Here is a 45,111-nt window from a genome sequence, read left to right as displayed (position 1 = left end):
GATGTGTATAAGAGACAGCCACCACCACCACCACCACCTCGATCCAGAAAGCCGGACGAACCGCTATCACCCTTGGTGCAAGCCTGCCTGGATGAGTTGCGTCAGCTCCCCGCGAAACGCCCTAGCGGTAAGTAGATTTGTTGCCCAGGACATCAAGGCGGATGCCGCCCTGCGAGCTCGGATCAATGGAGGGCCGTTGTCCCGTGCCGATCCTGGATCTCAGTGGACTTGATGCCACTGGCATCAAAGCGGAGGTCGCCCTGAATCCTCAAATCGTTTGAGGGCTGTTGTTCCCCCGTATCCATCCTGGACCTCAGTGGATTTGATGCCACTGGCATCAAGGCGAATGCCCCTCTGAGGCTCCAGATCGGTTGAGGGCAGTTGTCCCCATAGCGATCCTGGACCTCAATGGATTTGATGCTCCGGGCATTACGCCCGAGAGCGATCAGCATCACCATTCACCCGTGGCAAACCGAACAGACCGCGTTCAGCTTTTGGGCTGCTCTTGCACATCCTCCGCCGCAATGCTCTCGCCTAAGCACCTGCGAGGACAACACCGTGGCCGATCACTACCAACTCAACCTGGGCTCATTGCGCAGTAGCATCACCCTGACCCTGCACACCCACCACGCCGCGCGCATCTGGCAAGGCCGGACGGCCCGCGAAGGCGTGCACGCAATCATGGGCATGGCCGGCTATATCAGCGTCACCAACCTGATCAAACAGACCTCGGCCCACGACGATCCCTACGCCGACTGGGCCATGTTGCAACTCGAAGAAAAATTGCTGCAGGCCAAGGCCGGAATGCTGCAGCTGACTCAGCAATTGGATCGGGTCAGGCAGGACCTGCCGACCCAGATCGACATGGGTGACAACCTCAACATCCACCCGGTGACCTTGCCGCTGTACATCGGCAGTCAGATGGGCTTTCTGGCGGTTTACCTGCTGACCGACTACGACACCTTGGTGCGCCGCACCTTACTCGCCCATCACACCGCGCTGATCGGGCGCGTCGACATGGAAGCCTGGATCGACGACGGTGCCCATCTGCTCCGCAGCCTGTTCGGCCTGGCGCAGCGCTATCGACATGCCGGCGTCACCCGGGATGACATGGCGGCAAACAACGCCCGGGCCCATGAGGCCATCGACAAGTTCGGTTTGCCACCACAGGACGTTCTCGAAGGCCAGCGGCGCTCGCAGTTTGCACCGCCGATCATCCGCGGTGGTGCTGCGCCCATGGCTGACACTGAAGCCCTGGTAAGCAACGCGGAAGATCCGCCAGCGATCCTACCTGAGCCGGAGGATCAAGCATGAGCCCCATCAACCCGACGCAATCGATACCCCGCGACGTGCTGACAGCGGATGCCTATCGACAGCTCGAACACGCAGCCTCCCTAAAAGGCCTTTTAAAACCTTTTAAGAGTAAGGGGGAGTTGGAGCACTTGGCGCAGGTGGCGAGGGACATCGAGGCGCAGTTACGCCAATTGATGGAGGCCGTCATGCAGCAGGCCGGACGACCACCTTATTCACTGCTGGATACGCGTTTGGTGCTGCAAAACACCGGTTCCGGCAGCACGTTCCTGCGCTGGCGTACCCGTGACTTCGCCCGCATGGGTGTGGCGGTCTGGGAGCAGCAAGTGGCCCATCCCGCCCTGTCGCCGGCCATGCGCGAAGGGCTGTACCAATTCGAATGCGAGCGCATTGCACTGAACCTGCAGATGAGCGTGGTGCATTCGCTGTTTCGCCAGGCCACCACCTGCGCGATCAAAATGGCCAGCGCCGAGCAGGTGCTGCGCCAACTCACAACCGCAGTGGAGGTATCACGATGAGTACTTTTTTCGTCGGCGAAGGCAACATCGGCAGTGCGCCAGAGTTCCAGGAATTCACTTCCGGCAATGACGAACCCCGCCGCTTGCTCCGGCTGAATGTGTATTTCGACAACCCCGTGCCACGCGAGGGCAGCTATGAAGACCGCGGCGGTTACTGGGCGCCAGTAGAGCTCTGGCACCGCGACGCCGGACACTGGAGTACGCTATACCAAAAAGGCATGCGCATTCTGGTGGAAGGCCGCACGGTCAAGGACGAGTGGGAAGACAGCGAGGACAACGCACGGGTCACCTTCAAGATCGAGGCCCGCCGCGTTGGCATCCTGCCGCACCGTGTGCACAGCGTGGTGATGCGGGAGCGCTCCAGTGAACAGGCGGCGCCTGAGAAACGCGGCGAACACAGTACAGCCCGGGCCAACAGCCAGGGCTCTTCAGCAGCCGCAAAATCCAGGAAGCGCAAGGCGTAATCAACCCAAAAGCGAAGGGCGACGGGCCTACAAGGTGCGCCTCTGGTGAGCCTGACGTTCACCCTTCAGTGCTAGGCTTCCCGGCATGAAAAATGTGGAGAGTCTGGCATTCAGGTTTCTCATAGCCTACCCTGCGATTTCCCATGACGCTGCTCTGGACCCCATCCGGAGCAGTGTTATGCGCCTATTCCTCTGCGAAAAACCCTCTCAAGGTCGAGACATCGCCAAAGTACTCGGCGCCACCCGGCGCGGTGAGGGTTGCCTAATTGGCAGTGATGCCACCGTCACCTGGTGCATCGGCCACCTGCTCGAGGCCGCCCCGCCCGAAGCCTATGGCGAGCAGTACAAGAGCTGGTCGCTGGATCAGCTACCGATCATTCCCAGGCAGTGGAAGGTCGAGGTCAAACCCAAGACGGCCGGACAGTTCAAGGTCATCAACCGCCTGCTCAATGAAGCCTCCAGCGTCGTCATCGCCACCGACGCCGACCGCGAAGGTGAGATGATTGCCCGTGAATTATTGGAGCTCTGCCACTATCGAGGGCCCCTTCAGCGCCTCTGGTTGTCCGCGCTCAACGAGACATCGATTCGCAAAGCCTTGGCCGCACTGAAGTCCGGCGAGGAGACCTTTCCGCTCTACCATGCAGCCCTAGCCCGCAGCCGCGCCGACTGGCTGATCGGCATGAACCTGAGTCGGCTGTTTACCCTCCTCGGTCGGCGTGCGGGTTACGACGGGGTGCTGTCGGTGGGACGGGTGCAGACCCCGACCCTGCGTTTGGTGGTCGATCGGGATCGTGCGATTGCCAGTTTTGTCCCAGTGCCTTACTGGGACGTGGAGGTGAACCTGTCCTCGATGGGTCAGCGTTTCATCGCGTCGTGGTTACCGCCCAGCTCAGGACGAGATGACGCAGGTCGTTGCCTGCAGCAGGCACTGGCCCGTCACGCGCTCCAAGCGATCACAGGCGGCAAGATCGCCACAGTGCTCTCGTTGCAGACTGAGCATTGCCGGGAAGCACCGCCTCTGCCCTTCGACCTGAGCACGCTGCAGGAAGTCTGCTCGCGCAAATTGGGGTTCGGTGTTCAGGAAGTCCTGAATATCGCCCAGGCCCTGTATGAAACCCACAAAGCCACCACCTATCCACGCAGTGATTGCCGTTATTTGCCGGAGAGCATGTTCGACGAAGTGCCGGCGGTCCTCGATGCCCTGCTCACCACCGATCCTGCGTTGCAGAGCGCACTCGAAAGACTCAATAGCTCGTTGCACTCACGGGCCTGGAACGATGCCAAGGTCACCGCGCACCACGGCATCATCCCCACCACCGAGCCAGCGAACCTGGCTCGGATGTCCGAACCCGAGCGCCAAGTCTACGTACTGATCCGTAGCCATTACCTGGCGCAATTTCTGCCGCATCATGAGGTTGATCGGACCCAGGCCGAACTGGAGTGCGGTGGACAGCGGTTAACCGCGGTGGGTAAACAGATCCTAGCCCAGGGCTGGAAAAGCTTGCTCGACGACAGCGCCGAAGACGATGAGCCGAGCCAAAAGTCCCAGGTACTCCCCGCCTTACAACAAGGTACGCAATGCACCTTGAGCGACGTCGAACTCAAGGCCCGGCGCACCACCGCCCCCAAACCCCTCACCGAAGGCGAGCTGATCAAGGCCATGAAAAACGTGGCCAAACTGGTCAGCGATTCCCGCCTGAAGCAGAAACTGCGCGACACCACCGGCATCGGTACCGAAGCCACCCGCGCCAGCATCATCAAGGGTTTGATCGACCGTGGTTATTTACTGAAGAACAAACGCGCCCTAAAGGCTTCGGCAGCGGCCCATACCCTGATCGAGGCGGTACCGGCCGCAGTCGCCGATCCGGGGATGACCGCGATCTGGGAACAGGCTCTGGACGAAATCGAAGCAGGACGTCTGCCCCTCGAGGCGTTCGTCGCCAAGCAGGCAAGCTGGATTGCGCAATTGATCGAACACTGTGGGACGCTCAGCTTGGCGGTGTCTGTCGCAGCCGGTCCGACGTGTCCAGTTTGTAACAACACGATGCTTCAGCGTAAAGGGAAGTCGGGGCTGTTCTGGTCGTGCTCTCGGTACCCGGCATGCAAGGGGACTTTGCCCTTCAAAAAAGAGACGCATCGCCAGTGATGCGTCGCCTAAACATCAGGATTTCTCTTGCGGAAAGGGCGGAACGATTGACTGCCCTGCTCGGCAGTACCTAGGCATTAAGCTCAGACTTGACGCTGGCGCGCCGTCTCTGCTGTAGTAGTTTCGTTGCATCGCCAATGGCGACCCAAGACCGATAAGCTCCGGGTAGCTCGGTCGGACTCTCAGAGTTCGGGGCCTTCTTCTCAGTGGAACAATTTCCCCACTACATGCTCGACCTGATCGTGGTGGCGGATGCCCCCTGTTGCCTCTGCCAGGCAATAGCGGTCATCCGCTTCGACGCTCATATTCAGCCCCGGAGCCCATCGGGGAAATACTGGGCACCCTTTGTGCGCGGATGCGTGCCAGTAGGTTCCGACCCAGGCCACGACAAGGGTCGGTTGGCGAATCATGACGCAGTGAATCAAGCTTTGCGAGGAGCCGTTCGACTGCGCAAGACCGTCAAAGGTGGCTTTTCTCTTCCTCGCCTGGCCCCCGCCGGGCCCCTCTTCACTTTTTCAGTCCGCTGATTGCCACTGTATTCCAGGTATCAAAAATCGGTTTGCAGCGCCTTGACGCGCGACGTTGCCAGGTTTATAAAAAGGGCGTGGTTCGCTGTCGTTGACAGCCCAGCCCAGGTAGCCAGAACCTTTAAGGCTACGCCACGTTCGTGGTGGTTGACCCAAGTGCGATCAGCGTTCGGAGGCTCGCACGGTTACCGCTTCAGCGGTGATGAATGCCCACTCCCCCAGGTCCTCGGACTTTTCCCGCGGACGCTCTTCTACCGTACCGCTATTTCCCAGATGCAGCATCCTGCTCGTCATTGGCTTGCCGCTGACGGCTCGTTCATTGCTGACTTTTACGTTACCCACCCTGACGGGGGCTCACTTCCCCGTCCAGGGAGTGTGTGTCGCCGTTTTCCCATGAAACAGGAGAAACCATCATGGCCCACGCCAACCAACCCCAAGAAGCCATCACCTACTTCAATTTGCACACCGTCGGTATCGGCTACCTCAACCGTGTTCGTGAAGTACAAGTCCGCCGCGGCCAGCCATTCATGGCTTGCGATATCGCCGCCCTACACGGTGCCACCGATGCGGTGGAATACACCCGCTTCGATTGCAAGGTCGCCGGCGGCGAAGCTGAACGCTTGATTCGTCTCTATATGGACGCCGTCAAAGCTGAGAAAAAGGTTTTGCTGTCGTTTCGTATCGGTGATCTGTGGATCGATCCGTTTCTATACGAGAAAGGTGAGAGACAAGGCCAGCCAGGCGCCAGCCTGAAAGGTCGTTTGCTTTTCATCGACTGGATCAAGGTCAACGGCTCGCTCGAGTACAAAGCGCCCGCCAGGCAGGAAGCAACAGCCCCTGCGGAGCACGCGCCAATTCATGAGTCCTCTCCAACGTTGGCGGATGCAGAAGCTGAGGAGAGCGAAATCCCAACAGAGGCTCAGCTCAAACCTGAAAATCAACCCTCTCCACACACCGCTAGCCGTGACGCAACCCACACTGTTCAGTCCATCTGAACAGTCCGCGATGTTCCTCACCCAAGCGCTCCGTCGAGCGCCTGTACTTCACTTAGCACAGGAGAACCACCATGGAATCCTTCTGGCTTTGCAACGACTGTCTGTTCGCTGCTGCTTACGAGGACTACAGCGCTTTATCGCTCTACGACACACCGGATGAAGTCGAGAAACGCCTCGCGGCTATCCAATCTGGACTGATGCACTTGATGCCCATCAGTGCTGACTTCGACGCCGAGGCCGGCTGGGGAATCAAAACCTTTTCCTCGTTGCCCTGTGAGGGTTGTGGATCGCCCCAATCGGGTCAACGCCACCAATTCACTCGGCTGTAAACGACGCAACATCGGCTAACGCCCGCCATTTCATACCCACCTGGGGAGACCACTCCCCTGGGGTGCCTCCCCCTAATGACTCCATCGGAGGCACTACCATGGGCACACAACTCATGCTGATTGAAAACATGGATTTCGAGGCCGATCGTATCGCCCAGGAAAACCGGGTGATCGACGAAGCCCTGCTTATTTTGGATCGTCGGCTGTTCTCCCGCGGCCCCGACCTAGCCTCACCTGACGCCGTGGCGGCCTATCTCAAACTGCAGCTTGCGCAACAAGAGCATGAAGTTTTCGGTGTGATTTTTCTAGATGCTAAGCACCGGGTGCTGGCGTTCGAAATTCTGTTTTACGGCAGCATCGACGGCGCCAGCGTTTATCCGCGACAGGTCGTTAAGCGCTCTCTGGCGCATAACGCGGGCGCTGCCATTTTGGTTCACAACCACCCCTCAGGTTGTACGGAACCCAGCCAGGCAGATCGCCTTCTGACCGCACGCCTGAAGGAAACCCTGGCCTTGGTCGAAGTGCGTGTACTGGATCACTTTATCGTAGGCGAAGGCCGTCCCCTCTCCCTGGCCGAATATGGCTGGCTTTAACCCTTACAGGCGCCTTCGGGCGCCTGGTTCATATGCACCCAGCATGGAGACACAATCTTGTGGATGAATGTCCCGCCGTCAACTGACCACAGCAAACGAAGGGAAGACGATGAGCTGTTGCTGGGATTGAAGAAGTTTCAAGTCTTCAAGACTGCAATCGTCCAGCGAAGAACACGCTTCGGACATGAGAGATCGGTAGAGGCACAGCATCGCCTTCAGCGGCAGAGGAAGATCTTTCAAACAGCAGAACTGAATCAATGGAGCATGACTGACATGCTCAGGATGATACGCCCGGCAAAGCATCGGGCTTTAATTCGTATCCGCCCTTTTATGCCTTCGTCACATTTGCCAAGCATCATGCGGTCAGCCAAAAGGAGTTGGCCCTATCTACAGAGAGCCCGCCCGTGCGGGCTTTTTGCTGTCTGGCATCACGCGTGCGTAGCACGCTCGAACACTTCGTCAGCCCACTGGTTTAGGCTCTTGCCGGCGGTTTGGGCAGCAATGGTCGCGGCAGCATGCACTTCGGGACGAATGCGCAGCATCACTTTCCCAGAGGCTGGCTTCTCAGGGCTGAGCCCTTGCTCAGCACAGTCAGCCAAATAATCCTCTACAGCGGCAGCAAACTCGGCGCGCAGCTCGGCCACGGAATCGGCGTGAAAGCTGATGATGTCGCGCACACCCAACACTCGGCCGACGAAGATGTCGTCACGCTCATCAAACTCGACTCGAGCCGTATAGCCCTTATAGGTCATGCTGTTCATAGCTCAACTCCTGCTCGCTGAAGAAACTCGCGAGCTTCTTCTACCTGATACTTCTTGGCTTCTTTTCCTGGGTGCGGTCGATGGCAGCGCCATTGCGCGTCTCTCAGTACGAGCTTGACCCGCGAGCCTTCGCGCTCCAGTACCTGACCGCCCAGATGAATGACCAAGGCCTCAATGTCAGAAAAAACTACCCCCGCGCTGGTTGGCGTGCGGTAGATAGCTTCCAGAGTTTTTCGGTGCCTGTTCTTCATGCGTCTTATGCTATCAAAAAAAGATAGCACACGCTAACCCTTCCAAAACCGCCGAAGGCCGCCACTGAGGGGGTACTTTTGCATATGCAGGCACCCCCAGCACGCTATCTATACTGTCCATTGCGGATGAAATCCTCCATTAGCCTGTCATTGTCGGACTCGCCGTTTTTGATGAGTAACAACGTGAAGCGCAATGCATTATAACGACCCACCCTGAGTCGGATTTCTCACTGAGTCATCCTGCTCCTCATGCCAGGCTCTGTACTGAATCTGACATGAGGATTTTTCTATGGGCCGTTTCTTCACGCCTATTTGCCTGCTGGGGATGCTCAGCGCCTGCACCGCGCAGGTCACCAGTACCTCATCACCCCCACATCTGATCGACAGAGGTGCCAGTCGGGCACACTCCTCGATAAGCACCGTCGAAGGAAGACATCAGGCAGAGCTCCGTTACGGCCGCTATACGCGGGTCAGCACCGAACCCACGCCAGAGCAGTGGGATCTTCTCGCGCAAATTATCGAGGTGACCATCCCGTCCAGCCTGAGCCCCTCAGTACAGGACGCCCTGCACCACGTGCTCCAACGCTCGGGCTATTCGCTCTGCCCTGCCACCCCATCGGTGCAAGTGCTCTTCACCCGGCCCCTGCCCGCAGCCCATTACCGGCTTGGCCCCATCACGCTGCGGAGCGCACTGCAGGTGCTGGCTGGTCCGACCTGGCCACTCACGGTCGATGAAGTCAGTCGTTCGGTCTGCTTCACCCAACAAACAATCGGTCTCGCCGCCCTGCCGCTGACGGCTGTCCTGTCCCGCTCACCGGAGACGGGCCCATGAAATCCTCGACCTTTCAAACCTTCATGGTTGGCTTGCTTTGCCTGACAGTCGCCGGCCTGACCGGTGGTTTGTACAACCAGTATCAGCGTCTGGACGAGCTGCAGAGTACGACCACCGAACGCCTACAGCCCCTAGACACTCTGCGACACGATGTAAGTGCACTGGAGAATGCACGGAAAAAGCTGCAGTTCGCATTGAACGACTTGAAACTGGCAGTCGATAGCGGCGAGCAACAGGGCAATACGCTCGACCCCCTGTTGGATCAGTGGGCGCAAGATATCCAAGAACTGCGCAAGGGTTTGGCCACCCGTGCCACCGAGGCCGACATGACGGCGCTGCGCGCACGCCTAGAGCAGGCCGAGCAACGACTTCTGGACCTCAAGCCCCGGTCACCTACCCCACCAGCAACATCTTCAGAGTCCAAACCAAAAAAGACCGCTAGCCCCCAGCTCGTCGCACTCTCACCACCGTTCTCGGTGCTGGCGGTCGAGTCCCGCGCGGGTGAACGCTTTCTCGCCACCGCGCCGCCTGGCAGTCGCTCGCTCGCGGATATCCGGCTGCTGCATAGCGGTGAACAAGTCGGAGCCTGGCGCTTGAAAGCACTGGAGCCGAGATCCGCCCTCTTCGCGGTGACGGGTCAACCCGATCAGACTGTGCCACTCCCGTGAGAAGCGATCATGAACAGAGCGCCGTTAGCCACTCTCGTCTGCTTCGTGTCGCTGCTGGCCGCAGGCTCCGCGCTCGGTGATACCGTCACGACCCAATCATTGATTCAGGATACGCCGTCGACGTCTTTGGCACGCTCCCGCACCGCGCAAGCGGCGAACTGGGGACTCACCGAGCAGGAGTGGTCACGTTTCGAGCGCATCCAGGCTGGGCCACGTGGCTTCTGGAGCCCGAACCTCGACCCGTTGACCGCACTCGGAATTGAAGCCGAGAGCGACCAGGCACGTCAGCGCTATGCCGAATTACAGGTCACGCTAGAGGCTAAACGGGCCGAACGCGAACTGGCCTACCAGAACGCTTACAACACCGCTTGGGCCAAGCTGTTTCCCGGACTGCTGCCCATCCAGGGCATGGCGTCCCCGTCCCCAACCAGTTCACCGGTCGCACCCCGCCCTGCCTTGTTTGTCGAAGACCAATGCCCAGCCTGTTCCGCCGAAGCGCAACGTCTGCAAAGCCGTGACGTGGCATTCGATATCTACCTGGTGGGCAGCCAAGGTGAGGATGAGCGTGTGCGCAGCTGGGCGCGGCAAGCCGGCATTGACCCAGCCCGGGTCCAACGCCGGCAGATCACCCTGAACCATGACCGGGGTCACTGGTTCAGCCTCGGTGCACCAGGACCTTTGCCCGCCACATTCGAACAGGTGAATGGACAATGGCAACGCCTCCACTGATTAGCCTGGTACTCATGCTGATGACGCTGGCGACTCAGGCCGCGGAACTACCGCCACCCGCCTACCAACTGGCGGCACAGCGTTCCGACATCCCGTCGACGGTGCTGTTCGCCATTGCCTTGCAAGAGAGTGGACTCCGCGTCCGGGGTCGACTACTGCCCTGGCCCTGGACCCTGAATATCGCCGGTAGCCCTTATCGCTTCGCCACCCGCCAGGCGGCGTGCCAAGCCTTGCTCCTAGCGCTCGCCCAGCATGACGCCAAGCGGATTGATGTCGGTCTCGGGCAAACCAATCTGGGTTACCAGGGACAACACTTTTCCAGCCCCTGCGACGCCCTCGACCCCTATCGCAATCTCGCCGTGACCGCCGCGCTGCTGCGTAAGCACCACGCCGTCACCGGGGATTGGGTGTTGGCGGCCGGACGTTATCACCGCCCGGCGGGAGGTGCAGCGGCTGCGCGCTACCGCGCGGGTTTTACCCGGCAACTCGAACGGCTGCTGATTTCCCTCAACGAGGTCACACCACCATGAAGCGCATACCTCTCACCTGTTACTGCATCCTGCTCCTGGCACCTTTCGCCCAGGCGGAATTGACCGTGGTCGGAGATTCGCCGGACGACGTCACGCTGCCCTATTTACACGTGACAGGTGCTCAGAGGAGTGACCGACCTCAACCTGATCGGGCCATGCATGCCGACCTGTCTACGTTTACCGATGAGGCGTGGATCCTGCCAGTCCGCAGTTCCCAATTGAGTCCTGGCCCAATCTCGCCACGAACCCTGAACATGCCTGGCCTACAACCCTTCTTTTTGGTGGGTGGCGACCCTCAGTCGCTGACCTGGCTGCGTCAACGCGCGACTGAACTCCGTGAGCTGGGCGCGGCCGGCCTGGCCGTCGAAGTAACCGATACCGAAGCCTTGCTCCGGATTCGAGCGGCGGCGCCGGGCCTCACCATCCTGCCGGTCAGCGGTAACGAGATCGCCATCCGCTTGCAGATCGAGCACTACCCCGTCTTGATCACCGCCACCGCACTGGAACAGTGAGCCCCGACCATGGCCGAACATGCGATGGAATCCAAGCTCCGGCCGGCGGTGGAACTGTACACCGTAGCGATCTGCATCGCGGCCGCCGCGCTGTGCCTGTATTCACCTTGGGCCGTGGCGCTGTCCCCTGAAATCGGCCTGGTCGCGGCGTTGGCCTATGCCTTGTTTGGTTTTATTCGACTGCGCCAAGCCTGGGACGTGCTCCGCTATCGGCGCAATATCCGTCGCTTGCCCCGCTACGAACTGACCAGTCGACAGATGCCCGTCAGCCGCCAACGCTTGTTCATGGGCCGCGGTTTTCGCTGGACTCGCCTGCACACCCAGCGTCTGGTCGAGGCCCAGGACCCGGCCGTGGCCCGTTATGTCGATCCGCCGACCCGCTACCGCCTGGCCCGCAGGCTTGAACGGCACCTGGAGCATGCGCCGTTTCCACTGTCAACCCTGGCACGAATCACCGCGTGGGACAGCACCTTCAATCCGCTACGGCCGTTGCCCACTGTAGGCGGTTCACCGCTGCTGCATGGGGTTGAGCCGGATGAGATGGAAGTCAGTCTGCCACTGGGCGAACGGGTCGGACATACCCTAGTGCTGGGTACCACCCGTGTGGGCAAGACACGCCTGGCCGAGGTGTACATCACCCAGGACATCCACCGCGTAAAACCTGAGGTGGTGATCGTGTTCGACCCCAAAGGCGATGCCGACCTGCTCAAACGCATGTACGTGGAGGCCAAACGGGCCGGCCGGGACAAGGAATTCTATGTATTCCATCTGGGTTGGCCAGAGATTTCGGCCCGCTACAACGCCGTAGGACGCTTCGGGCGTATCTCGGAGGTGGCCTCGCGCATCGCCGGGCAACTCAGCAGCGAAGGCAACTCCGCCGCTTTTCGCGAGTTCGCCTGGCGTTTCGTCAATATCATCGCCCGGGCCCTAATCGAGCTGGGTCGGCGCCCGGACTACCTGCAGATCCAACGGCATGTGGTCAATATCGACGCCCTGTTTATCGAATACGCCCAGCAGTTTTTCGCCAAGACCGACCCGACAGCCTGGGAGGTCATCGTCCAACTCGAAGGTAAACTCAATGAAAAGAACATTCCTCGCCATATGGTTGGACGCGAAAAACGCGTGGTGGCCATCGAACAATACCTGGCGGCGAAACGGGTATTCGATCCGGTACTGGATGGATTGCGCTCGGCGGTGCGTTACGACCGCACCTATTTCGACAAAATCGTCGCCTCGCTGCTGCCACTACTGGAAAAGCTCACCACCGGTAAGACTGCGCAGTTGCTGGCCCCCAATTACACCGACCTGGATGACCCGCGACCGATCTTCGACTGGATGCAGATCATCCGCAAACGCGGCATCGTCTATGTCGGCTTGGATGCGCTGACCGATGCCGAGGTCGCCGCGGCGGTGGGCAACTCCATGTTCGCCGACCTGGTCTCGGTGGCTGGGCATATCTACAAGCATGGCATCGACCATGGCTTGCCTGCCGCGGGCAGCAGCGCCGACAAGCTACCGATCAACCTGCACGCCGATGAGTTCAACGAGTTGATGGGCGATGAATTCATTCCGCTGATCAACAAGGGCGGTGGCGCAGGCATTCAGGTGACGGCGTACACCCAAACCCTCAGCGATATCGAGGCACGTATCGGTAACCGCGCCAAAGCCGGCCAGGTTATCGGAAACTTCAACACCCTGCAGATGCTCCGAGTACGCGAAACCGCCACCGCTGAGCTGCTCACCCAACAGTTGCCCAAGATCAACGTGCTGACCAAAACCTTGGTCTCAGGCGCCACCGATACTTCCGACCCGGAGGCCACCACAGACTTCACCTCGTCCTCCCAAGACCGGGTCAGCAGCACCAGCGTGCCGCTGATCGAGCCGGCCCATATCGTCAGCTTACCCAAGGGGCAAATGTTCTCCTTCCAAGTGGGCGGACAGCTCTGGAAAGTCCGCATGCCACTGCCCAAGCCTTCGCCCGACGACGCCATGCCCAAGGATTTGCAGGAACTGACTCAGCGGATGCGCGCCAGCTATAACGAGCAGGCGGGGCACTGGTGGAGTGCAAGCGGTGGCGGTCCGACGCTCGACTTCGATCCAGATCGCGCCACGCCACCACGTACCTCCTCAGTGGTGGATTCAAGTGCGCCTACTCAGCAGGTGCCGTGACAATGCCGCCCCGGCAGTGCGCCTCGCGGAGTCAAGAAGGATGACTTCAGTTCAGCCCCCTCCACCGCAACCGATCCAGCGCCCAGGGCTGATCGTGTCGGCGATTGGCCTATTCCTGCGCATTATCGGTTTGCTGATCGCCTCGTTGTTGTTCTCGATCCTGATCGAGTTTGCCGGTCTGCTGCTGTTCTGGGGTGATCAAGGCTGGCGACACAGTCAGGCAATGCTGAGCAGCGAACTGGGCTGGCTCAGTGAGCACTTCAAATCCTCACTGATCCTCCAACAACCAGGGCAGACGATTATCCAGTGGATGGATTTCCTCAACCACTGGTTGTTGGTCAAGACCGGTTTTGCAGACTTTGCCCAGCAGGCGCGGGTGTCGAGCCAGGGCAAGGGTTTCTGGAGCGGGATCAATCAGCTGTATGTGAGCATTGAGGATTTCGTCCTGGCGGCGGTGTATGTCAGCTTCACCTTTGTGGTGCGTCTGACCATCTTGGCCTTGGCGATTCCTCTGTTTCTGCTGGCCATGTTCACCGGTTTTATCGATGGCCTGATGCGCCGCGACCTGCGAAAATTTGGAGCCGGGCGAGAAAGCAGCTTTGTCTATCACCGGGCCAAGCGAGCGGTCATCCCATTGCTGATCGTGCCCTGGATCCTTTACCTGTCCCTACCCTTTTCGCTTAACCCGATGGCGGTATTTCTGCCGTGCGCCGTGATGCTCGGGGTGACCATGGCCATCACAGCGGCGACGTTCAAAAAATATCTCTGAGTGCGACACGAATGCTTATCTGCGCAAGTGTTCAGGAGGCCAGCTCATAGATGCCCAAGCTCCCGGCATGCGATTCTCGGCCGGAAGGAGCCGCCTGTCACGCGTCAGTGGACACCCCCCGCAGCTGATGGCTTCGAGAGGAGTTTGATCATGGCATTGGTGGGTAGACGAGGTGGACGAAATTTTGGCTATGGCCGACAACTGAGTTATGCCGGACCGCAAGCCTTGCGCGACTTTTTTGGCGGCGGGCATTACGCCACGGTCAAGGCGCACAGTGATCGCTGGCAGGCGTTTATCCGCTGGTGTCGTTCGGAGGATGGGCCGGGGTTTAACGATGCGCGACACATAGATCGGCAGACCTTGCTGGACTACGCAGAGCATCTGCGCCAACAAGTTGAACAAGGCGCTATCGGCCTCGCGACCGCGCAAAATCGGTTGTCCAGCGTGAACCGGACTATGGCGGCACTTCGCGGCGATCAGTCGGTGAAGGTGCCGAGTCCGAGTATGGCATTGGGAATGCGGCGCACCAGTGTTCGTCGCTCGGTGCCGCAAGGCCAAAACCACGAACATGTGAAGCGAATCGTCGACGTGCTCTGTAAACACCAAATGCCGCGCGTGGCGGCCATCGTGTTGACACCGCCGCCGAATTGACCCACGTGCTGACGCAAGACTGATCCGCCTCCAAATCTGCACAAATTCAGCAAAAGCAAAGGTTCGCGAGGGACAGACTGGGTCAGCGATATCTCGGCAACTTGATCAATTCAGCGTCGGCGTCAACAGACAACTTTTAGCTTGCCTACTTTGCGCTGAGCCAGATGAGGCATAGTCCTATAAAGGCCAGTCGCTTTCCTTGCCTAATGCGCTGCGCGGCAGTTTTGAACCGAATGTAAAGGCTTTGGGGCGCTCGGCCACTGTCAAATTGCACGTGCACCATGCCTGCAGAAGTGCCTTAAGGGCTACTTCGTCATCCTGGCCCTCTGCGGGCACGATAAAGGCTTTCAGGCGTTCGCCTTCAAGTGGCGACATAAGCCGAACAGCCGCCGCCGCGACCTCCGGCAGGCTTTGCAGGCGCTCGCTGATGCTGGCTGGAAACACATTGATCCCGCCTACCTTTACCGCCTTGTCTCGACGGCCTATCGGCCGGAAATAAGCCTGATCCAGCCACTGCAGTTGGTCGTTTAGCTCATAATCTGAGCCGCTGACGCATTCGCTCAAGGAGTCAGCGTGACTGCCGCGCTGCCATCGCGGAAGCAGTTTGAAGGGCGACTCGGGGTCGCCGCGCATGCCGATCCCGCCGGTCTCGCTTGAGCCGTAGACCTCGATCATGCGCTCCAGGCCTTGCTGGCGCAGTTGGCGAATTAGCCTGGGATCACATGGACCGGTAGAGGTGATGGCGGTAATCCCTTCTGCAAAGCAGGCGCCCTGGCGAGTCAGTTGCCCCCAGATAAACGGAAAGCCGATCAGCAGATCGCCTGCCTGCATCTTGCGTTGGTTGATCAGTGCCAATGCCTGTGGGCCCCGAATAACCGGCAGTTGCAGTTGCAAGGGCAGCAGTACGCTGAAGATGAAGCCGTAAATGTGGTGGCATGGGCTGAGCGCGATAATGCGCTGCGCTGGCTGCTCGGTGTCTGGACCTAGGTACTTGGCAAAAAAGTGTGCCTCGTTGACCAAGACATCCCACTTCTGCGGGCATTGCTTGGGCGTACCCGTGCTGCCGGATGTGGCAAAGGTGAGGTTCTCAGATCCGCGTAGACGCGCGTTTACGACCAGCTCTGCCCATTCGCCAATGGTCTTGAAGCGCAGTAGGTAATCTTCAAGACCGCTGTCATAGATGTTGAAGAAGGTGGCGACGCGGGTCGCCAGGCTGAGCAGCTCCAGGGAATCAGCACCTATGGCGATCGGGTACTGATCAGACTCACAGGTTTCATGCACGTCACCGATCAGGGTCGAGGCATCCCAGAGTTCGCTACCTATATGGTGTACAGACAGGTAGCGCAGGGATTTGAGTTCATCAGCGAGTAACGACACGATAACGGCCAGAATGCTGGCTTTATCCAGTTCAAGTCGGTTCAAGCTGATCTCTGCGGGCTGGTTAGGCATGGGGAGTTCAATCAGAGGCGCTTAACGAATACCCAGTAGGTGTCGTCGATCAGGGCCTTCTTCATGTGCACTTTTACTTTGGTGGGCTTCATTTGATAGTCGAATACATATTCGAACATCGTGTTGAGGTTGCCACTTTTGACACCATCGGCGAAACGGCCCTGAAACTCCGGGCGATTGGTGCAAGGAGCCACATCACGGAAAAAGCTCTTGCCAATAACCTCACTCGGCTTACGACCCGTTATGTCACCTTCAGCGGCGTTGTACTGCAGGATTTTGCCAGAGGCATCGAGCTGAATGGCGCCAAACGCCACTTTATCGAGTTGCCCGGTGGTCATCCTAGCGAGGGTGTTTTCAATGTCGTTGGACCCGAAACTGACTAATTCCATGACGTATTCCCGTTGGCCGATGTAAAGATTTTAGTTGTACAGAATGCGCCAGATGTACAAGTTTTGCAAAATTATCCTGCGGCTGCCTCTGCTAGCCTCTTGCATGGGATCATGGGGATATCCGGCCGGCTATGCCCATCAGCAGTTACCTCGACCTATCCATCCAAACGCAGAACAGTGGTGGTGTTAGCAAAATGCCTAAGTGCTAATAGCTGTCCTCGGGCGGACGCCAGCTTGGCATTCAGGATGCTGATACGCGCCGGCAGTACAGGGTCGGAAGCCACTCCAGCAATTCATCAAAGGCCCCATACTTTCGATATGCGCTCGCTTATGCTTGCCTCCAACCGAACTGGAAAAAACTTCATAGGCCTTGGTATGGACGCCCCCGCCCATAATCGGATCGCGTACCAGAGTGAGTCGTGTCACCATCCACTCGCACGAAGGGGTAGTCAGCTCTGGAAATCAGAATTGTTAGTATCGACTTAGCCAAAAATGTGTTCCAGATTCATGGCATAAACGAGTGAGGCAGGCCCCTATTGCGCAAGGAACTGAAACGCGATCAGGTGGCAGTATATTTTGCCAACTTACCGCGCTACCTGATCGGCATGGAAGCTTGTAGTGCTCACTACTAGGCCAGTAGTCGCTCTATCGTGATGCGGAGAACTTTAAAAACGGGCGGCAATTAGCTGCCTGGTTAGGCCTCGTAACTCGTTAGCATTCCAGAGGTGGAAGGCCAACATTACTAGCATCAGCAAGCGAGAAGACTCGTGTCTGCGAACCTTTATGATTCATGGCTCCCGCTCAGTGATCTAAAGGGCCGGCTAGAAAACGATCACGATATTTCTCCTGTCGAACTGGACTGAGCTGGATATCTGGCAGTGCAACCATATCTTGGGTATCGAGGTCGTCGACTTGTACGGCGCGGAGCCAAGTCCAGTGGTAGAGCTGCACGGCAGGACGACGCGTTTGCTCGCGCACCTGAGCCCGTATCAGCGCGCCAGTATCCAGATCCGCTGGTATGTTTTCGCACGTTTAGCCGCTACCCGCTGACCAGCGCCGTGGAGTCCAAGGCGTAGTCGCGCCCGTGATTACCCATGAGATACTGCTGACCCGGACCTCCGAAAACCAAGGCTGAGTCATCGACCATGACCAGGAAGGCTCGATGGATAAGAAAGTCGAGGGTTTATTTCTAGCCCGCTCGCCGGGTTCTAGAGCGCAAGAGCAGACTGGGCCCTCAGACGGCCTTTGCGTTTATCTGTGTTCTCTGTCCCCCGGTTCGCCGACGCGTTTTCCCCGTCAGCCTGGCCGCAATCCCGCTCCCGATAGAGACGGCCTGCGCAGCTTAGTCACCTTCCAGAGGTTGCCAGCCCTCGACCGTACGCCGCTCCAGTTGAGCCGGCTGACCGTCGAGGCGCAGCAGATGAAGCCAGCCATGGTGAACCAGATCCCGCACTACCGCGTGCGTTGCGATCACCCGATCGATCATGGCCTGCGGCGCATCGATCACCACATGCAAGCGCAGAGGGCGATGCATCCACTGCCGGCCATCGTGCAGCGACTGACGGGCCAGGCCGATGCGCAGATCGCCGCCGTTGCCCTCGAACACGCCGATGTGCCCACCCACCACGTTGTGCAGCAGCTTGTTGCCGCTGCCGAAGCGCAGGTTGTCGGTGGTCGAGGTGAAGTATTGCAGGTTGATCCAATGCGCCACCACCATGGGCGCGGTCATGATCAACTCTAGCAGCCGCCCCTCGCCATCCTGCCGCCAGTCATAGTCATGCAGGAAGGCCCGGCCCTGCAGGTCCACGCCCCGGGTGCGCGAGCGCGGCGCGGCGATGAAGGCCGCATTGCCGGCTAGGCCCCATTCGGGCCGGGTCTGGGCCCAGTCCCGGGCTCGCCGGCGCAGCAGATTGAGCAGTTTGCCGGGCTGCTCCTGTACCGGGGCCAGTCCCAGCTTGGCCGCCCGTTCGCGGCGTACCCGGGCAGCGGCCTCATCCAGTGCCTGACGCACGCGCTGCCAGCTTGGCTGCAGAGTGGCCGGAACAGCCTCGTGGGCGAACACCTGCACCTCATCGGTGCTGGTGTTGTGCAGACCGGCCAGGACGTGGCAGTACGCCGGCAAATCATGCCCGCGCTTGCACAACTCGGCACGCACCTCGACCTCATTGAGCAGCCCGGCCAGCAGGCGCGTATTGATCTCGCCACTCTGGCCGCAGCAGGCGCCGCAGTCGAGCCCAGCCGCCTGGGGGTTGTTGGCGCTCTGACTGCCGTGCCCAAGCAGCACCAGCAGCGCAGGCATAGGCCCCCTCAACCCCATGGCCTGCAGGATGCGCTCGGCTAGGTCGACCTTCTGCGCCAGCGGCATGGCCGGCAGCAGCGGTTGCAGTTGCTGCCACTCGGCGAGGCGCCAGGCACTGCGGTGCGCCTCCTCAGCCCTCCCGAGCAGACCGCAGGTGCGTCCGAGCAGAGCCCCGGCATAGCCCAGACCGACACTCTCGACAAGGGTGAAGGTCGAGGCCGGCAGACGTTCAAACAGGCGCCAGCGCCCCTGGCGTGCCAGCCGGTCTTGCCGCAGTCGAACCAGTTGATGATCCTGCTCAGCATCGCCGCTGCTGTCGCTGACCTGCAGCTGCGGTGCCAGCAGGCCCGGCAACTGCGGGCGGGTGGCGGTGGTGCCCAGCGGCGTGTAGGCGATGGGCAGGCCGAAGAAGCCGGCGAAACCGCCTGTATCGAGCTCGGGACAGACCTGTTCCAGGGCGCGGCGCAGGGGCTCGGAGCGCACATCAATACAGAAGAACAGCTTGGCCAGCCGCGCCTTTGGCGCTGCCGCCGGTTTGGCTCGGCACAATAGCCCTTGCAACTGCTCCTGCCAGGCCAACTCGTCGGCCCGCTGCCACAGCTGCAGGGCTTGCCAGTCGGCCGACGGCGGCTGCTGAAGCAGGCGCTGCCAGGCCGAACGCCAGCGCTGCCAGCGGCTCTGCGAGTCGCGCTGACGATCGTCTACCAGCCACTCCCAGGCCGCACGGATGGCCAGCAGCTCCAGCATCGTTTGGTCATCCTCGCCCTGCTGGCGCGCCTGCCAGCGCTGGTAGGCACACCAGGAAGCCCAGCCCAGGCTGCGCAGCAGCAGGCAGTCGAACCAGGGGGCCCAGTCATCGGCTGTCAGCCCCAGGCGCTGCACCGCCGCCTCCAGCGCCACCTGCGGCTGCAACGGCAGCTCGGCGATGCGTCCGTCCAGGTCGCGACAGGCACTTAGTACGCTGAGCCCTCTATCCGCCAACATGCTGCTGCGCCAGGCCTGGTACAGACCGGCGCTGTCATCCGGGCGCCAGTCGGCCTGTTCGCGGTCGAACCAGGCAGCGCAGCACTGGCCGATCTGCTGGGTGATAAGCACCGGCCAGCCCGGCTGCGGGATACCAGGCTCGGCCAGGTCTTCCAGCAGTGGCAGCCCCCCGTTTGGCTCCTGCTTCGCATCCAGAGCCTGCAGCAGATGCTCGCTGGTCCAGGACACACCCTGCTCGGTCAGGGCCTGATGCAGGTGACGCTCAGCGATGCTGCCCTCTTGCCAGGCCTGCCGGTAGTCCTCGGTGCTCAGGGTCAGGCGACTGCCAGCGCGCAGCCAGAGCTGTTGTGCGACCTCATGCCAGGGTTGCTCGCGACGCTCCCACAGCGGGTTGACTGCGATCATGCGATCCAGCGGCCAGGTCGGCGCGATGCGTGCACAGGCCTGCAGCGCTGACGCATGCAGAGCATCCCGGTCGAGGCTGACTAAATGTTCGAGCGCAGTCATGTGCGGTCTCCAGTCGCGAAGGTCGAAACCCGGAGCGGGCGAACCGGCCACAGGCGGAAGGTCAGACGGGTGAAGTGCTCATCCAAGTAGAAGCCGGCAAAGGCCAGCGGATATAGGCGTTGCGCCAGTACTCCCTTGGGGCGGGCCAGGATCACGGCCTGCAGCACGTAGAGCCCGAGGAACAGCAGCACTGCCAGCCAGGTCAGCGGCAGGGGCGCTTCTGCGTGCGGGTAGTCCAATATCCAGGCCGCCGCCTGATGCCAGATCAGGTAGGCGCCTAGAAGTAGAGCGAACACCACCATTCCATGCAGCACGTGGCCCTGACGCAGGCACCAGGGGGCCAGGCCGATGGCCAGGATCGCCAGGGCCGCCAGGGGCAACTCGTAGGTTGGTACCAGCCAAGTCCACAGCCCCTGCAACAGCGTCAGCGCCAGGCCGGCCAGCAGCAGGGCCAGCAACAGGGCCAGCAACAGGCTGCCCAGGCTGGGCATCAGAGCGTGGGGGTGCAAGGCATGTCGACGCGCCAGTGCCACGGTCTCTCCGGCAGCCAGGAAGGCATGGGCCTTGTAGAACGAGTGCGCCAGCAGGTGTACCAGGGCCAGCTCATAGAGCCCCAGACCACACTCCAGCAGCATCAGGCCCATCTGTGCGCAGGTCGACCAGGCCAGTCGCACCTTGATGCTGATGCGCGTCATAATGACCAAAGCGGCGACTACAGCCGTCAGTCCGCCGACCAGCACCAGCAGGCTCTGCGCCGGCACGGCGGCGGAAAACAGCGGCGCGAAGCGCAGCAGTAAAAATCCACCCAGATTGACCAGCCCCGCGTGCAGCAGCGCCGATACCGGTGTCGGCGCCTCCATCACTTGAATCAGCCAGCCATGCACCGGCAGTTGCGCCGACTTGAGGATGACCGCCAGAGCCAGCAGCAACGCGGCCAGCTGCAGGTCCCAGCCGAGCTGGCCGTTGGACTGCAGGCGTGCGTTCACCGCATCGAGAATCATCGCGATGCTGCTGTCGCCGCCGGCGCGCACCAGGAGCACGGTGGCCAGCAGCAGGCACACATCGGCCAGGCGGCTGGCGAGAAACTTTTTGTGTGCCACCACCAGGGCCTGCGGGCGGTCGCGGTAGAAGGTGAGCAGTAAGTGCAGGCACAGGCTGGAGAGTATCCAGGCCCCGACCAGTAGGAACAGATCGGAGCTGGTCACCACCGTAGCCACGGCTGCCAAGGTACCGAGCAAGGCCAGTACATAACGCCGCTGTCCTGGCTCACCCTCCAGATAGCGCCAAGAATAGTCGATGATCACCAGCGCTAGCAGGCCGACCAGACCGACCATCGCCAAGCCGAGCCGATCGTTGCCATGCCCATCGAGGGCCGCCTGCAACCAGGCACCCGCCGCCAGTCCCAGACCAAGGCAACCGGCCAAACGGGCCGGCCACCAGAGTCCCTTTGGCGTACGCACAAGGGCCACCGGCAGCAGCGCCAGGGTATACACCCAGGGCAGCAACTGGGCTAGGGGAAAAAACAGGCTGGGCATGGGGCAGTCTCCGCGATGGTTTAATGGCGCAAGTGTCGAGGAGTGCTTGAATTATTAAAAATAGATAGATAAGAATCTATTGTTTACTTTAGAAGAACGAATAATGCGCCGACTGAACTTCCATCATTTGCATTACTTCTGGGCAGTGGCCAAGGAAGGCAATCTGACACGCGCCGCCGAAGCGCTGCATGTGTCGCAGTCGGCTTTGTCGACGCAAATCCGCGTATTGGAGGGCCAGCTCGGTCACGCCCTATTCATCCGCTCCGGCCGAAGTCTGCAGCTGACCGAAGCGGGTCGCCTGGTACTGGACTACGCCGAGACCATCTTCGCTCTGGGCAGCGAACTGCAACGCACCCTGCAGAACACCCGACAATCCAGCCAGACGCTACGCATCGGTGCCGTGGCCACGCTGTCTCGTAACTTCCAGGAAAACCTGCTTCGTCCTTTCCTCGGTCGCGACGACCTGCGTTTTACCCTGGAATCAGGCAGCCTGGATGACCTGCTGGAACGCCTGACCCTCCATAAGCTGGATGTGGTGCTGACCAACAGGGCAGTCAGTGCCGATGGCAATCGTACTTGGCAATGCAGGCTGTTAGATCGCCAGGCGGTATGCCTGATCGGTCCTCCACGTAAGGAGGCCCGGCCGTTCGACCTACGTCGTGACCTGCAGCAGGCGCGCTTGATCGTGCCCGGGCGCAGCAGCGATGTGCGTAGCCAGTTCGAGGTCTACTGCAATAGCCATGGTCTGAATCCAGTCATCTGCGCCGAGGTCGACGACATGGCCATGCTGCGTCTGCTCGCGCGCGACTCCGGCGACATGGCCCTGTTGCCGGCGGTGGTGATTCAGGACGAGCTGCGCAGCGGTGATCTGCAGCTGTATGCCGAGGTGCCAGACATCGCCGAGCAGTTCTTCGCTGTAACCCTGCAACGCCAGTTCAGTCTGAGCATTCTGGACGAGCTGCTTAATAAATCTTGATCGCGGGAAATGAAATAGCGACACGTCGAACTTCATCTCCAATGTTTCCCCCAGAAAAAGCGATCCACCGCCACTCGCTTTTCTTACTGAACAACCTCGCCATTAACTCGATTCTGTGACCATACCGACATGGGGCAGGATCATGCCAACTACCACCTTTCGCTGCTGGTTACTGCTGTCACTGGTCATCGTCCAGGGCAGCAGCTACGCGGCCTCCGCACAGGAACAGACTCAGTTCAGTCTGATCCTGCAGCAACTGGACACGATCGAACGCCTTGCCACGCGAGCTGAGACCGCCAGCACGGCTGAATATAGCGAACGCTATCGCTTCGACTATTCCCGCCTATCCCAAGACATTCAGCGCATCCGCCAAGGGGTACAGGGCTACCTGTCCCCTTCCCGCGCCCAACCGCGCGATCCCGCGGAACTGGTCGGTGATTACCGCCTCGACACGCCGCCCGCGGAGACCTCGCCATGAGCATGACGGCCGCGCAGACCGCCGCGTTCCAAAACGCCTCCGGTTTCTCGACCCAGAACAGTTCGACGCTCTGGCTATCCCTGACGCTAGTCCTGGCCTTGCTCTGGTGCACCTGGGTGATGTGGACGGCGTACCGGGGTTGGGCGACTGGCAACGTGCGCTTCGGCGCGTTTGGCGGCAGTGCCGCGCGGGTCGTGCTGGTGTTGCTGGTCCTGATGTTTTTTACCCTGTCCTAATCCAGGAGATCGCCGTCATGCTCAAGTGCTTTGCCTCCCTGAACAACAACCTGCGTGACCGTGCCAGCCAGCGCCTGATCGGTCTGTTGCTAGCACTCGGGCCCAGCCTAGCCTTGGCCGCACTCCCGACTATGGAAGCACCTTCCCGGGGTGAAGGCACCGGCTTGATCGAGACGATCAAAAACTACGCCTACGACGGCGGTATCTTGCTCGGCCTGCTGATTGCCCTACTGGCTTTCCTGGGCGTGGCTTGGCATTCGCTGACCGTGTATGCCGACGTGCAGAACCAACGTAAGACCTGGAAAGACCTCGGCGCGGTGGTCGGCATCGGTGCCCTGCTGGTGGTGATCATCATCTGGTTCCTGACCAAGGCTGCCGCGATTCTGTGAGGTCGCCATGAACGACGCTATCGAATGCCTCGCCGACGGCACCTTGGTCTTTCTGCCGGAACGGCTCAACCGTGATCCGGCGGTATTGCGTGGTTTGACCAATGACGAGATGTGGCTCGCCTTAGGGACCGGTGCACTCCTTGGCCTACTGCTCGGTGTCCCCCTGGCGCTCGCCACGGCCTCGATTGCCGTGGCGCCGACCAGCATGATCGCGGGCATGGCACTGATACTCTTTGCTGGCGGCACACTCCTGCGTCAGGCCAAACGGGCCCGCCCCGAGACTTGGTTGTACCGCAAGCTCGAATGGGTCCTGGCCAGTCGCTGGCGCTTGGGGCATGGGGGCTTGATCCTCCACTCCGGCGCCTGGACGGTTCGCCGTTCGCGGCGCCTGCGCCCCGCCCTATCGCGGTGGCAGCCATGAGCCGTTTTCGGAACAAGGTCGATGCCCAACAAGCGCATATCGTCAGCCTGCGTCTGGCGGTAGGGATTCTGGCCTTGATTTGTGCCGGGCTCTGGTATGGCTGGCGTTCGGCACCAACCGACCTGACCGTGCATGTCCCTCCCGATCTGCGCTCGGGCAGCACCCGCAAATGGTGGGATGTGCCCCCGGAGAATGTCTATGCCTTTGCCCTGTACATCTTCGGCCAGCTCAACCGCTGGCCGTCGGATGGCGAGCAGGATTATCGCCATGCCATCTACAGTTTGCAGGCCTACCTGACACCCGCCTGCAAAATCTTCCTCGACGGCGACTACGAGTACCGCAAGGCCGCCGGCGAGCTGCGTCAGCGCGTACGCGGGGTCTATGAAGTGCTGGGCCGCGGCTACAGCGAGGATCCGGCCTTACGGGTCAAGCAACTCGACCGCGACAGCTGGCTAGTCCAGCTCGACCTCAATGCCGATGAGTATTACGCCGCCGAGCCGGTGAAACGGGTGGTGGTGCGTTATCCCTTGCGCGTAGTGCGTTTTGACCTGGATCCCGAACGCAATAAATGGGGATTGGCGCTGGATTGTTACCAGGGCACACCGCAAAAAATCGCCCTGCCCGGAGGTGAGCCATGAAACGAATGTTAGTGATTGGGCCCGCCGTGCTGTTGGCGCTGTACGGGGTCCTGGCTCAGGCCGTCGAGCTGATGCACTGGGAGCGCCTGCCCCTCGCCATCCCGTTGGTAATTGGTCAGGAGCGGGTGGTCTTTATCGACGAGGACGTTCGCGTCGGTCTGCCCTCATCGCTGAGCGGCAAACTGCGCGTGCAATCCACCGGTGGCACGCTGTACCTGCGCGCGGCGGAAGCGATTGCACCGACTCGCTTGCAACTGCAATCGATGACGACGGGCGAGATCATCCTGCTGGATATCGCGGCAACCCCGGGTGATCAAGCGTTGGAGCCCGTTCGCATCCTCAGAAACACTCAGCCGCCAAAAACCACCGACGGTGAACCGAGCAGCGCCCCTGCTCCAGAACGCACACCGATCCCGGTCGCCTTGACCCGCTATGCCGCACAAAGCCTGTACGCGCCGCTTCGCACCGTGGAGTCCCTGCCCGGCGTACGGCGGGTACCGCTTACGCGGCGTACCGCACTGCCGACCCTGCTACCAAGCGAGAACGTGTCCAGCATTCCCATCGCTGCGTGGCGACTCGGGGATTACTGGGTGACGGCGGTAAAGTTGCGCAACCGTGGTGCCGAGACGGTGTCACTCGATCCGCGCCGGCTGCAGGCGCAGCTGTTTGCCGCAGCCTTTCAGCATGCCTTCCTTGGGCCGATCAGCAGTGCCGAAGACACCACGATCGCCTACCTCGTCACCCGCGGCGCGGGCCTCGAACGCGCCCTTCTGTTGCCCCCACCTGCGGTGCGAGGTGCTGACGATGAAAGCTAATGCGCTGCTCAAATGGCTGGTACCGGGTGCGCTGCTGGCCGTGGTGTTGATCATTCTGAAAACCTGGGTCGCGGGGGGTAGCATTTCCTCTCCGGAGAGTCCGGTTGATCAGGGCAACCTCCAACTGACCGCCGAGCAGGCCAAGTCGCTGGGCATTGCGGGCGATACCCCGCGCGATACGGTCGCCACACTGGTTGGCCAGGTAAAGGCCATGCGCAGCGACATGCTCAGCCTGAAGCAACACAATGACGCGCTGCAGACGGAGAACAACCGTCTGCGTGAACGGGAAAACAGTGTCGATTCGCGTATCCAAAGCGCCCTCGGCAGCGTGACCCAGCAGGTCGACGAAGGCCGCCGCCAAGCCAACGACGCCCGACTCAAAGCGGAACAAGACAGCCGTCAGGCCCATGGTCTGCTGACCCAACTGCAGGCTCAGTTGTCCGGCCTGACCAGCAAAGGCCAGGATCTGCCGATCGGGCTGGGGCTGCAGCCGGGGGATGGGGCGCAGTTCGACGGGCATCGTCCGGCCAGTGAGGCGCTGCAGTGGATTGAGCCCTCGGATGCTCCGTCCACAAACGCCCGAGGCAAAACCAAGACCGCCTCCGCACTGAGTCTGCCCACTGCCTTCAACTCACTGAAAGGCTTGAACGATAACGCGATTGATCGCGGCCAGAAACAGCTACGTGCGGTCACCCAGGGAGAGCATCATTTGACGCGATCCGTTGATCGCAGCGAAGGCGCGAAGCCGGTTTACACCATTCCTGAAAACGCGACCTTAATGGGCTCGGTCGCCATGACAGCGCTCATCGGCCGGGTCCCGGTGGACGGCACGGTGAATGACCCCTACCCCTTTAAGGTGTTGGTCGGCCCCGAGAACCTGACCGCCAACGGCATTGACCTGCCGGAGGTGGCCGGTGCAGTGATGAGTGGCACGGCGTCCGGTGACTGGACGCTGTCCTGTGTACGCGGGCAAGTGGAATCGATCACCTTTGTCTTCACCGACGGCACCATCCGCACCGTGCCGCAGCCACAGGCGATGGCCAGTCGCAATGCCTCCTCCACCCAGAGCACGAACACCGACAAAATCCGCGGAGGGCTCGGCTACCTGTCCGATCAGTATGGCATCCCGTGCATTGCTGGCGAGCGTCGCTCGAACGCCCAGCAGTACCTCGGCAGCCAGAGCTTGATCACCGCCGCCGGTGCCGGGGTCGCCGCCCTGCTCGGGGGTGAGCGGAACGACAGCAGCGTGATCAATTCGGGCGGCAGTACGCTCGGGGTCACCAGCAGCACGGGCAACAGCGCACTCAACTCCATCCTCAGTGGTGGGGTCAGTGATATCCGCGAGTGGGTCAAAAAACTCTATGGCGAGGCCTTTGCGGCGGTGTACGTCCCTCCTGCCGCGCAGGTCGCCCTGCACCTCGACCATGAAATCACTATCGACTATGAGCCCAACGGCCGGAGCGTTCGCCATGAACCATCGCATACCACTCTGTCTGACCTGGATTAGCCTGCTCTGCCTGGCCCTGGTCGGGTGTTCCACCAATAAAGAAACCCTCCTGCCCCATGGCGAGCGGACCATGCTGGACATCTGGAACGGCGCCGGTTCGCAAGGCACTCAGCAGCAACTGCTAGATGCTCGGCAGCAGTTACGCCGCCCGTTGGATCAAGCAGACTTCTCCTCTTCTCTCCAGGAGCCGTACACTCGCACAGCGGCGAACGAGATCCGCAACCTGTTCCCTCGCCTGCCCAATCCCGATCTAGTGCTTTACGTGTATCCGCATTTGAGTGGTACCGAGCAGGCACCGGTCCCCGGTTACTCGACAGTCTTTCCGTTCTACCAACGCGTGCAGTACGCGCTGCCCGGTGAACGTCAGGAAGACTTGTAATGCACAGCGACGACGCGGACGACCGCACTCCTGGGTGGAAAGCCTGGCGCAACCCATTACGCCCTCGCGCCACCGTGGCCGACGAAGCTGCATTCTATGCGCACAACCCCAGTTTCACCGATCACCTGCCGTGGGTCGAATACCTTGAGACCGAGCAGTGCTTTCTGCTGGATGACAATCGCTCGGTGGGCGCAGTGTTCGAGCTGCTGCCCCTCGGCACCGAAGGACGCGAACCCGATTGGCTGATGGCGGCGCGCGATGCGCTCGAAGATGCCCTGCAGGACAGTTTTGACGAACTGGATCAGGCACCGTGGGTGGCGCAGTTTTTCTGTCAGGACGACCATGACTTCACCCCCTACCTGAACCGGCTCACGGAGTATGTTCGGGACAGCGCACGCAGCACGGTCTTCACCGAGGCCTACCTGGAACTCAACCGCCGCCATCTGCAAGCCATAGCCAAACCTGGGGGGCTGTTTGAGGACAAGGTGGTCACGCGCCTGCCCTGGTACGGCAATAACCGGCGGGTGCGGCTGGTGGTCTACCGCTGGCTCGAGTCGGACACTGAGGAGACGGAGCTCACGCCGGTGCAAGCCCTGCAACAGGCGTGCGAACGGATCGGCGCCGCGCTGCAGGCCTGCGGGGTGGACGCGGTACGGGTCGACGGCCGGGGGTTGTATGACTGGCTGTTGCCGTGGTTCAACCCGGCACCCCGACTCACCGATGAGGCACCCGCGGCGTTCTACCGACGTGTGGCCTACCCGGAATCGAGCGACGGTGAGTCGCTGGAACTGCCCTTCGATCACGACTTCGCCGAGCGCCTGTTCTTCAATGAGCCGCGCTCGGATGTCCAGCGCGGGCTATGGTATTTCGACGAGCAGCCCCATCGGGTGACGGTGGTGGACAAACTGCGCCGAGCGCCGTTGATTGGCCAACTCACGGGCGAAACCCGCAAGGGCGATGCGGTAAACGCGCTGTTCGACCAGTTGCCGGAAGGCACGGTGATGAGCCTGACCCTGGTGGTCAAACCACAGGATGTGCTGGAGGATCAGTTAAGCCGGCTGGCGCGTAAAGCCATCGGTGAAAACCTTGCCTCGACCCAGACCCGCCAGGATGTCGAAGAGGCCCGGACAATTATCGGCCGTAAACACAAACTGTACCGAGGGACGTTGGCGTTCTACCTGCGCGGGCACGATGAACCACAACTGCACCAGCGCTCGGTCAGCCTAGCCAACGCGCTATTGGGTGCCGGGCTACAGCCAGTGCGCGAAGGCGATGAGGTCGCCGCCTGCAACAGTTACCTGCGCTGGCTGCCGATGACCTATAACCCATCACGCGACACGCGCAATTGGTACACCCGTCTGATGTTTGCCCAGCACCTGGCGAACCTGGCACCAGTCTGGGGCCGCAGCACCGGTACCGGCAATCCGGGTATCACACTGTTCAATCGCGGCGGCTCGCCCTTGAGCTTCGACCCGCTGTCCCGCCTGGACCGAGCCATGAACGGCCACCTGCTGTTGTTTGGGCCGACAGGCGCCGGTAAGTCAGCCACCCTGGTCAGCCTGATGATGCAGGTCATGGCGGTGTACCGCCCGCGGCTGTTCATTGTCGAGGCCGGCAACTCGTTTGGTTTGCAAGGCGACTATTTTTCGACTCTAGGCCTGTCAGTCAACAAGGTCCAATTAAAACCTGGCGCCGCGGTGAGCCTCGCGCCCTTTGCCGATGCCTGGCGTCTGGTCGAGCAACCGGATCAGGTGGCCAGTCTATCAATCGACGAGTGGGACGATGAGGCGGCCAACAGTCGCGAAGACCAGCGCGATATTTTGGGCGAATTAGAAATCACTGCGCGCCTGATGATCACCGGCGGCGAAGCCAAGGAAGACGCGCGCCTGAGCCGGGCCGATCGCAGCCTGATCCGCGAGTGCATTCTCGATGCCGCGCAGAGCTGCGTCACCGCGGGCCGGCAAGTCCTGACCCGCGATGTGCGCGACGCCTTGCTGAACGTCGCCGCCGATCCGCAGCTACCGGAAAAACGTCGCGAACGCGCCCAGGAAATGGGCGAGTCCATTGACCTGTTCTGCCAGGGCTTCGAGGGCGAACTGTTTGATCGCGCGGGGACGGCCTGGCCTGAGAGTGATGTGACCCTTGTCGATCTCGCCACCTACGCTCGCGAAGGCTACGAAGCGCAACTGTCCATCAGCTACATCAGTTTGATGAACACTGTGAACAACCTCGCCGAGCGCGATCAGTACCTGGGCCGACCGATCATCATGGTCACCGACGAAGGCCACATCATCACCAAGAACCCGTTGTTGGCACCGTTCGTGGTCAAGGGGACCAAGATGTGGCGCAAGCTCGGCGCCTGGTTCTGGCTGGCCACGCAAAACCTGGCCGACTTCCCGAATGCCGCGCAGACCATGCTCAACATGATCGAGTGGTGGATTTGTTTGAACATGCCGCCCGCGGAGATCGAGGAGATCGCTCGGTTCAAAAAGCTCACGCCGGCGCAAAAAGCCTTGTTGCTCTCGGCCAGCAAGGAGCCGGGCAAATACACCGAAGGCGTGGTGTTGTCGAAGAAGCTCGAAACCCTGTTTCGGGTGGTTCCGCCAAGCCTATACCTGGCCTTGGCCATGACCGAACCCGAGGAAAAAGCCGAGCGTTGGAGCCTGATGCAGGAGCACTGTTGTTCGGAATTGGACGCGGCCTACCGGGTCGCGGAACGGATCGATAGAGCCCGAGGCATCGATCCCACCTAGGGCGGGCTATTCAGGCATCACGCGGTTGAGCCAGAGCAACTGACTAGTGCGCTACGCCCCGCAGCCGTTGCTGAATCCTCAATAAAAATCCTGCTTCAAAGGCATCCTGGCCGTCACCGACAGGAAAGGTCTTGCGCACTTGCGCCAGCGCCCACCATAGCGGAGTCTCGCCGCTACTATCGAGCCAAGCCTGAGCAGCTTGCACGCCCTGCTCGATCATCGACGCAAATTCACTGCCCCACGGTGTCAGCACACTCGGACAACCATCAGCCGCTGGAATTGAAATCAAGTTTTCGTCCATACACACCTTAGAGTTCTACTGGGAGGCCAGAGACTGGATTCGATTTCGACCATCGTAACGCCACAAAAGACACGCTCATGACCAATAATGAGCATTCAATAGCTTAGACCATTGCAAATGTAGACTATATCCCGTGGATTGAGAGTCTCTCAAAGCGCAATTTGCGCACATGGCTCAAGACTACGAACGGCTTCGCGTGCAACTGGCGGAGAACATCCGCTGCATGCGGCGCGTGAGACACCTCACCCAAGAGCAGTTGGCGCTCATGGCTGAGGTGGACCGTACCTATGTCAGCCAAATCGAACGGTGCACAGGCAATCCGTCACTGTTGGTCCTGTGCAAGCTCGCCAATATTTTCGGCATCACCACCGATCAATTGCTGATCGAGCCCACCGCCCTGCAGCAGATGTTGCACGTCAAATCGTAGTCGTCGCTCTCGCCCCCGTGTAAACCGATCTTCCGGCTCTCGCATTTTGCGCTGACAGCCCGCATGGGGTCGTCGAACCTGACCAGGCTTTTCACTTCAAGAGCCTGAATCATGCCTGCGCCCTCCTCACTGAATGCCTACCCACAACTGAGATCGGCGGCACTGGGTCTGCTGCTGGTCTCTGGACCCAGCGGGGCGCTGGATAGCGCCAGCATCACGGCTTCCGCGCTATCGCCAAACTGCCTCGAATACCGGGTCGTCGGTCTCTGTTTTTGGCTGTTCTGCACGCCCTTTGGCTGCAAAATCAAAACCTCGACCAAGGTTCGTCATTTTACGCCTGAACTGGTGGTCTCCAGCTACGCCACCACCGGCAACAACCCGTGGACCGAGATGGCCGTTCTATCCAGCCCTATCAGCGGCGCGGAGGGCGGCGGCAACCTGATCACCCCCAACACCCGACGTGACAACCTGGCCCGCTTCAAGAATGTCGATGGCATTGGCCACCCCGGAGGCTCGGCCGTGACGCAATTAGCTTCGCAATCCGGCTATGCCTGTGCCAGTGGCGCCACCGCGTTCAAGCCCTACTACCTGAGCACCCTGGATTTATTGGCTTGGCGCCATGGCATCCCGGAAAGTGTCTACCCCGAATCCCTCATGCCCGGCGTTCGTGAGATCGGTCAGCAGGCGGCGGGAAACATGTGGGGCAACGTCTATCCCCGTCAGGGCTTTTTGGTGCAGCTTGATGACTTCAAGGCCGCCGCGGTCATGGCGCAACGGGCCGGCGATGTCATTACCCGTCACGGACAGCCCCATGTGTACTTGCCGCTCACCCCCGACAAACGCGACGGCTATTGGCCGCCGGGGCCGATCGTGGAAAACGACGCTTCGACCCACAAATGGCAATTGCTTTACCCCCAGGTTCAGCCCACCTGCGCCATTTTCCCCAGCGATCCGCTGCAGAGCGCCGATGGCGGCTACGCATGGTCGCTGTGGCGGCCCTACAGCTGCTGCAAACGTGAAGGGCAGACTTTGCTGTTCAGCATCGACTTCGCAGGAGGTGCTTCATGAATCGCCCCCTTACCCGATCAGGTTGTAGCGTGATGCGTCTGTTGCTTTGCGGACTGTTGCTCATGGCCACGTATGCCCGCGCCGCCGAGGACGATTACCGTTTGGGCACTCAGGGCGACGTGCTCGACGATCGGGTGATGTACACCATTGGCGGCGGCTCGGCGGTGGGTTCCCCGAGTTCGTTCTACCGCCCCAGCGGTCTCGGGATCGGCGGGTCCTGGCGAGCGAACCTGATGTGCGGAAACATGAGCCTGAGCAATACCCTGCAAAACCAGTTGAACGGCGTCACCGAAGGTTTCCAGCAAATCATGGGCAGCATTGTGCAGAACGCTACCCAGGCGGTGATGTCGCTGCCAGCGTTGATCATTCAACGCGCCAACCCCGGCCTCTATGAATTGCTGAGCAACGGGGTGATGCAGGGGCGTATCGACTTCGATCGCTCCAAGCTGACCTGCCAGGCCATGGCCGATAAAATGGCGGACAAGGTCGGTCCAGCCGGCTGGGGCGCGCTGGCCAAAAACCAAGAAATGCAGAGCCATCTGGAGCAAACCGGTGGGGATGCCGTCGCCGCAGTGAACAACACCGAGGCGCAGAACGGCAACCACGGGGTGTCCTGGGTCGGTGGGCAGAAAGCTGGCGGTAACGGGCAGACACCGATCCGGGTGACCGCCGACGTGGTTCGCGCCGGCTATAACCTGTTGCATAACCGGACGGTGGCGGACAGTGCGTCGATCAGTAGCCACGACTGTCAGGGCGGGGCCATTTGCCAGACCTGGGCGTCGCCCCAAGAGGAGTCCGAGTGGGCGGTCCGCGTCTTGGGCGAGACGGAAATCGCGACCTGCGACAGCTGCGAAACCCTGCGGGCGACCGCAGGCAGCGGATTGACACCGCTGATTCAGGAGGCCTACAGCGAACGCCTGAAAGCCTTGCAACAGCTGCTATCGGGCGCACTCCCATCTACCCAGGACAACTTGGTTAAGGCCTCCAGTCCGATGCTGCCAGTCACCCGCCGCGTCATCGAAGCCCTGCGCGACGATCCCGACCAGGATCTGCTGGCACGGCGTTTGGCCAGCGAGACGGCTTTATCCAGTGTGCTCGACAAAGCCCTCCTGCTACTGCACACCCTGTTGGCCGGCAGTCACGAACCAAACGTTGCTTCCGCCGAACCAGCCCAAACTGCCTTGACGAAAAACATCGACGCCCTAGAGCGTGAAGTCCGCTTGCTGCAAACCGAACTGCAGGTCCGGCAGATGCTGGCCACCAACACCGCCAGCCTGGTACTCGATCGGCATGCCGGGGGGGCCGACGCCTCGCGTACCATCGAGCAAGGCGACCCCGAGCCGGGCCGGCTCAACAACGCCAATGCCGGACAAGTGAAGCCATGAAACGCCTACGGCTGTTCACGCTGCTTTCGGGTCTGGGGATTGCCACGGTGATGCTGCTGATCGCCGCACTGCTCACCCAGATCGGCAGCACGGCGCTGGGCAGTGTTGAAAGCTGGCAACTGGCACTCGAATCGGCACGCCCTTATCTGCGGGTATGGCGTGCCCTGCTCTACTGCGCCCTGTTGGCGCTCTGGTGGGATCTGCATCGCCGCTACCGCCATCGACCAGCGGATCGACTGCGCTTACAGCGCATCGGGACCATGGGGCTCGCACTCTTTACCTTTGTCGAACTCACCCGACTGTGAGGCCTCCACCATGCTCATGAGCACCAACAGCTACTTGGAGTTTTACCTCTCCCTGCTGGCCTGGATCATCAACAACGGCCTCTGGAGCGTCTTGTCCGACACCGGGCTGTTCGCCGCGCCCTTCGGTGCCATCATTCTGCAAGAATGGCTGTCAGCCCGTCAGCAAGGCGCGGATGAAGGTAACAAGGGACTGTTCTCGGTGCCACGGATCGAAAACCGGTTATGGCTGGCCTACATCGTGGTGTTGTTCGGCTGTGCGCCGGTCTTCCCCTTGAGCCTCGCCTCGATGACGCTCGATGCAGCGGCCAGCCAACGTTGCGGTATCAGTGTTACCAAGCCAGCGGACACCGCCTGGGGTGCCACCTTCAACACCATCGGTGAACGTTCCGCCAACGTGCCCGTCTGGTGGTTTCTGGTGCATGCAGTGAGCAAAGGCGTGACCGCGGCGGCCTCCGGCGCCATCCCCTGCGCACCGGATATCCGGCAAATGCGCATGGAGATCGACAGCTCACGAATTGACAGTCAGGTGCTGCTGCAGGAAGTCGCCGACTTCACTCGCGATTGCTACGGCTATTCCCGCTCGCGGTTGTTCACCAACCGTCCGCAACTGGACAAGGCGCAAAGTCATGACGCCTCCTGGATCGGCTCGAGCTATTTCCTCGAGACACCCGGCTACTACGATACGGATCGTTCGCGCACGCCGCGGGTCAGTTGGCCCTATGACGTGAGCCGCGATGTGTCCTTGCCGCGGCTAGCGAATGGCGCGGGCTATCCGACCTGCAAGCAGTGGTGGAGCGATAGCGGGGTCGGCTTGCGCGAGCGTTTGATCAAGGAGGTCGATCCTTCGCTGCTGACGCAGCTCAAGGGCTGGCTGATGGGCCGTTCGAACACCGAGATCGAGGATGCCACCCTGCGCGAGCTGGTCAGCCCGCGCCAGCAATCGAGGTCCATGTCGCCCGGACAGGTATTTCAGGACTACGGCTCCAGCGCACGCGGCGGTTCGATCAATCAGGGGCTCAACAACCTGGCCACCAACACCGGATTGGCCCTGGGCTCCTTCAGCAATTTCCCGGCCATGAATGCGCTTCGCGCCGCCCTACCGATGGTGCAGGCGTTCCTGATCATGGGGGTCATCATCAGTTTGCCTCTGATCCTGCTGGTCAGTACCTACCAATTGAAGACCGTCATGACGGTGACGTTCGCGCTGTTCACCTTACACATGCTGACCTTCTGGTGGGAACTGGCCCGCTGGGTCGATTCCAGCATGCTCAATACCTTGTACAGCCAAGTGTCGGCGTCCAACAAAGTGCTGTTGTCGCTGCCGACATCCGGCGTCATGGATGGAACGGTCACGGCACAGGTGATTGAGTATGTGATGGGCGCGATGTTCATCGTGCTGCCGATGCTGTTTTTAGGGGCAATGAGCTGGGCGGGATATTCAGTCGGTAACGGGATACAAGGCATGCTGGCAAACGGTAGCAAAGCAGCAGGTGATTCAGCGAGCAAGGGTACGGATCAAATGCTGGGCGCCGCTAATCGCTCAATTAGATGACTTACAGTCGCCTATATAATGCCCGTTGTCGTCGAAGTCACCTATGTAGAGATCAGCCCCCATATAGTCTGGCCCTGGATTTTCCTCTTGATGATCCGAACCAATACAAGCCCTGAACCATAGCAAAGCGATGACACCCAGCAGCATCACAATAAACGTGACCAACCAAACGCTGGCAAAGAGCAACGCTCCCAGCAGTGCCAATTTAGCAATCAGAAAGCTTCCGCGAACAATGCCTTTACCTGCAGGTAGACCTGCTGCCACCGCACGCTCGGCCACGCGGGACTCGAACGTTTTCAGCCGGCGATAACCACGCTTTAGCGACATGCCACAGCCATAGGCACAGCGCTGGGCACGGGAAACCGGAACGGGGTTCTGTGTCGGCATGGTCTCGCCCTCTCTGAGCGTGTTCATGATGGAGACAGCAGTATCAGCGTACTACTGAAAACGGTCCGCGCTTGACCGTTTATCAGTTTGCCCGGCCGAAAAACCCTCACTGGAAGACAGCAGACAAGCCGCGTGAAACAGCATTGCTGAAGGGGTTGACCCACCTAAACCGCGCAACTAAAACCCTTAGTACGGACTGCTGTGATCGACAGCACCTGCCCAGGTAGTCAGAACCTTTAAGACTACGTCACCTTGGTGATGGTTCTCCCCCAAGTGCGATTAGCGTTCGGTAGCTCGCACGGTCACCACTGCTGCGGTGATGAACGCCCACTGCTCTTCAGAGCGCCTTTCGAGCCCTGCTCGTCAGGTACGCCCACGCTTTTTTCAACCTACTGCAGGGATTTTTCCACGTACGACTCAGCCCTTATCTCCACAGTCGGATGGCCTGCAAGACCTGCATCCATCAAGCCCATCACCCAACCGGGGAACCCTTCCCGGCGGGCAAGGCGTTCCTCCGTTTTCTATCGAGGAAACAGCCATGCGCGATATCTACCAAGACGTGACCGATAAGATCGTGACCGCTTTAGGCCAAGGCGTTGCTCCCTGGATCAAACCCTGGACCTCAACTGGCTCATCGAACCACGGTACTCACCAACCCTTCCCCATCAACGCCATTACTCGGCGTGCCTATTCGGGCATTAATCTTCCCCTGCTCTGGGCAGAGGCCCGGTTGCAGGGCTTCACTCAAGATCGTTGGCTGACCTTCAACCAAGCCAAAAAAGCCGGTGGGCGCATCCGCAAAGGTGAGCACAGCACCTTGGCGGTTCTCTACAAGCCTATGGAACGCGAAGAGCAGACTGAAACAGGTCAACCCGTTCTCGATGAGAATGGTGAGCCCAAGGTCGCTTACTTTGGCATTCTCTGGAGACATTTCCTGTTCAACATCGAGCAAACGGAGGGACTCGATGCACTCAATGGACCTTTGATCGAAACAGAACCGAGCGAGCCCTTTCAGGCCAACAGCGCGGCGGAAAATCTGCTGCTAAGTTCTGGAGCAAAGGTCATTCATCGGCCGGCCGATGAAGCCTTTTACCACCCGCTGAGGGATTTCATCCAACTGCCAACAAAAGCGCAGTTTCAAGACGAAGGTGGATACTACGCCACTGCACTTCACGAGCTGACGCACTGGACCGGGCATCACTCTCGGTTGCAGCGCGAGGGTGTGACGTCACCCTGTCCTTTCGGCTCTCCAGGCTACGCTTTTGAGGAGTTGATCGCCGAAATGGGCGCTGCTTTTTTATGTGCCTATGCCGGCGTACAAGGAGAGCTGCGGCATGAAGGGTACATCGACTCCTGGCTCGGGCTGCTCAAGGCTGACAAGCGTGCGATCTTTCGGGCCAGTGGCCAAGCTCGAACGGCATCCGAGTATGTGCTCAACCTGGAGCGACAATGGCAGTCAGCGGTCCTGGATGACCCGCTGTGGATGAACGATTGCACTTAATCATTATCTCTCCGCTGCAACCGCTTCACAGGGCCCAACGCGAGTTGGGCTTTTTTTCGGCCCTAAACCACAGAAGGCCTCACGCTGCGGTACTGTACAGGAGGTGGTCGCACGCCAGCAGCTAGCTGTTATTTATCCAGGTTTTGCGCAAGGAAATCCACAAGTTCCAACGGGCTTCGGCTGTCGATCACCTTGTAGATCAGATCACGCTTGCTACGTGGCAGCTTCTTGACCACGCTCTTCGCAGAAGCCCTGAAAGCCTCGTCCGTTCCATGGATACGGGCCGAGCAGCACCAATGTCGCGTCAGTGAGGTTCATCGCTCGCCCCCAAAAATATGCAGCGCAGTGTACCGACTCTTGCCTTTTCCGTACCAGCACGCCCGCTCGACAATCCGATGCCCAGTGGTATCGATATTCCCCTTGCCGCACAAAAGGTCTCAAGCCAAAAGGACAGTTAAGGGTTGGAAGGGAATGGGGCCGCAAGGGTAAGAGCGCTATCCGAAAAGGCTAAAAGGCCACTGCCCCAGTCACCTGCCGGAGGTCACGATGCTCAGTCTGTTTCACCGCAAAAGGTCAATGCCCCCTCCGCCACGCACCGTGAGCGTTGCCGAAGGTTACCTGCCCATCGAATCCGCCCACACCCTCTTAGCCGCCGAGCACCGCCGTCAGTTGCTCGATCGTATCTGGCAGTACACTGCCCTCTCCCACGCGCAATTCACTCAGCTCTACTTGCAGCCGATCCAGCGCTACGCCGAACGAGTCCAGCAACTCCCGGCCAGTGAAACGCACCACCATGCGTATCTCGGTGGCATGCTCGACCATGGTCTGGAACTGGTCGCCTGCAGTCTGAAACTGCGCCAGTCCTATCTGCTCCCCAGCGGTGCCGCGCCCGAAGACCAAGCCACCCAGACCGATGCCTGGTCCGCCGGCATAGCCTATGGTGCGTTGCTGCATGACATCGGCAAGATCGCCGTGGACCTGGAGGTCGAGCGCCAGGATGGCAGCTCTTGGCACCCCTGGCAGGGGCCACTGGATCAGCCTTACCGGTTTCGCTACCTCAAGGGTCGGGATTACCACCTGCACGGCGCCGCGGCAGGTTTGCTTTACAGCCAGATTCTCGACCGGCCGATCCTCGACTGGCTCAGTGGTTTTCCGTCGCTGTGGGCCAGCCTGCTGTATGTCCTGGCCGGTCAGTACGAACATGCCGGTGTACTGGGCGAACTGGTGATTCAGGCCGATCGGGTCTCCACCGCACAAAACATGGGTGGCAACCCGAGTAAGGCGCTGCAGGCGCCGATCCGTTCCCTGCAACATCACTTAATCACTGGACTACGCCATCTGGTTCAACACGAGCTAAAGCTCAATCAACCGGGTGCCGCCGGCTGGCTGACCCAGGAAGCCCTGTGGCTGGTGAGCAAGGTCGTCACCGACAAGCTGCGCGCTTATCTGCTGTCGCAATCGATTGAGGGCATCCCCTCCTCCAACATCGCCGTGTTCGACGAGCTGCAATCCCATGGGCTGGTCGAGTCGACCCCGGAAGGCAAAGCCATCTGGACCGCGCGCGTGGCACAGGGAAGCTGGCAGCAAAGTTTCACCTTTCTACGCCTTCAACCAGCGTTGATTTGGGGGAGCGAAGACCGGCCTGAAGCTTTCAGCGGAACGGTGAGCGTGGCAGTCGATAACCAGCCGACAATAGCTCCGGCATCACTACCCACCTTCGAAGCTGGCAGTGCCGGAGCAGATCAAAACCCATCGCAACCCGATCCCGGTGCGATGGAAGATGCCGAATATCTCGGAACACTGTTGGATATGTTCGATCCGGCAGAACCCGAAAGCAATGATGCACCATCAGAGCCCCCCCTCGAAAGCTCAAGCGTCCCTTCAGACCCTGGTCAGACATTCCTGAATTGGGTCAAGTACGGCATCCTGAGCCACAAGCTGATCATCAATGACAGCAAGGCCAAGGTGCACATCGTGAGCGGTTCGGTGTTTCTGGTTACACCGGGTCTGTTCCAACGCTACGTTCAGGAATTTCCTGATATCGCTCTAGGGACAGACCACGAAGGTGAAGAATGGCGCTGGGTGCAGAAGCAGTTCGAGAAACTGAAGGTCCATAGGAAGCGTGACGACGGTTTGAATATCTGGGTGTGCCAAGTGCAAGGCCCAAGAAAAAAAGCACTCTTGAAGGGATATTTTCTGGTTAACCCGGGCTTGCTGTTCAATTCCGTGCCTTCAGACAATCCTCACCTTCATATGTTATGAATGCGGTGCCTAGGCACAGCATCAGTGAATGGTCAGAAGCACAGCGCTTGCGATGCCGCCCCTGCATACCGGGGATACGAACCTGATCCAGAAGCACCTTAGCATTCGATATATCTCTGGCTTATACCGGAGACGCCAAAAGCGCAAAGGCACTCCGTTGGTGTCACAAACCATATGAATTGATAGTAAGGCCTCCTCGGCTGCGCTCGAGCGCATGGTCTGCTGGCTCTTCTGGCCCCCTTTCTTCCCGGAGCCAGAAGAGACTCGGATTGCACGCGCAGCTGTTGTAATGATCATCCAGGTGTCCAGATTAATCAGGTCCTCCTGGTTAAGTCGGATATCATCGGGAGGGCCCGTTTTTTTCCGCGGAAAACCAGATTCGCGATCAGTACCAGCAGAATCCGGGATGCCTTGAGCGCCTTACCCTCGCCGATTGCAGCCTAATCCGCGAATGCACCCTGGCTGGGCCTAGGAATCAGGAAATTCAGAGCTATTTGAATCCTCATTATCGGACTCATCAAATATTCCCGCGACTGCAGCGCGTGCATCTTCAACAAATCTGAACAGTTCAGGAGACACTTCTTTAAATCCCTCATGTGTCAGCAGACGCTCTTCTTTGCGAAGATTCACTACTTTATCCGCATCAAAAGAGTCAGGCAGCTCCTCATGAGCAAGAATTACTTGCGTATGGGCAGGAGCAGTTGCAGCCAGTACAGCCAATAGTTCCTGTAAATGCTCTTTATCCTGAGCACCTTGATTAGGAGAGTCAATAACAACCGGAGCAGGCAAATAGCCATCTTGGGCAATGGTCCGCCATAGAGCCGCATAGTAAGCAATTATGGAGCGTGCATATCGGGTCGACTCCGCTTGGTTCGGCCAAGGAGCAGCGCTCAAGCAGAAAGCCCTCAAATCCGCACTTCTATTGGTGGCATAAAGCGGCGGGCAACCGGCTGCACGCTTATCCTAACCTTCCAATTCCTGGGATATTTGTGACAGGAGCATTTCCTTGGACATTTCCGGATCCTGGAGCAACTGGCTTTTGATAAGCACAGTTGCGGGATGAACTCCAAGATGGGCAGAAAGCTCAATTAATTTTTCTACGGAAGGGCTTTTCAAGCCTCGTTCAACATCGCTGACGTAGCTCTGGCTCGGAGCAAGCTGCTCTTGGGCAATACCATGTCTGCTCCTCAGGATTTTCACTGCCATCCCGAAGGCTTGCTTTGAGTTCATTTCTGTTGCTCGCAAAAGCAACGATGAAGCCTTCGGAAGCGCAAAAGCACTATACTCGATTGAGCATATACAGCTAAAATTCGAAAAAACCCTTACACAATTTTTTGATTGGATCGAATGCAAGCAACTAACCACGTGATTGCCATCTCGCAGAGCTAGCTCGTCCCTCTCGTCACCAAGTGGCTCAACGAGTACACACCCTACGGATCGTCAACGGTGGTTACGGCTTTCCAGAAAAAGCAGGGATACATGCATCTTGCTTTTGTTTTTTCTATGCGCTTTTAAATCTGAAAAGGGAATCACATGAAAATCGTGTACAAAATATTTGCGCTTACTTTGATGACGTCCTCTGCATACGCTGTTGATCTATATAGCCAATATTCAACTCCCGACTCTATAAGTTGCACTGGCCCGAACAACAACGTATGCACCGACACTACCCGACCTGACGACATTGTCGTCCAATATAAAGATGCCTATGGCAAAGTCACCATGCAACAAGAGCCCTCTTTTGAAATCATTACTTGTATACGCATTTTAGACAAGTGCATTGATAACGATCGAAACTATCGAGGAAAATCGATAACGGGTCGCGATGTCAAATATGTGGCGTTCAAAGATTTTTATATTTATCCGGGCGGTGACGGCAAAGATTGGGCATACAAAAATGGTACGGGACCTCTATTCGGAGGCGCTCCAGCAGGCAACGTCGTAGGAGCACCTGCGACCTCCACAGTTAAAGCAACGGCTACAGCTACCGGCACCTATGACATATGGTGCGATCCGCAAGGCAATAGCTGCGATCTAACCATAGACGGTGGTAGTGACATGGTCAACCGTGATCGACTACCGGTTTACGTACCGATGGCTTCTGATACCAGTAACTGCTCCATGGAGTTTTGCTATAACTCAAAGCAGGACGTAATTGGTTTGAACCCAGGGTACGCACTCTGGAAAAAGTAACGCCTATTCCCGCTGGCTCGCCAAGAGCCTGAGTATCAAATGTACTCACTCTGGTTGGGCCATGGCGCTGTCATCAAACAACGCGCCCTGCAGCGCTGTGCTGGAACTCGCGGCCTAGCAACACTCATTTACTCAACTATTAAAGCGCCTGGCCAGCTTCTGTTGGCCGGGCTTTTTTTTTGGTTCTTTACGGATTACCGGGAAAGACGCTCTTGATCTTCATGAAAAAGAACTCGCTGTACCGGTAGCCATACGCCATGCGCTTGATGACTTTAATTCGATTGTTTATCCCTTCCAGTTGCCCTGTATGCATCGGCCACCTAACTCGGCTCACAATCCTTCGCCAATAGCGTTTCAGTCGTTTTGCAAACTGAACTGGATGCGTTTTTTTTGACTTCAAACCCTTGCGCCGGGCAATAGATTACTTATTGAACATTTTGTAAAAATCCGTAACATTGCCCGCCATGATACTCGAACAGCTCAAAGCCCTGGGGAATGACACTCGCATGCAAATGATGGAGTGGCTCAAAGACCCACTCAGTAATTTCCCACCTCAGGATCATGGCGATCCTGCCATAGGGGTGTGCGTAACCCATTTGCAGCACAAGGCAGGGCTTTCACCTTCTACCGCGTCTGCACACTTAGCTATCTTGCAACGTGCAGGCTTCGTGCTAACCACCCGCATCGGAAAATGGACTTACTATCGACGCAACGAGGTGGCGATTGATGACTTTGCGGCTAGGCTGACCATCGATTTGTAATTTTTAACCTTTCATTTCGTTATTTCGCGTAATTAGAAAACACAAGGAAACCCCGATGAGCAACAAAACAATCTTCGTCCAACCCGGTGGCGGCTATGAAAAGGTTGTGGTTGGCAGCAGCGAAGCCCGAGCCGCAGCCCACGGCGAAATCACCGTGCGCCTGCACGCCAACTCGCTTAACTACCACGACTTCGCGGTGGTCAGCGGTATGTGGGGCCCTAGCGAAAAACGCATCCCCATGGCCGATGGTGCAGGTGAAGTCATTGCTGTCGGCCCAGATGTCACTGAATTCAAGGTGGGTGACTCGGTCGTCAGTACCTTCTTCCCGGAGTGGATCAGCGGCGCGCCACTAGTTGAAGGCTTTGTTAGCGTGCCAGGTGATGGAATTGACGGCTACGCTCGTGAGCAAGTGACTGCCCAAGCCACATCGTTCACCCTCGCGCCGACCGGATACAGCCACGCTGAAGCGTCGACGCTCACCACTGCCGGCCTTACTGCATGGCGCGCTCTGATGGCCGATGACTCACTCAAGCCGGGCGATACCGTGCTCGTTCAAGGCACTGGTGGCGTTTCAATTTTTGCCCTGCAGTTCGCTAAAATGGCCGGCGCTACCGTCATTGCTACCTCTTCAAGCGACGAAAAACTTGAACGTCTGAAAGCACTAGGCGCTGATCATGTGATCAATTATCGCAAAGATCTTAACTGGGGCGAAACTGCACGCGCTCTAACGGGGGGCCGCGGTGTTGATCACATCATAGAAGTCGGCGGCCCTGCGACGCTTGAGCAATCGATGATTGCAATTCGGGTTGCTGGTCACATCTCCGTCATCGGGATACTGAGTGGCGTAAGCGGTGCAATGAATTTTGTACCGGCATTGATCAAGCAAGTGCGCCTGCAGGGTGTGTTGGTAGGCAGCCGCAGCCAGCAGCAAGATATGGTCCGAGCCATCAACGTTAATGGTATGCGCCCGATTATTGATCGTCATTTCCCTATGAGCGAGATTGTCGAAGCGTTCAAGTATCAGGAAACCAACCAGCATTTCGGTAAAATTTGCCTGGATATCTAAGCGCGCATGAATGGCCATGATCCGTATGCCCACCTCAAAGTCGTGCCGAGGTGGCTGCCGACGCAGCGCGAGACGGATTTGCCCATTGCTGTCTGTCGCAACCGGCAGCAGTGGGTCGACTCACCCATGCTGTGCTCCGAGGCAATCAGCTAAGAAGCAGTCATTCTAAGTGCCATGAAACGATTCGATTTAGCCCCTCTAGTCAAAGCAGAATCATTAGGGCTACAACGATTTTGTCATGCAGTTATTGGGTTGAAGAATAGACAATCGTAGGCATTCTCACAGAGCCATGGTCGCTCTCTGCCGGTCATGGTCACGCAACGTGATGGTGAAATCCGATGCAAATGCTTGGTCAGGTCGAATGCAAATGGCTGGGCAAGCCCGTGCAATTACCCACCGTTCTAGCCCACAGATCCGGATAATCCGCCCAGCAGCCGTTCCGGCTCAAGCCATAGTACGGGCAGCGCGATGTTTTTCGTCAAATTTGACGCGTACAGCTCGTTGTCCAAAACTCTGGCGGGCCGCTTGGTTTACGATGGATGTCAAAACTCGTTCCCAGCCTAAGCAATGCTGTAGCAAAATCAGCTCGACTCGAGAAGAGCTGCAATTTGCTCCCCTCCGGCGAGTATCGTAGATCTTTCTTCCTAACGCGGCGGCGATCATCGGACCGACATAATGCTGCGCATCAAATGAAGTGATGGCTGGCTCACGAACTGCGATTATCAAGATTTCGTCGGAGGGCTTGCTCAAAACCCAAATTAGACGACTGGTCTAATTGTTGGTATGGTGCGTCCATGAATACGATGACCACCACCGATGTACGGCAACACATCCTCGACACGGCTCAAAACATCATTGCCGGGCGAGGATTCACAGCTGTTGGTTTGAGCGAAATCCTTAAATCTGCGAATGTGCCAAAAGGTTCGTTCTATCATTACTTCAATTCCAAGGAAGCATTTGGCGAGGCGCTCTTGGAGAGCTATTTCAGTGACTACATGGTGCAATTGGAAACGCTATTGAACCGTCCAAGTGTATCAGCAGCACAACGCTTGCTGGCCTACTGGGCTACCTGGATTGAAACCCAATCAGCCTGTTATCCCGCCGAGGGGAAATGCTTGGCAGTGAAGCTTGCAGCGGAAGTCAGTGATCTATCGGAGCCAATGCGTATGGTGCTCCAGGATGGCATGGAAGGAGTAATTACTCGTCTCGCCAATGTGGTGAGTGACGCTGTAAACGATGGTTCTCTGCCGGGCGATACTGACACCCGCGGCTTGGCGACCATGCTGTACCAACTTTGGCTCGGAGCCAGTCTAAGGACCAAGGTCACGCGTGATCAGATGCCTTTGCAGGCGGCCTTCGAGACTACTTCTCTGTCTGTCTCTTATACACATCT

At 59.1% G+C, this 45,111-nt stretch carries 45 protein-coding genes and 6 pseudogenes; 38 read left to right on the top strand and 13 right to left on the bottom strand.

From position 1 onward, the window contains the following. Positions 1 to 558 precede the first annotated feature (558 nt). From UB23_RS18905 to radC, 7 genes are all read left to right on the top strand, one after another. A complete protein-coding gene (locus tag UB23_RS18905) occupies positions 559 to 1,314 on the top strand; it encodes a PFL_4669 family integrating conjugative element protein (protein ID WP_045060822.1) in 756 nt (251 codons plus the stop codon). Further along, positions 1,311 to 1,829, top strand: coding sequence for a DUF3158 family protein (locus UB23_RS18900; protein ID WP_045060821.1), 519 nt, complete (start codon positions 1,311 to 1,313; stop codon positions 1,827 to 1,829). Before UB23_RS18905 ends, UB23_RS18900 begins: the two co-directional genes overlap by 4 nt. Continuing rightward, entirely contained in the window at positions 1,826 to 2,293 is a 468-nt protein-coding gene (locus UB23_RS18895) for a single-stranded DNA-binding protein (protein WP_045060820.1), read from the top strand. The genes UB23_RS18900 and UB23_RS18895 overlap by 4 nt, the downstream gene beginning before the upstream one ends. Positions 2,294 to 2,471: 178 nt before the next feature. After that, a complete protein-coding gene (locus UB23_RS18890) occupies positions 2,472 to 4,439 on the top strand; it encodes a DNA topoisomerase III (RefSeq protein WP_045060819.1) in 1,968 nt (655 codons plus the stop codon). A 940-nt stretch (positions 4,440 to 5,379) separates the two neighbouring features. After that, positions 5,380 to 5,961 (top strand): STY4534 family ICE replication protein, encoded by a 582-nt coding sequence (locus UB23_RS18885; protein ID WP_045060818.1) that lies wholly within the window; start codon positions 5,380 to 5,382, stop codon positions 5,959 to 5,961. Positions 5,962 to 6,032: 71 nt separating this feature from the next. Then, a complete protein-coding gene (locus tag UB23_RS18880; protein WP_045060817.1) occupies positions 6,033 to 6,290 on the top strand; it encodes a hypothetical protein in 258 nt (85 codons plus the stop codon). A gap of 98 nt (positions 6,291 to 6,388) precedes the next feature. Further along, positions 6,389 to 6,883: a RadC family protein gene (gene radC, locus UB23_RS18875; RefSeq protein ID WP_045060816.1), complete on the top strand. Its 495-nt coding sequence runs from the start codon at positions 6,389 to 6,391 to the stop codon at positions 6,881 to 6,883. Between the two features lie 428 nt (positions 6,884 to 7,311). On the opposite strand, the gene UB23_RS18870 is transcribed toward radC, so the two are convergent. Beyond that, positions 7,312 to 7,644: a type II toxin-antitoxin system HicB family antitoxin gene (locus UB23_RS18870; protein ID WP_045060815.1), complete on the bottom strand. Its 333-nt coding sequence runs from the start codon at positions 7,642 to 7,644 to the stop codon at positions 7,312 to 7,314. Further along, on the bottom strand, positions 7,641 to 7,895 hold the full coding sequence (locus tag UB23_RS18865; protein WP_045060814.1) for a type II toxin-antitoxin system HicA family toxin: 255 nt from the start codon (positions 7,893 to 7,895) through the stop codon (positions 7,641 to 7,643). The genes UB23_RS18870 and UB23_RS18865 overlap by 4 nt, the downstream gene beginning before the upstream one ends. Before the next feature lie 289 nt (positions 7,896 to 8,184). Between UB23_RS18865 and pilL2 the strand changes: the two genes are divergently transcribed. From pilL2 to UB23_RS18825, 8 genes and pseudogenes are all read left to right on the top strand, one after another. Further along, positions 8,185 to 8,727, top strand: a complete 543-nt coding sequence (gene pilL2, locus UB23_RS18860; RefSeq protein ID WP_045060813.1) for a PFGI-1 class ICE element type IV pilus protein PilL2 — start codon at positions 8,185 to 8,187, stop codon at positions 8,725 to 8,727. Beyond that, entirely contained in the window at positions 8,724 to 9,395 is a 672-nt protein-coding gene (locus tag UB23_RS18855; protein ID WP_045060812.1) for a hypothetical protein, read from the top strand. The genes pilL2 and UB23_RS18855 overlap by 4 nt, the downstream gene beginning before the upstream one ends. Positions 9,396 to 9,404: 9 nt before the next feature. After that, on the top strand, positions 9,405 to 10,124 hold the full coding sequence (locus UB23_RS18850; RefSeq protein ID WP_045060811.1) for a TIGR03759 family integrating conjugative element protein: 720 nt from the start codon (positions 9,405 to 9,407) through the stop codon (positions 10,122 to 10,124). Further along, positions 10,106 to 10,654 (top strand): transglycosylase SLT domain-containing protein, encoded by a 549-nt coding sequence (locus UB23_RS18845; RefSeq protein ID WP_045060810.1) that lies wholly within the window; start codon positions 10,106 to 10,108, stop codon positions 10,652 to 10,654. Before UB23_RS18850 ends, UB23_RS18845 begins: the two co-directional genes overlap by 19 nt. Beyond that, positions 10,651 to 11,166, top strand: a complete 516-nt coding sequence (locus UB23_RS18840) for an integrating conjugative element protein (RefSeq protein WP_052673007.1) — start codon at positions 10,651 to 10,653, stop codon at positions 11,164 to 11,166. Before UB23_RS18845 ends, UB23_RS18840 begins: the two co-directional genes overlap by 4 nt. 9 nt (positions 11,167 to 11,175) lie before the next feature. After that, positions 11,176 to 13,335 carry a type IV conjugative transfer system coupling protein TraD gene (traD, locus tag UB23_RS18835; protein WP_045060809.1) on the top strand — a complete coding sequence of 720 codons (2,160 nt, stop codon included), beginning with the start codon at positions 11,176 to 11,178 and terminating at the stop codon, positions 13,333 to 13,335. Between the two features lie 40 nt (positions 13,336 to 13,375). After that, on the top strand, positions 13,376 to 14,104 hold the full coding sequence (locus UB23_RS18830) for a TIGR03747 family integrating conjugative element membrane protein (RefSeq protein ID WP_045060808.1): 729 nt from the start codon (positions 13,376 to 13,378) through the stop codon (positions 14,102 to 14,104). Positions 14,105 to 14,254: 150 nt separating this feature from the next. Then, positions 14,255 to 14,734 (top strand): annotated as a pseudogene (locus UB23_RS18825) (integrase domain-containing protein); the annotation flags it as partial. A gap of 198 nt (positions 14,735 to 14,932) precedes the next feature. On the opposite strand, the gene UB23_RS18820 reads toward UB23_RS18825, so the two are convergent. Together UB23_RS18820 and pyp are read right to left on the bottom strand one after the other, a co-directional pair. Continuing rightward, on the bottom strand, positions 14,933 to 16,204 hold the full coding sequence (locus UB23_RS18820) for an AMP-binding protein (protein WP_045060807.1): 1,272 nt from the start codon (positions 16,202 to 16,204) through the stop codon (positions 14,933 to 14,935). An 11-nt stretch (positions 16,205 to 16,215) separates the two neighbouring features. Beyond that, a complete protein-coding gene (gene pyp / locus UB23_RS18815) occupies positions 16,216 to 16,593 on the bottom strand; it encodes a photoactive yellow protein (RefSeq protein ID WP_045060806.1) in 378 nt (125 codons plus the stop codon). Positions 16,594 to 17,048: 455 nt separating this feature from the next. Here pyp and UB23_RS30345 point away from each other — a divergent pair. Both UB23_RS30345 and UB23_RS30340 read left to right on the top strand, forming a co-directional pair. Next, positions 17,049 to 17,222: pseudogene (locus UB23_RS30345) on the top strand (IS110 family transposase); the annotation flags it as partial. Between the two features lie 23 nt (positions 17,223 to 17,245). Beyond that, positions 17,246 to 17,403, top strand: a pseudogene (locus UB23_RS30340) (transposase); the annotation flags it as partial. A 532-nt stretch (positions 17,404 to 17,935) separates the two neighbouring features. On the opposite strand, the gene UB23_RS18810 reads toward UB23_RS30340, so the two are convergent. After that, on the bottom strand, positions 17,936 to 20,383 hold the full coding sequence (locus UB23_RS18810; protein ID WP_045060805.1) for a YbcC family protein: 2,448 nt from the start codon (positions 20,381 to 20,383) through the stop codon (positions 17,936 to 17,938). Then, the gene (locus UB23_RS18805; protein WP_045060804.1) at positions 20,380 to 21,918 is read right to left on the bottom strand and encodes an NADH-quinone oxidoreductase subunit L; all 1,539 of its coding nucleotides are present in this window, start codon (positions 21,916 to 21,918) and stop codon (positions 20,380 to 20,382) included. The genes UB23_RS18810 and UB23_RS18805 overlap by 4 nt, the downstream gene beginning before the upstream one ends. Before the next feature lie 103 nt (positions 21,919 to 22,021). On the opposite strand from UB23_RS18805, the gene UB23_RS18800 reads away from it, so the two are divergent. The 10 genes from UB23_RS18800 to UB23_RS18755 all read left to right on the top strand — a co-directional run bounded on the left by UB23_RS18800 (position 22,022) and on the right by UB23_RS18755 (position 30,510). Beyond that, complete coding sequence (locus UB23_RS18800) at positions 22,022 to 22,894, top strand: LysR family transcriptional regulator (protein ID WP_045060803.1); 873 nt, start codon at positions 22,022 to 22,024, stop codon at positions 22,892 to 22,894. A gap of 142 nt (positions 22,895 to 23,036) precedes the next feature. Continuing rightward, positions 23,037 to 23,372, top strand: a complete 336-nt coding sequence (locus UB23_RS18795; protein WP_045060802.1) for an integrative conjugative element protein, RAQPRD family — start codon at positions 23,037 to 23,039, stop codon at positions 23,370 to 23,372. Then, positions 23,369 to 23,608 (top strand): TIGR03758 family integrating conjugative element protein, encoded by a 240-nt coding sequence (locus UB23_RS18790; protein WP_045060801.1) that lies wholly within the window; start codon positions 23,369 to 23,371, stop codon positions 23,606 to 23,608. Before UB23_RS18795 ends, UB23_RS18790 begins: the two co-directional genes overlap by 4 nt. 17 nt (positions 23,609 to 23,625) lie before the next feature. Then, positions 23,626 to 23,997: a TIGR03745 family integrating conjugative element membrane protein gene (locus tag UB23_RS18785; RefSeq protein WP_045060800.1), complete on the top strand. Its 372-nt coding sequence runs from the start codon at positions 23,626 to 23,628 to the stop codon at positions 23,995 to 23,997. A 7-nt stretch (positions 23,998 to 24,004) separates the two neighbouring features. After that, a complete protein-coding gene (locus tag UB23_RS18780) occupies positions 24,005 to 24,418 on the top strand; it encodes a TIGR03750 family conjugal transfer protein (protein ID WP_045060799.1) in 414 nt (137 codons plus the stop codon). Then, the gene (locus UB23_RS18775; RefSeq protein ID WP_045060798.1) at positions 24,415 to 25,056 is read left to right on the top strand and encodes a PFL_4703 family integrating conjugative element protein; all 642 of its coding nucleotides are present in this window, start codon (positions 24,415 to 24,417) and stop codon (positions 25,054 to 25,056) included. Before UB23_RS18780 ends, UB23_RS18775 begins: the two co-directional genes overlap by 4 nt. After that, complete coding sequence (locus UB23_RS18770; RefSeq protein WP_045060797.1) at positions 25,053 to 25,871, top strand: TIGR03749 family integrating conjugative element protein; 819 nt, start codon at positions 25,053 to 25,055, stop codon at positions 25,869 to 25,871. The genes UB23_RS18775 and UB23_RS18770 overlap by 4 nt, the downstream gene beginning before the upstream one ends. Continuing rightward, entirely contained in the window at positions 25,861 to 27,378 is a 1,518-nt protein-coding gene (locus UB23_RS18765; protein WP_045060796.1) for a TIGR03752 family integrating conjugative element protein, read from the top strand. Before UB23_RS18770 ends, UB23_RS18765 begins: the two co-directional genes overlap by 11 nt. After that, on the top strand, positions 27,341 to 27,757 hold the full coding sequence (locus tag UB23_RS18760) for a TIGR03751 family conjugal transfer lipoprotein (RefSeq protein WP_045060795.1): 417 nt from the start codon (positions 27,341 to 27,343) through the stop codon (positions 27,755 to 27,757). The genes UB23_RS18765 and UB23_RS18760 overlap by 38 nt, the downstream gene beginning before the upstream one ends. Then, the gene (locus UB23_RS18755) at positions 27,757 to 30,510 is read left to right on the top strand and encodes a conjugative transfer ATPase (protein WP_045060794.1); all 2,754 of its coding nucleotides are present in this window, start codon (positions 27,757 to 27,759) and stop codon (positions 30,508 to 30,510) included. The genes UB23_RS18760 and UB23_RS18755 overlap by 1 nt, the downstream gene beginning before the upstream one ends. Before the next feature lie 43 nt (positions 30,511 to 30,553). Here UB23_RS18755 and UB23_RS18750 read toward each other — a convergent pair whose 3' ends face one another. Next, positions 30,554 to 30,811 carry a LasR-specific antiactivator QslA gene (locus tag UB23_RS18750; RefSeq protein ID WP_045060793.1) on the bottom strand — a complete coding sequence of 86 codons (258 nt, stop codon included), beginning with the start codon at positions 30,809 to 30,811 and terminating at the stop codon, positions 30,554 to 30,556. A 169-nt stretch (positions 30,812 to 30,980) separates the two neighbouring features. On the opposite strand from UB23_RS18750, the gene UB23_RS18745 reads away from it, so the two are divergent. From UB23_RS18745 to UB23_RS18725, 5 genes are all read left to right on the top strand, one after another. Next, complete coding sequence (locus UB23_RS18745) at positions 30,981 to 31,238, top strand: helix-turn-helix domain-containing protein (protein WP_045060792.1); 258 nt, start codon at positions 30,981 to 30,983, stop codon at positions 31,236 to 31,238. A 111-nt stretch (positions 31,239 to 31,349) separates the two neighbouring features. Then, positions 31,350 to 32,306, top strand: coding sequence for a TIGR03756 family integrating conjugative element protein (locus UB23_RS18740; RefSeq protein ID WP_045060791.1), 957 nt, complete (start codon positions 31,350 to 31,352; stop codon positions 32,304 to 32,306). Further along, a complete protein-coding gene (locus UB23_RS18735; RefSeq protein ID WP_045060790.1) occupies positions 32,303 to 33,691 on the top strand; it encodes an integrating conjugative element protein in 1,389 nt (462 codons plus the stop codon). The genes UB23_RS18740 and UB23_RS18735 overlap by 4 nt, the downstream gene beginning before the upstream one ends. Further along, positions 33,688 to 33,996 carry a hypothetical protein gene (locus UB23_RS18730; protein WP_045060789.1) on the top strand — a complete coding sequence of 103 codons (309 nt, stop codon included), beginning with the start codon at positions 33,688 to 33,690 and terminating at the stop codon, positions 33,994 to 33,996. Before UB23_RS18735 ends, UB23_RS18730 begins: the two co-directional genes overlap by 4 nt. Before the next feature lie 10 nt (positions 33,997 to 34,006). Continuing rightward, positions 34,007 to 35,548 (top strand): conjugal transfer protein TraG N-terminal domain-containing protein, encoded by a 1,542-nt coding sequence (locus UB23_RS18725; protein WP_045060788.1) that lies wholly within the window; start codon positions 34,007 to 34,009, stop codon positions 35,546 to 35,548. Here the strand turns inward: UB23_RS18725 and UB23_RS18720 are convergent. Beyond that, complete coding sequence (locus tag UB23_RS18720; RefSeq protein WP_045060824.1) at positions 35,537 to 35,935, bottom strand: DUF3742 family protein; 399 nt, start codon at positions 35,933 to 35,935, stop codon at positions 35,537 to 35,539. The genes UB23_RS18725 and UB23_RS18720 overlap by 12 nt on opposite strands. A gap of 538 nt (positions 35,936 to 36,473) precedes the next feature. On the opposite strand from UB23_RS18720, the gene UB23_RS18715 reads away from it, so the two are divergent. Next, positions 36,474 to 37,436 (top strand): ArdC family protein, encoded by a 963-nt coding sequence (locus UB23_RS18715; protein ID WP_045060787.1) that lies wholly within the window; start codon positions 36,474 to 36,476, stop codon positions 37,434 to 37,436. A gap of 128 nt (positions 37,437 to 37,564) precedes the next feature. On the opposite strand, the pseudogene UB23_RS30335 reads toward UB23_RS18715, so the two are convergent. Then, positions 37,565 to 37,754, bottom strand: a pseudogene (locus UB23_RS30335) (DUF7740 domain-containing protein). Positions 37,755 to 37,982: 228 nt separating this feature from the next. On the opposite strand from UB23_RS30335, the gene mobH reads away from it, so the two are divergent. Further along, positions 37,983 to 39,698 carry a MobH family relaxase gene (gene mobH, locus UB23_RS18705; RefSeq protein ID WP_045060786.1) on the top strand — a complete coding sequence of 572 codons (1,716 nt, stop codon included), beginning with the start codon at positions 37,983 to 37,985 and terminating at the stop codon, positions 39,696 to 39,698. Between the two features lie 40 nt (positions 39,699 to 39,738). Here the strand turns inward: mobH and UB23_RS18700 are convergent. The 3 genes and pseudogenes from UB23_RS18700 to UB23_RS18695 form a co-directional block, all read right to left on the bottom strand. Continuing rightward, positions 39,739 to 40,037 (bottom strand): annotated as a pseudogene (locus UB23_RS18700) (IS5/IS1182 family transposase); the annotation flags it as partial. Positions 40,038 to 40,166: 129 nt separating this feature from the next. Beyond that, complete coding sequence (locus tag UB23_RS29500; RefSeq protein WP_177328575.1) at positions 40,167 to 40,592, bottom strand: hypothetical protein; 426 nt, start codon at positions 40,590 to 40,592, stop codon at positions 40,167 to 40,169. Between the two features lie 69 nt (positions 40,593 to 40,661). Next, entirely contained in the window at positions 40,662 to 40,928 is a 267-nt protein-coding gene (locus tag UB23_RS18695) for a helix-turn-helix domain-containing protein (protein ID WP_032902013.1), read from the bottom strand. Between the two features lie 303 nt (positions 40,929 to 41,231). Here UB23_RS18695 and UB23_RS29495 point away from each other — a divergent pair, with 303 nt between their 5' ends. Continuing rightward, positions 41,232 to 41,891 (top strand): hypothetical protein, encoded by a 660-nt coding sequence (locus tag UB23_RS29495; RefSeq protein WP_127882195.1) that lies wholly within the window; start codon positions 41,232 to 41,234, stop codon positions 41,889 to 41,891. 187 nt (positions 41,892 to 42,078) lie between these two features. Here the strand turns inward: UB23_RS29495 and UB23_RS28715 are convergent. Then, positions 42,079 to 42,261 (bottom strand): annotated as a pseudogene (locus tag UB23_RS28715) (transposase); the annotation flags it as partial. A gap of 94 nt (positions 42,262 to 42,355) precedes the next feature. On the opposite strand from UB23_RS28715, the gene UB23_RS18690 reads away from it, so the two are divergent. The 3 genes from UB23_RS18690 to UB23_RS18680 form a co-directional block, all read left to right on the top strand. Next, positions 42,356 to 42,652 (top strand): ArsR/SmtB family transcription factor, encoded by a 297-nt coding sequence (locus UB23_RS18690; protein ID WP_038443618.1) that lies wholly within the window; start codon positions 42,356 to 42,358, stop codon positions 42,650 to 42,652. 55 nt (positions 42,653 to 42,707) lie between these two features. Continuing rightward, positions 42,708 to 43,718 carry a zinc-dependent alcohol dehydrogenase family protein gene (locus UB23_RS18685; RefSeq protein WP_032902015.1) on the top strand — a complete coding sequence of 337 codons (1,011 nt, stop codon included), beginning with the start codon at positions 42,708 to 42,710 and terminating at the stop codon, positions 43,716 to 43,718. 794 nt (positions 43,719 to 44,512) lie between these two features. After that, positions 44,513 to 45,111, top strand: a 599-nt coding sequence (locus UB23_RS18680; RefSeq protein ID WP_045060784.1) for a TetR/AcrR family transcriptional regulator, incomplete at its 3' end; no start/stop codon positions are given.

Source organism: Pseudomonas sp. ES3-33, assembly GCF_000952175.1.
In the GTDB taxonomy this organism is placed as follows: domain Bacteria; phylum Pseudomonadota; class Gammaproteobacteria; order Pseudomonadales; family Pseudomonadaceae; genus Aquipseudomonas; species Aquipseudomonas gregormendelii.
Note: the sequence above shows the minus strand (reverse complement) of the source record. Positions and strands in the feature narration are given on the sequence as shown.

What these genes read in the sequence shown, in the direction of transcription:
- UB23_RS18745 (WP_045060792.1), top strand. Translation starts at nt 30,981, where the DNA reads ATGGCTCAAGACTACGAACGGCTTCGCGTGCAACTGGCGGAGAACATC.
- radC (WP_045060816.1), top strand. Translation starts at nt 6,389, where the DNA reads ATGGGCACACAACTCATGCTGATTGAAAACATGGATTTCGAGGCCGAT.
- UB23_RS18690 (WP_038443618.1), top strand. Translation starts at nt 42,356, where the DNA reads ATGATACTCGAACAGCTCAAAGCCCTGGGGAATGACACTCGCATGCAA.
- UB23_RS18850 (WP_045060811.1), top strand. Translation starts at nt 9,405, where the DNA reads ATGAACAGAGCGCCGTTAGCCACTCTCGTCTGCTTCGTGTCGCTGCTG.
- UB23_RS18750 (WP_045060793.1), bottom strand. Translation starts at nt 30,811, where the DNA reads ATGGACGAAAACTTGATTTCAATTCCAGCGGCTGATGGTTGTCCGAGT.
- UB23_RS18845 (WP_045060810.1), top strand. Translation starts at nt 10,106, where the DNA reads ATGGCAACGCCTCCACTGATTAGCCTGGTACTCATGCTGATGACGCTG.
- UB23_RS18730 (WP_045060789.1), top strand. Translation starts at nt 33,688, where the DNA reads ATGAAACGCCTACGGCTGTTCACGCTGCTTTCGGGTCTGGGGATTGCC.
- UB23_RS18785 (WP_045060800.1), top strand. Translation starts at nt 23,626, where the DNA reads ATGCTCAAGTGCTTTGCCTCCCTGAACAACAACCTGCGTGACCGTGCC.
- UB23_RS29495 (WP_127882195.1), top strand. Translation starts at nt 41,232, where the DNA reads ATGAAAATCGTGTACAAAATATTTGCGCTTACTTTGATGACGTCCTCT.
- pilL2 (WP_045060813.1), top strand. Translation starts at nt 8,185, where the DNA reads ATGGGCCGTTTCTTCACGCCTATTTGCCTGCTGGGGATGCTCAGCGCC.
- UB23_RS18770 (WP_045060797.1), top strand. Translation starts at nt 25,053, where the DNA reads ATGAAACGAATGTTAGTGATTGGGCCCGCCGTGCTGTTGGCGCTGTAC.
- mobH (WP_045060786.1), top strand. Translation starts at nt 37,983, where the DNA reads ATGCTCAGTCTGTTTCACCGCAAAAGGTCAATGCCCCCTCCGCCACGC.
- UB23_RS18795 (WP_045060802.1), top strand. Translation starts at nt 23,037, where the DNA reads ATGCCAACTACCACCTTTCGCTGCTGGTTACTGCTGTCACTGGTCATC.
- UB23_RS18735 (WP_045060790.1), top strand. Translation starts at nt 32,303, where the DNA reads ATGAATCGCCCCCTTACCCGATCAGGTTGTAGCGTGATGCGTCTGTTG.
- UB23_RS18755 (WP_045060794.1), top strand. Translation starts at nt 27,757, where the DNA reads ATGCACAGCGACGACGCGGACGACCGCACTCCTGGGTGGAAAGCCTGG.
- UB23_RS18740 (WP_045060791.1), top strand. Translation starts at nt 31,350, where the DNA reads ATGCCTGCGCCCTCCTCACTGAATGCCTACCCACAACTGAGATCGGCG.
- UB23_RS18865 (WP_045060814.1), bottom strand. Translation starts at nt 7,895, where the DNA reads ATGAAGAACAGGCACCGAAAAACTCTGGAAGCTATCTACCGCACGCCA.
- UB23_RS18715 (WP_045060787.1), top strand. Translation starts at nt 36,474, where the DNA reads ATGCGCGATATCTACCAAGACGTGACCGATAAGATCGTGACCGCTTTA.
- UB23_RS18820 (WP_045060807.1), bottom strand. Translation starts at nt 16,204, where the DNA reads ATGCCTAACCAGCCCGCAGAGATCAGCTTGAACCGACTTGAACTGGAT.
- UB23_RS18790 (WP_045060801.1), top strand. Translation starts at nt 23,369, where the DNA reads ATGAGCATGACGGCCGCGCAGACCGCCGCGTTCCAAAACGCCTCCGGT.
- UB23_RS18855 (WP_045060812.1), top strand. Translation starts at nt 8,724, where the DNA reads ATGAAATCCTCGACCTTTCAAACCTTCATGGTTGGCTTGCTTTGCCTG.
- UB23_RS18870 (WP_045060815.1), bottom strand. Translation starts at nt 7,644, where the DNA reads ATGAACAGCATGACCTATAAGGGCTATACGGCTCGAGTCGAGTTTGAT.
- UB23_RS18695 (WP_032902013.1), bottom strand. Translation starts at nt 40,928, where the DNA reads ATGAACTCAAAGCAAGCCTTCGGGATGGCAGTGAAAATCCTGAGGAGC.
- UB23_RS18830 (WP_045060808.1), top strand. Translation starts at nt 13,376, where the DNA reads ATGACTTCAGTTCAGCCCCCTCCACCGCAACCGATCCAGCGCCCAGGG.
- UB23_RS18900 (WP_045060821.1), top strand. Translation starts at nt 1,311, where the DNA reads ATGAGCCCCATCAACCCGACGCAATCGATACCCCGCGACGTGCTGACA.
- UB23_RS18765 (WP_045060796.1), top strand. Translation starts at nt 25,861, where the DNA reads ATGAAAGCTAATGCGCTGCTCAAATGGCTGGTACCGGGTGCGCTGCTG.
- UB23_RS18775 (WP_045060798.1), top strand. Translation starts at nt 24,415, where the DNA reads ATGAGCCGTTTTCGGAACAAGGTCGATGCCCAACAAGCGCATATCGTC.
- UB23_RS18685 (WP_032902015.1), top strand. Translation starts at nt 42,708, where the DNA reads ATGAGCAACAAAACAATCTTCGTCCAACCCGGTGGCGGCTATGAAAAG.
- UB23_RS18780 (WP_045060799.1), top strand. Translation starts at nt 24,005, where the DNA reads ATGAACGACGCTATCGAATGCCTCGCCGACGGCACCTTGGTCTTTCTG.
- UB23_RS18895 (WP_045060820.1), top strand. Translation starts at nt 1,826, where the DNA reads ATGAGTACTTTTTTCGTCGGCGAAGGCAACATCGGCAGTGCGCCAGAG.
- UB23_RS18840 (WP_052673007.1), top strand. Translation starts at nt 10,651, where the DNA reads ATGAAGCGCATACCTCTCACCTGTTACTGCATCCTGCTCCTGGCACCT.
- UB23_RS18885 (WP_045060818.1), top strand. Translation starts at nt 5,380, where the DNA reads ATGGCCCACGCCAACCAACCCCAAGAAGCCATCACCTACTTCAATTTG.
- UB23_RS18760 (WP_045060795.1), top strand. Translation starts at nt 27,341, where the DNA reads ATGAACCATCGCATACCACTCTGTCTGACCTGGATTAGCCTGCTCTGC.
- traD (WP_045060809.1), top strand. Translation starts at nt 11,176, where the DNA reads ATGGCCGAACATGCGATGGAATCCAAGCTCCGGCCGGCGGTGGAACTG.
- UB23_RS18810 (WP_045060805.1), bottom strand. Translation starts at nt 20,383, where the DNA reads ATGACTGCGCTCGAACATTTAGTCAGCCTCGACCGGGATGCTCTGCAT.
- UB23_RS18725 (WP_045060788.1), top strand. Translation starts at nt 34,007, where the DNA reads ATGCTCATGAGCACCAACAGCTACTTGGAGTTTTACCTCTCCCTGCTG.
- UB23_RS18800 (WP_045060803.1), top strand. Translation starts at nt 22,022, where the DNA reads ATGCGCCGACTGAACTTCCATCATTTGCATTACTTCTGGGCAGTGGCC.
- UB23_RS18880 (WP_045060817.1), top strand. Translation starts at nt 6,033, where the DNA reads ATGGAATCCTTCTGGCTTTGCAACGACTGTCTGTTCGCTGCTGCTTAC.
- UB23_RS18720 (WP_045060824.1), bottom strand. Translation starts at nt 35,935, where the DNA reads ATGCCGACACAGAACCCCGTTCCGGTTTCCCGTGCCCAGCGCTGTGCC.
- pyp (WP_045060806.1), bottom strand. Translation starts at nt 16,593, where the DNA reads ATGGAATTAGTCAGTTTCGGGTCCAACGACATTGAAAACACCCTCGCT.
- UB23_RS18890 (WP_045060819.1), top strand. Translation starts at nt 2,472, where the DNA reads ATGCGCCTATTCCTCTGCGAAAAACCCTCTCAAGGTCGAGACATCGCC.
- UB23_RS18805 (WP_045060804.1), bottom strand. Translation starts at nt 21,918, where the DNA reads ATGCCCAGCCTGTTTTTTCCCCTAGCCCAGTTGCTGCCCTGGGTGTAT.